We start from the raw sequence: 56046 nt of genomic DNA, 5'->3' as shown, positions 1-56046 counted from the left end.
CATCGGGCTCTCCAGCGCGGCTGGGCTGGCAGGAGCCCGGCAGGCTTTCGCCACTCCAACCTCCCGCAAGGACCTCGAGCCGGGTGATACCTCGAACGGGGCGGACAACTTCTACACCAGCGACCAGGTTACGGTCCGGAAGATTTCGTTCAAGAACAGGTACGACATGAAGGTCGTGGGTAACCTGTTTATCCCCAGCGACCTGAACCGGGGCACAACGCATCCGGCACTGGTGGTGGGACACCCCATGGGTGCCGTGAAGGAACAGAGCGCCAACCTCTACGCGACCAAGATGGCCGAGCAGGGATACGTGACCCTCTCCTTCGACCTCTCGTTCTGGGGTGAGAGCGCGGGCAAGCCCGGCAACTCAGTACTGCCCGACGTTTACGCCGAGGACTTCAGCGCCGCCGTCGACTACCTTCGGACCCAGCCCTTCGTGAATAGGGAACGCGTCGGCGCCATCGGGATCTGCGGCAGCGGCAGCTTCGTGATCAGTGCGGCCAAGATCGATCCGAGGATCAAAGCCATCGCCACGGTGAGCATGTACGACATGGGTGCCGCCAACCGGGACGGGCTGCGGAAGTCCGTGACTTTGGAGCAGCGCAGGGCCATCATCGCTCAGGCTGCCGCCCAGCGTGACGTCGAGTTCGCCGGCGGAGCTGTCCAGTACACGGGAGGGACACCGGAAGTGCTCACGGCGGAATCGACCGAGGTGGACCGGGAGTTTTACGACTTCTACCGCACGGCCCGCGGATACCACCCGAACACCACCACACATCCGGCCCTGGCCACCAACACCAAGTTCATGAACTTCCACCCGTTTAACGACCTCGAGCTGATCGCGCCAAGGCCGCTTCTATTCATCACCGGCGACCAGGCACACTCGAGGGAGTTCAGCGAAGAGGCGTACCGGCTCGCCACCGGGCCCAAGGAACTCTTCTGGGTCCCGGGAGCCGGCCATGTGGACCTCTACGACCGCGTGGGCCTCATCCCCTTCAGCAAGCTCACGGACTTCTTCCGGACACAGCTCTAACATCAGGCAAGGCAGCGCGCGCCAAATACCTGGTTAGCGCACTCCTTAACCCGTTTGGCACCAAAGGGAGCAGATGACGGCGGGACCTCCCGCCGTCGTCCGCTCCCTTGTCTTTTGCTGGCCATACCGCAAACTGTGGGCATTGGCCCCGCCCCGTTCACCCTCCAGCAACCCGCTGGCCCCGAACCGTTCTCCCGCGGCCAGCAGTCTTTTCACGCCCCCATTTGTCCGGCACACCCCATAGCCGGCGGATATCCCCGAGGTACCAGGAGTACTCCGTGTTCGTGAAAAGCACCCTTGCCGCCGTCGCCGTTCTTGCCTCCCTGGCCGGAACTGCCGCGGTACCGGCTCAGGCCGAGGCAGCCAAGCCCGCTCCCGTCGTCGTCGGCCAGCCGCTGGCCCAGGCGCATGCGCACAATGACTATGAGCATGACCGCCCCCTGTTCGACGCGCTGGAGCACGGCTTCACCAGCGTGGAAGCGGATGTGTGGCTGGTGGACGGGGAGCTGCTGGTGGCTCACGACCTGGAGGACGTCCAGCCTGGTGTCACGCTCGAAAGCCTCTACCTCGACCCGCTGCAGAACCTCGTCCGGAGCCAGCAGGGCCACAGCGTCTACCCGCACTGGGATGGCAGCCTGCAGCTCCTGATCGACATCAAGAGCGAAGGCGAGGCCACTTACGCGGCCATCGAGCAGGAACTCGCCGAGCACCGCGACATCATGAGCCGCTACACCAACGGCACTACCAAAACCGGCCCGGTCACGGCCGTCATCAGCGGCAACCGCCCGCTCGCCACCATGCAGGCGCAAGAAAAGCGATTCAGCTTCTACGACGGCCGCTCCGCAGACCTCAGCGCTGGCAAGCCCGCTGAGCTGATGCCACTGGTCAGCGACAACTGGACCAGGCTCTTCACCTGGCAGGGGGTCGGCCCGATGCCCGAGGCTGAGCGCGCCAAGCTGCACGCCTACGTTGCGGAGGCCCACGCAAACGGCTACCGCGTCCGCTTCTGGGCTACCCCCGACGTGCCTGGTGCTGCCCGCGACGCCGTCTGGAACGAACTCTTCGACGCCGGCGTAGACCACATCAATACAGATGACCTCACAGGCCTGCAGCAGTTCCTCACTGCCCGCGCGTCCTAATCCCTCACCCTCAGAATCAGGACCACCCCATGCCTTCAAAGACCTTGAAAACCACGACGGCGGCAGCCGTCCTGGCGCTCGGCCTCCTTGCGTCCCAGCCCGCTACGGCCGCTGACACCACCAGTGATGCCTTCACTTTCGGCGTTATCGGCGACATCCCTTACGGCGACGCCGAAATCGCCAAGTTCCCGGCCCGCATCCAGGACATCAACGCCGACAAGGAACTGAAGTTCGTCACCCACGTGGGCGACATCAAGAACGGCTCCTCGGTCTGCTCGGACGAGTACTTCACAAACATCCGTACGCAGTTCGATACCTTCGAGCACCCGCTGGTCTTCACCCCCGGTGACAACGAGTGGGTGGACTGCCACCGCACCAACAATGGCGCGTACAACCCGCTGGAGCGCCAGGACAAGCTGCGGGAAGTCTTCTTCAACGAGCCCGGCAAGACTCTTGGCGCCACCATGCCGGTGAAGAGCCAGGAAAACCATGGGTTGCCCGAGAACGTCCGCTTCAACCAGAACCGCGTGGCTTTCTCCGTGCTGAACATCCAGGGCAGCAACAACTAGCTGCAGCCGTGGAGCGGGTTGGGCGAAACTACCGCCACCCCCGAGCAGTTGGCCGAAGTTGAGCACCGGACGGACGCAGTCCTGAACCAGATCCGCGACACCTTCGCGGAGGCCGAACGCCGCAACGACCGTGCCGTGGTGCTGATGACGCAGGCCGACATGTTCGATCCGTCGCTGCTCAACGCCGCCACCGCCAACCCGGAAATCCTCTCCGGGTTCCGCGAAATTGTGCAGGCCATCGTCCAGGAGACCAACAGCTTCGACCGCCCGGTCTACCTCATCAACGGCGACAGTCACGTCTTCGCCGAGAACCAGCCGCTGGCCGCGGGCTCACCCTGGCTGAACATCTACGGCCAGCCCGCCGCGGACGACCTGCAGCGGATCACCGTGGACGGTTCCGCCAACGCCACCAACTACGTCCGGTTCACGGTGGCCGGCAACAGCGCAGCCGGGGACGTTCTGAGCTGGGAGAAGGTCCCCTTCAGTTCTTAGGGACCAAAGGGGAAGCGGACGACGGCGGGAACCTCCCGCCGTCGTCCGCTTTCGGTCATATGCGCGGTACGCATTCGCCGGTCCCCAACAACGCAAGCCCCGCGCGGTCGCCGGTGCCGAAGTCCAGTTGCCCGCTGTTCTCTTCGAACATCAGCTGCGTGGGGTCGTTCACGTGGTCCAGCCCCACCACATGAGCCAACTCGTGCATGATGACGGCCCGGACCAAAGCCGGCCCATCAGGAAAGGCCAGCGTTTCTGCCAGGCCCGGCGCATCGAGAAGAACCTGACCGGAGACATACACATGGGGCTCGCCCTGAACCTGGATTGAGGTACTGCCGCCTGTTCCTGCAACCCTTCCCGCCAAATCCGGTGCTTCCTCCGGCGTGGACCATGCAATCAGGATCGGCGCCCACTTTTTGCCGTACAGACCGGGCTGGTACGCCTCGCGGTCCTTTGCTGGCGCTTCGGGTGTGGGGCCGTCATACACGAACTGCAGTCCGGTGGCAGCGGACACCGCGGCTACGGATTCCCGGATGAGCTGATCAGTGCCGGGTGGCGCTAAGTCCGGCCGGACCACGTAGTGAATCGGGCGGCAGGGGTCGTAGGCAACAAAAGGCTGGTCCGGATCGGGAGATTCCTGCAGGACATATGCGGTGGATCCGGTAGTGGCAGGCGGGACGCCAAGGGGAGACGAAGCGGCTTCAAACCCCGGTGGAGGGACCTCGGAGCCGGGGAGGTGTGGCAGTGCCGCCGACAAAACGAACCGGTCGAAGAGAGTGGGTGTGAAGTAGAGCCCGACGACGAGCGCCAGGGCCAGCACCGTGGCCGACCGGGACTTCCACCTGCGGGTGTGCGCGGGCTTGATCCTTTGATACCTGCGCCTCTTTTTTGCACTTGGTGCCGGGGCAGTACGCCAGGGCTCAGGATCTTGAAGCTTGCCGAGTGCCTCATCAATGGCCCACTGCGGGATGCGCCCGCTGGGCGAACGCCGAACGCCCGGAACTTCGTGCCCGCCGCCGAACCTGCCCGAAGTGTCCTTGCCGAAACCTGATTCCACCAGCGCCCCCTTGTGCCCCCATCCATCCCCTTGGGATAGCTCGCTCAGCATAGCGGCCGGTCAGGACAGCAACCAGAGCCGCGCTGGCTGCAGCAGGCGAAAGATTCCAGCCGTCTCCGGGCTGAAAAACCTAAAGCAAAAAAATGTCTTGCATTATGGGCTGCATCCCATAATATGGGTTTAGCGATGTGGCCCTCCTCACGATGCCCATCTGTTCCCAAGCCTTCAATGTGGAAGGCCCAACGATCGGATTCCCCTCATGTCAGACATAGCCGTCCTCATCAACACGGCCGTGGCAGTCCTTGCCGCCGTCGTGCTGATCGTCCGTTTCAGAGTCAACCCTGTCATCGCATTGGTCATCGGCTCGGTTTACCTGGGCCTCGCTGTCGGCCTCGGGGTTGAAAAGACTGTTGAAACCATCACCTCCGGATTCGGCGAAATCATGGTGGAAGTAGGCCTGCTGATCGCCTTCGGTGTGCTGATGGGCTCCATCCTTAATCAAAGCGGAGCCATCCGCCGCCTGGTGGAACTGTTGCTAAACACGTTCGGCCCCAAACGCCTGCCGTACACCATGGGCCTGGCCATCGGAACGGTCCTGCAATCGATCTTCCTGGACGTCCTGCTCGTCATCTCCGCCCCCCTGGCCCGCAAGCTCGCGCCGAAGATCGGCAAGCTCGGCACCGCACGGATGGCAACGGCCATAGCCATCGCCCTCGAGTGCGGCATCGTGTTCATGGTTCCCGGCGTCGCATCCCTCGCCCTGGCCGGCCTCCTGAACGTGCCCCTGGGCAAAATGCTGCTGTTCGGCCTCCTGTTGGTGATCCCCACCATAATCATCTCCATTGCCATCATGACGTTCCTTTTCCGCCGCGGTTTCTGGAACGAAGAGAAGGACGAAGATCACACCTTCGTGGCAGAGGAAGACCGCGAAGGCGAAGACGACGACGAAGCTGCTGCGGACCAGCCAACCAATACGCCACAGCGGAACTCGGGCAAGGAAGCTGCGGATCTGCAGCCCAGCACCGTCGCCGTCGCTAAGCGGGGCAAGAAGGAATTTCCGCTGCTTGCCCTCTTCGCCCCGCTGCTGACCTCATTGGTCCTGATCGGGGCCGGCGCCATCCTTCAGATCCTGGAGATCGAGTTGCCCTGGCTCCAGCTTCTCGGCGAACCCGTCATTGCCCTGCTCATCGGCCTGATCGGCACTTGCCTCGTCACCCGCTCCGCCATCGGCCAATCACGCGTTGAAGAGGCGATCACCATTGGCTTCAAGGAAAGTGGGCAAATCCTGATCCTTACCGGCGTCGGCGGATCCCTCGCCGCAACCGTCGCCGCAGCAGGTCTTGGAGACATTCTGGGAGGGTTCTTCTCCGCCAGCACGGTTGCCCCGCTCCTGGTGGTCTGGGCCATCGCCGCCGTACTTCACATCGCCGTCGGCTCCGTCACCCTTTCTGCCATCACCGCGGCCGGACTGCTGGCACCGATCGCTCCTGCCATCGGGCTGGACCCCGTGCTCCTGGCATTGGCCGCCGGCGCAGGATCCCTGTTCATGGTTCACGTCACCAGCAACACCTTCTGGCTCCTGCAGTCACTGCTGGGGCAGAGCGTACGGGGCACTGAAATCCGTGACCGTCGGCGTCTCAGTGGCCTCCGTGGTCGCGATTCTCCTGATCCTGCCCATGAGCCTTCTGTTCTGACCGGGCCCATTACCCCCGCCAAGAAACGCGCCAACGAAAGAAGAACTCCATGAAACCGACACGTATCGCGCCCCTGGATGGGGTACGCGTCCTCGAACTAGGCAACTACATTGCTGCCCCCACCGCGGGCCGGCTGCTCGCCGATTTCGGTGCTGAAGTCATCAAGGTTGAGCGCCCCGGAACCGGCGACGAGCTGCGCAACTGGCGCCTCCACAAGGGCGATACCTCCATGCTGTACCGGACCATCAACCGCAACAAGAAGTCGGTGGTGCTGGACCTCCGGACCGAGGCAGGCAAACAGGCAGTGTTGGCGCTCGCCGCCAAGTCGGACATCCTGCTGGAAAACTTCAGGCCCGGCACGCTGGAACGGTGGGGCCTGGGTCCCGACGTCCTCAACCAGGCGAACCCGGACCTCATCATCACCCGCATCTCCGCTTTTGGGCAGACAGGCCCCCTGTCCGAGCGGCCCGGTTTTGCCGCCGTCGCCGAAGCCTATGGCGGGTTCCGTAACCTCGTGGGCGACCCGGACCGGGCACCCGTCCGGGTGGGCGTGTCCATTGGAGACTCGATCGCGGGCCTGTACGCCGCCTTCGGCTCCATGATGAGCCTCTACCAAAGGGAAGCACGACGCCGGGACTCGGCTGGCGCCGCACCGCTCACCGAGCGGATCATCGACGTCGCCCTGAACGAGGCCATGTTCTCCATGATGGAATCCCTGATTCCCGACTACCAGGCCTACGGCGTTGACCGCCAGCGCGTGGGCGGCCGGATGGACGGAATCGCGCCCTCCAACGCCTATGTTTGCAAGGACGGCGCCAGCATTGTAGTAGCCGGCAACGGAGACTCGATTTACCAGCGGTACATGGACACCATCGGACGGCCAGACCTTGCAGCCGACCCGGCCCTGCAGACCAACGCCGGCCGGTGGGAACGGCGTGAAGAGCTCGACCAGGCCATTGGAAAGTGGACGGCAGGGCTGGACGCCGCTGGTGCCCTGGCAGCCCTGGACGCCGCCGGTGTTCCGGCCGGTCCCATCTACACGGCCGCGGACATCAGCACCGACAGCCAGTACGAAGCCCGCAACATGATCCAGAAGTTCGACGTTTCCACCGGCGAAGAGATCCTTCCCGGCGTAGGCTTCCCGGGCATCGTCCCCGTGATCGGCGACCAGTCGCTCCCCATCCGGAACCTCGGACCGGACCTGGGCGAAAACACCGAAGAGATCCTCAGCGGACTCCTCCACATGGACCCCGCAGAAATCAGTGCGGCCTCCGGCCGCGAGGAGGCACTCCAGCCATGAACCAGCACCAAAACGGCCTAGCCACCATGCTGGGCAACACCATCCTCCGGGACGTGACCCTGCGGGACGGGCTCCAGCTCACCGGAAAACTCCTCTCCACGGGGGGAAAAGTGGAAACGGTCCGGGAGCTGCTGCGCCTGGGCGTGCCCTCGATCGAACTCGGATCAATGGCCCGCGCGGACCTGGTCCCCACCATGGCGAACACACTGGAAGTTGTTCAGGCCCTCACGCCCGAGGAACTGGAAAAATGCTGGATCTGGGTTGCAACCCCGGGCCACGTCGCAAAGGCTTCAGCGGCCGGAGCGCGGAACTTCCAGTACTGCCTCTCGGCATCGGACTCGCACAACAAGGCGAACATCGGCCGCACCACCGAAGAAAGCCTCGCAGCCCTGCCGCAGGCGATCGAATACACCAAGGCCGTCAACGGGCAGATCCAGCTCTGCATCGCCACGTCCTTCACCTGCCCGTTCGAAGGCTACGTTCCGGAGGAACGGATCCTGTCCATCGCCAACGATCCCCGCGCCGAGGGCACCACGGACATCGTCCTCTGCGACACCCTGGGCCAGGCCATCCCGGCTCAGGTCTCCGGACTGATCGCACGGGTCCGGGATGAGTCTCCGGCCCGGAGGATTGTCTATCACGGCCATGACACGTGGGGCCTGGGAGTAGCCAACACCCTCGCCGCCATCCATGCCGGTGCCGCGATGGTGGACGGCGCACTCGGCGGTCTGGGCGGCTGCCCCTTCGCCCCCGGCGCAAGCGGCAACACCTCCAGCGAGGACATCCTCTTCGCCACCCGGCCCGAGTGGCTCACTCCGGAGAAATTCGGGGATCTTGTGGTCCTGTCCGAGAAGCTGCTTGCGGAGCTGGGCGAACCCAACCGCTCCAAAGCGGCGCAGGGAGCCCGGTCCCGCGCCGAAGCCTTCGAATGGGTCCTTCCCGCAGACTCCGCGGCCCCTGACTGCGCCACTGGAGGAAACTGACGATGGGCCACCACTTCCTTGTCACCACTGCCATCCCGGAACCTGGGCTGCAACTCCTGTCCGACGCCGGCCATGTCACGGTCCTGCCCGAGCCGCCTGACTACCGAGCGCTGGCGAGGCTATGCGCCTCGGGGGATTTCGACGTCGTGCTCACCCAGCTGCGCGACGTCATCGACGCACCGCTTCTCGCCGACGCCCGGGTCAGGGGAATCTCCAACTACGCCGTCGGCTACAACAATATCGACGTGGACGCCGCTACCCGGCACGGCATCCTGGTGGGCAATACGCCGGGAGTCCTGACGGACGCGACGGCGGACATCGCCATGCTGCTCATCCTCGGCTCCGCCCGGCGCGTGGTGGAGGCCGACCGGCTGGTCCGCGACGGCCACTTCCTCGGGTGGGAACCGGAACTCCTGCTGGGCCGAGACGTCTCCGGCACCGTGCTGGGCCTGGCCGGGTTCGGAAGGATTGCCCGTGCAACGGCCCGCCGTGCCCTTGGATTTGGGATGGAGGTGGTCTTCTCGCCGCGGCCGCCAGGGGAGCGTTCTGTCAGCGATGAGGAGCTGGGTGAGTTCGCCGGCAAGGTGCGGCAGGTTCCTTGGGCTGGACTCGTGGAGCAGAGCGACTTCCTGTCACTCCACGTTCCGCTGAATGACCAGACCCGGCATCTGGTGGACGCGGATGTTCTGGCAGCGATGAAGCCGGACTCCATCCTCATCAACACTGCCCGCGGGCCGGTGGTGGATGAGGTTGCCCTCGTGGCGGCCCTCCGCACAGGGGTTATTGCCGGTGCCGGGCTGGACGTGTTCGAGGACGAGCCGCAGCTCGCGCCCGGGCTGGCGGAACTTCCCAACACAGTGCTGCTGCCGCACGTCGGCAGTGCCACCGTGCGGGTCCGAAGCGAAATGGCAAGGCTCAGCGCACTGAACGCCATCGCCATCGCCGAGGGCCGGCTGCCGCTCCACCCGGTCAACCAGCTCGTGCCGGCATGACCATTCTTGTAGCCCCGGACAGTTTCAAGGGGACCTACTCCGCGGCCGAGGTTGCCGCTGCCATTGCCGCAGGCATCGAGGAGGGAGGATTCCGGGCTATCGAACTGCCTGTCGCCGACGGCGGCGAGGGAACCTTCGATGCGCTCTGCAAAAGCCTGCGAGCCTCGCCGGTGACTGTCGACGTCGTTAATTCCTGGGGCGAGCCGCTTCAGGCGGTCCTGGGGCTGGCTGCCGACGGTACCGCCGTCGTCGAGGTTGCCCAGGCGAGCGGCCTTACCGCCGGCCGCAACACCCCGGCTGACGCCATGTCGGCCAGCACGTACGGGACGGGGCTCCTTATTGCGGCCGCCGTCAGCCACGGCGCCACGCACGTCCTGGTGGCGGCCGGCGGTTCTGCCACTACCGACGGCGGAGCCGGTGCTGTTCAGGCCATTTCCGAAAGGGGCGGTCTTCGGGGTGCCCGTATCACTGTCCTGTCCGACGTCACCACCAGCTTTCTGGATGCTGCCCGCGTCTTCGGACCCCAAAAGGGAGCAGATTCAGCCGTGGTCAAGCTGCTGGAAGAACGGCTGGAGCAGCTGGCCACGTTATATCCGCGCAACCCGACGGGCGTGCCGCGAACGGGTGCAGCCGGAGGCTTATCGGGTGGATTGTGGGCCCACTTTGGCGCCGGTTTGATGTCCGGGGCGGACGCTGTGCTGGACGCTGCCGGCTTTGATGGATACCTGGAAACGGCCACCGCCGTAGTGGTGGGGGAGGGGCGGCTGGATTCGCAGACCGGGGAAGGGAAAATCATCTCCGCGATCCTTGAACGGGTGCGGAATACCGGCCGCCCGATTCCCTTAGTTGCCGTTGTAGGATCCGTAGCTGACGATTTGGGACACTACGCGCAGAACTTCGCCGAAATCCTCGTAGCCACCGATGCTGCTGCAATGCGGGCGGCCGGAAAGGCTATCGCGGCGCGGTAGAGCCCCTTAATTTCCTGGCGGGACTTAGGATTCGCCAGGAAACCGGCCGCCGATCAGTCGTGTCATGTGCTCCGCCGTGGTGAGCAGGGGCTCCACCCACGCTTCGCAGATTTCCAGGGGCATCCGCAGGGTGGGACCGCTGATGGTGACAGCGCCTACCAAAGCCGCCGCGGAGTCAAAGACCGGGGCTGAAAGACCCGAAGCCCCGTCTTCACGCTCGCCCACCGTAATGGCAAACCCATCCCTGCGGGTCTGCTTGACGGCAACAGCGAGCTCCTCAGAGGTGGTGATGGTGGACTCCGTGATCTGGGTCAGAGGATCACGGAGGACTGCGTCCATCAACTCCGGATCCCAGGCCAACAAAACGCGCCCGGCCGAACCGGCATGAAGCGGTGCGACTTTGCCCAGGTGCATTTCGCGTCGAAGGGCATGCCGGGTTTCCGCCATAGCCACACATACGCGGTAATGCTGTTCCGACTTGAAGAAGCACGTCGTTTCGCCTGTAGTGTCGCGCAGGGTCTTGAGCAGAGGGCTCAAGATGTCCACAACTTCCATCCCGCGGGTTGCCGGGGCCGCCCAATAGGCCATCCGCATCCCGATGCGGTAGGCATCCTCCTCGCGGTCAAGGAATCCCTGGGATGTCAGGTTGGTGACCAGCCGCTGGACCGTCGACGTGGGCAGTCCCGTGTGCTCGCGGATATCACTCAGTGATAGAACCGGCCTGGCGAGTGAGAACGCGTCGAGGATCGATGTGATCTTGCCCAGGACAAGGAGCGGGTTGCCGCTGGAATTCGCTGAAGCATCGGACGCCATGGAACTCACGCTAGACGCTGCCCGCAGCTGAATCCACTCGCCCCTCCCAGCGGCCTTGGGGGAGAGTGCTCGCTGCCCAGCGGAACCGGACGACGGCGGGAGCTTCCCGCCGTCGGCCGCTTCCCTTTGCTGTGGGTCTTGTCGCCTGCCCTTACGGGCTGAGGTCCCAGTGGACCTGGATTGCCTCTGCGATGGGGCCGGTGGCGACATCCACCCGGAAGGCGACGGGCGCGGTCCCTGTCTCCTCAATGACGGCATCACGGTATACCCGGCCACACCTGGGGCACAGGGTATGAAGGTCCTCGTCCTCTGGCCAGGCAGCCAGGCCTTTGGGGACAGGGGATTCCGCATAAACAGGCATGCCCTCTGAATTCGCCTGAATCAAACCGTCCTGGCTGACGGTGTTGCCGCAAACGCAGGTGATAGTGGTGACGTCATGACCCACCACGTCGGCGGTTTCAGCGGCCACGATGACCTCCCGGATGCTGGAAGGGAGCTGTTGATATCAGCTTATGCCCGCTGGTCGGCACGGTGCCAAGGCCTACCCAACTTCCGCCGTTTCCATTGCCTGACTTGTAGTGCGGGGTCCAGTATTAAGGCTGTCGGGACGGCTGGGGCCTACTGAATCGCCCACCGCCTGAGGATCAAGGATTCGACATGAATAATGGTTCCCTTTTCCCGAACCGACGTACGCTGCTGAAGACGGCCGGAATTGGGATGGCCGGTGCAGCCACTTTCCCCCTCCTGTCCGCTCCCGCCGGCACAGCTGCGCAGCCTGCGCCGTCGGCACCAGGATCGCTGCTCCCTGCCCCGCCCGGACAGGTTGAACCACTGCTGGACCGGGCGAAAGTGAACAATGCCCTGGCAAGGCTTGACGAGTTCATCCAGGACGCCATGGAAAGTACCGGACTTCCGGGCATGGCCGTGGCCGTGGTGTACCGGGACGAAGTGCTGTACTCCAAAGGCTTCGGGGTCCGGGAAGTCGGGAAACCCGAGCAGATCACTCCTGACACTGTGTTCCAGGTGGCGTCCGTCTCCAAGCCCCTGGCCTCCACCGTGGTGGCAGGGGTAGTGGGACAAAAGGTCGTCAAATGGACGGACCCCGTTGTCAAACACAACAAGAGGTTCGCGTTCAACGATGACTACGTCACGCGGAATGCAACCTTCGCTGACCTGATGTCTCACCGCAGTGGACTGCGGACGAGTTCGGGAGATCTGCTGGAAGACCTCGGGTTTGATCGTGCCTATATCCTCAGTCACCTCAACCAGCAGCCACTCGATACCTTCCGGGCGAGTTACAACTACAGCAATTTCGGTTTCACCGAGGCTGGCCAGGCCGCAGCGGACGCGATGAAGACCGCCTGGGAGGATCTGGCCGAGGAGATCCTGTTCCGCAAACTTGGCATGTCCGCATCCAGTTACCGCCACTCAGACTATGAGGGAGCCAAAAACAAGGCCACGCTCCATGTGCCGCTCGACAACCAGGAGTGGGCAGCGAAATACCGCCGCGACCCTGACGCCGAGGCTCCGGCCGGCGGCGCGAGTTCATCCGTGCGGGACCTCGCCCAGTGGCTCCGGCTGCAGCTGGGCAACGGCACCTACGAGGGCAAGCCGGTTATCGATTCCGCTGCCCTCCAAACAACCCACGTTCCCCATGCCTTCTCCGGTCCGGCGTCGGCTCCTGCTGCCCGCTCCCGCTTCTACGGGCTGGGCTGGAACGTCTCCTACGACGACCAGGCCCGCGTCCAGCTGGGACACTCAGGGGCATTCAACCTCGGCGCAGCCACCGCCGTGTCGATGCTTCCCGGTGAGCAACTGGCCATTGTGGCCCTGACCAACGGCCGCCCGCAAGGGATTCCTGAAGCAATCAACGCTGACTTTATGGACACAGCCCAGCACGGGCGGCCCACCGTGGACTGGCTGACCTTTATCTCTGGCATCTTCAAGCAACAGGACGAGGCCGGCAAGCCTGAGGTGGACTACACCAAGATTCCCTCCAACCCGTCTCCTGCGAGCCCAAACAGTGCTTACACAGGCACCTATGACAACTCCTACTATGGCCCGTTGGTGGTCTTCGAAAAGGGCGGGAAATTGGCCATGAGAATGGGGCCGGCGGGCAGTCCCACCACTTTCCCGCTCACCCATTTCGACGGCGATACATTCAGCTTCGAGAGCATCGGAGAGAACGGCAACGGTTTGGCCGGTGCAATTTTTGCAAAGGCAAACGGCGGCTCCTCACCCAGCGTCGCCTTGGACTTCTACAACAGGACGGGGCTGGGGACCTTTACCCGGTGATCTTGGCTGAGATCACCGGGGCTCGGCAAGGCGTCAGAACCTTCCGGGGATCGCCTGTAACGCCCCAATAACGCGCTGTGGCTAATTTCGAGAAGCTGTGTTCACTCACCTGATGGAAAGAAGGATTTCCAATGTCAGACCGCAAATTGTTGAACCCCAAAGACCTTCATGCGGCGCCGGGATTCACGCACGTTGTCACCGCCCCTGCCGCAAAACTGGCGTTTTTGTCGGGCCAGGTCGCGCTTGATGCCAACTTCACCATCGTCGGCGGCGACGACCTTGGTGAGCAGACAAAGGCTGCCATGCGCAACATCAAGACAGCCCTGGACAGCATCGGGGCTTCGTGGGAGGACGTCTACCGACGGACTATCTACACCCTGCAGCCCACGCAGTACGAAATAATCACCGCAGCTATCGAGGAAGTTCAGGGGTCTTCGGAACATCCCGCCCAGACGATCCTGGGCGTCACAGGCCTCGCAATCGACGGCCTGCTCATCGAAATCGAGACGACGGTGGTCCTGCCCGGATAGTTGCCTTCCGATCCGCGTGCAGTCGTAAGGAGCTAATATCATCAGCCGGCGCACCACCTGGGCGTTGAAGGTTACACCCGTGCCTGCAAATCCTCATTGTGGTGACTGCCCAACGGGTCCACCATGATGCTATGGATGCTGAAACAACCCGACCGCTGGACCTGACCCTTCCCCAAGCCTTCCTGCTTTTGGCCACAAACGACCAGAACGGCAAACCTGAAGTGCCGCTGTTCGCACTTAGGACAACGGTGGCAGGGGCAATATTGGCCGAGCTGGACCTGCTCGGCGCGATCGAGCTGCAGGGGAAGCGCGTCAGGGCCACGGGCACGGCCCCGGTAACGGACTACCAGCACGAGCTGGAACTCATCCGCAGCAAATCCCGGCCCCACACTCCCAAGTGGTGGGTGTCGGTGCTGGAGAGCCGCGCCGAAGTGCTGCGTGTCTACGACGGGCTGGTGTCGCTGGGCATCGTGGAGCATGTCGGTGAAAAGCACCTGGGCCGGTTCCGGGCCGTGCGGTTCCCGGAGAAGGACCATGCTCCCGAGGCGGCGCTGCTGAAGAGGATCGAGGCCGCGCTCAGCGGTGCACCGTCCAACCTCGAGGTGCCGGATACCACGCCAACCGGGGACAGGGCAACTGGTGCGGGGACCACGGATGGCGGGGCAACCGCGTCGGTGGCGCCTGGCCCCAACCTGCCCGGCGCCAAGCCCGTTCCCAAGGCATCCGATGCCAGGACCATCGTGCTGATCGCACTGCTTCAGGCGTCCGGACTGCTCCCGAAGCTCTTCCCGGAGGCAGACAGAATCCGGGCAAGCGAGCTGTCGAAAGACTATTGGCCGTCGCGCGCGGTCGAGGACGAGCTTCGCATGGTCAGGCTGGCTGAGGAAGAAGCGGCAAATCTTTGAGCCTGCCTGGGCTGTCGCCGGAACGTAATTGGCAAGGCTGCCATGAAAAAGCGACAGTGCAAATTTGCTGCTTTTCCAGCCTTTCTTGCGATCGTTGACAGAAGAAGACCAATAGAGGCTCTTCTGTCATGAAGCTCAAAAGGAGATAACCGTACTCGTCAAACTCCTTGGCCTCGCTTCGAGGCTGCCAAATCGCCGCTGGACCAGGTTTTTTGAGGACTGGCATAAAAAATAAAAGTAGGTATGGTATCGGGTAACGCAAAGCATAGAAAGGCGTGATTCCGATGTCAGGAAAATCCCCGAAAAGCAGCGCCGCTAAAAAAGCCGGCAAGTCGATCCTCGAAAAAAGGGCCGACAAAAGAGCCAAAAACGAAAACAGCGGAATTAACTTCGTAAAGCCGCGCAAAAACCAGCGCTAAACATGCCAGCGGGCAGCCGAAGCGGGACTCCTAGCCCAGTCGGCTGCCCGCGCCACCCCGCGGCGCCTAGACCTCGCTTTTCAGCAACAAGGACACCAGCATGAACACTTCCGTCAAGGCCTTAGTGGTCCCTGCCCGCCTTGCCCACGCTGTCCACATCAGAACCGTTGAGCTGGACCTTCCAGCACTACAGCGGGTGGTCGCAGGGGAGGTAGGCCGCATCGCCAGCACCGACTGGCATGCCTACCTGGACAGTGAGGGGATCAGGTACGCCGAGAACCTTCGCGCCGAAGTCCTCATCCGTGAAGCGGGCATCGATTTCGATGAGACCATCCACGGAACCGCCATGTTTCTGGGCCACACAAACCTCGGCGAAGAGACCGACGCTCCCCGCCACCTCATCAGGCTGGCCGAGCAGCTATTCGATATGCCATTGGCCGCTTAGCAGCAGCGGTGAGCAGGGCGCGATGGAGGGCCCTGGCAAAAGCAACGGGCGGCGGCGGGAAGTCCCGCCGTCGCCCGTTGCTTTCCGCTGCTACGCCTCGATGGTCACACCGCGCCAGAACGCGATGCGGTCCTCGATCTGCTTGGCGCGTGCCTTGGGCTCCGGGTAGTACCAGGCCGCGTCCACATTCAGCTTTCCGTCCACTTCCAGCGAGTGGTAGCCGGCCTTACCCTTCCAGGGGCAGACCGAATAGAGGTCACTGTCCCTGAGGTAGCCCGCATTCACTGCATCCCGCGGGAAGTAATGGTTGCCCTCCACCACCACGGTATCGGTGGATTCGGCGATGACTTTTCCGTTCCAGATAGCCCTGACCATGTGGTTCCGTTCTGTTGGGTTCCGCCGCAATGCCGCTCGTAGGTATCCCAACGGCATGGTGTGCGCGCTTGTTCCCGGGAGGGGGCGGGGTAACGATCAGCTGCACCACTAGACTCGCCTGCATGGGGGAAAACACCACACCTGACGCAGCCAAAACGCCAAGACCTGCCCGCTTCCGCGGAGCTGTCCTGCCGATAGCGGCCCTCGCCGTAGTGCTGGTGGGGTGCTTCGTCGCGTGGAGCAACAGCCAAAATGTCAGCTTTGGCTGGTTCGCCTACGCGCCGCTGAGCAACGAGCCCTTCAGCGGAAGCGGCTTGGCCTTCGTTACGCCAGGGGCGCAGGCAGGCCTGGCAATCGCCGTCGTCGGTTTGCTCGTCCTGGCATTCTGGGCCGGGTACCGGATCGGCACAAAAGCCGGCCCCAGGAAGCCCTGACCCGCAGTTCGGTGAGTGCGCGACGCCGGCACCTCCCGCCGTCGTAAGCCCGCCTGAAAATGCCCCCCGTTTTGCATCCCGCCCAGCAACCCGGTATGGTGTGAGCCGTGTCACCCACCAGTGGCACGTGCTTATGATCTGCGGCGGGAGAGTCCTGCCGGTACGTTCAGCAGGCGCCGTAGGAGCAAATCCTCCCCAGGAATCTCTCAGGCCCACGTACCGCCGCGGCAAGGCAACTCTGGAAAGCAGTCCGGGCAACCGGGCTCACCGACGGTGCAAGTGGCGCCCCGCTGAACAGCAGGGCAACGCAAAACTCTCAGGTCCAATACAGAGCGGGGAGGAACCCGAATCAACGTGGTGTCTCGGCACCACCTGAATTATGGAGTTCCTCTCATGACGGTTCCGTCGTCCCCCACCACCTTCGCAGACCGCCATATCGGCGCGCGCCGCCAGTCCGACATCGACACCATGCTCAAGGCCGTCGGCTACGACAGTGTCGATGGCCTCGTCGACAGTGCGGTCCCCGATTCCATCCGCCAGGACAAGCCCCTCACCCTCGAGAGTGCCCTCAGCGAAGTCGAGGTCCTCGCCGAGCTCCGCAAGCTTGCCGGCAAAAACAAGATGGCCGTTCAGATGATCGGCCAGGGCTACTACGACACCGTGACCCCGCCGGTGATCCGCCGCAACATCCTTGAAGCCCCCGCCTGGTACACCGCCTACACCCCGTACCAGCCGGAAATTTCCCAGGGCCGGCTCGAGGCACTCCTGAACTTCCAGACCATGGTCCAGGATCTCACTGCCCTCCCGGTGGCCAACGCCTCTCTCCTGGACGAAGCCACCGCCGTCGCCGAAGCCGTGCTGCTGATGCGCCGCGCCAACAAATCCAAGACTTCCAAGGACGGCAAGACCGTCCTCGACGCCGACCTCCTCCCGCAGACCATCGCCATCGTGCTGGGCCGCGCGGAGGCCCTCGGCTTCGAGGTGGAGATCGCCGACCTCACCAACGGACTGCCCGACGGCGACATCAACGGCGTCGTTCTCCAGCAGCCCGGCGTCTCCGGCCGGGTCTGGGACCAGTCCGCCGTCATCGCGGAGGCCAAGGACCGCGGCGCCCTGGTCACCGTCGCCGCCGACCTCCTGGCCCTCACCCTCATCACTCCGCCGGGCGAGCAGGGCGCGGACATCGCCGTCGGCTCCACCCAGCGCTTTGGCGTGCCGTTGTTCTTTGGGGGACCGCACGCCGCGTACATGGCCGTCCGCCAGGGCATGGAACGCACCCTTCCCGGCCGCATCGTGGGCGTTTCCAAGGACGACGCCGGTGTCCCCGCCTACCGCCTGGCCCTGCAGACCCGCGAGCAGCACATCCGCCGCGAGAAGGCCACCTCCAACATCTGCACCGCACAGGCACTGCTCGCCATCGTCTCGTCTTTCTATGCCGTGTACCACGGTCCCGACGGCCTTAAGGCGATCGCCGAGACCGTCCACAACAACACCCGCGCCCTGGCCACCACGCTGAAGATCGCCGGCCGTGAACTGGTATCCGACACCTTCTTCGACACCCTCACCGTCCGCGTGCCCGGCAAGGCTGCCAAGGTGATCACTGCAGCCGAAGCCCGCGGCATCAACCTGCGCCTCATCGATGCGGACACAGTTGGCGTGTCAGTCGATGAGACCACGACGCCGGAGGTCCTCTCGGCGGTTGTCGTCGCCTTTGGTGCCGGTCCCGTTGTGGAAGCTTCCGGCTTCGAGCTGCCCGCGTCGGTGCTGCGCACCTCCACCTACCTGCAGCACCCGGTGTTCAACACCCACCGCTCCGAGACCCAGCTGCTGCGCTACATCCGCCGCCTCTCGGACCGGGACCTGGCGCTGGACCGCACCATGATCCCGCTGGGTTCCTGCACCATGAAGCTGAACGCCACGGCCGAGATGGAAGCCATCTCCTGGCCCGAGTTCGCCTCGATCCACCCCTTTGCTCCGGATTCCCAGACAGCCGGTTGGCGCGAACTCATTGCCGGCCTGGAAGCTGATCTCGCGGAGATAACCGGGTACGACCAGGTGTCCATCCAGCCCAACGCCGGTTCCCAGGGCGAGCTTGCCGGCCTGCTGGCGATCCGCGGCTACCACCACTCCCGCGGCGACCAGCAGCGCAACGTCTGCCTCATTCCTGCTTCGGCGCATGGCACCAACGCCGCCTCCGCCGTCCTCGCCGGCATGAAGGTTGTAGTTGTGGCCACCGCCGCTGACGGCACCATCGACCACGCCGACCTGCAGGCCAAGATCGAGGCCCACAAGGACGTCCTCTCGGCCATCATGATCACCTACCCGTCAACGCACGGGGTGTACGACTCGGATGTGCGCGAGGTGTGCGATGCCGTCCACGCCGCCGGCGGCCAGGTGTACGTTGACGGCGCGAACCTCAACGCTTTGGTGGGCTTGGCGCAGCCGGGCAAGTTCGGCGGCGACGTTTCGCACCTGAACCTGCACAAGACCTTCTGCATCCCGCACGGCGGCGGCGGACCCGGCGTCGGACCTGTTGCTGCCAAGGCGCACCTCGCGCCGTTTATGCCGGGTGACGCCAACAAGGCCGCCCACGAAGCCGGTCACGGGGTGGCGATTTCCGCTTCGCGCTTCGGTTCGGCCGGCGTGCTGCCGATTTCCTGGGCGTATGTGAAGCTGATGGGCGGCCAGGGCCTGACCGAAGCCACCAAGTCCGCGCTGCTGGCTGCGAACTACGTTGCCGCGCGGCTCGATGAGCACTTCCCGGTTCTTTACACGGGGGAGAGCGGCCTGGTGGCGCACGAGTGCATCCTTGACCTGCGCGACCTGACGGCCAGGACCGGCATCACCGCCGAGGATGTGGCCAAGCGCCTCATCGACTTCGGCTTCCACGCCCCCACACTGTCCTTCCCGGTGGCGGGCACGCTGATGGTGGAGCCCACGGAGTCCGAGGACCTCGCGGAGATCGACCGCTTCATTGAAGCCATGATCACCATCCGCCAGGAAATCGACCAGGTGGCCAATGGCGACTTCTCCGTGGAGAAGTCCCCGCTGCGCAACGCACCCCACACGGCAGCCGCCGTCGTCTCGTCTGACTGGAACCGTTCCTACCCGCGTGAGCAGGCCGCCTTCCCCGTGTCTTCGCTGCGGCAGGACAAGTACTTCCCGCCCGTGGGCCGTATTGACGGCGCGGCAGGGGACCGCAACCTGGTCTGCTCCTGCCCGCCACTTTCCGAGTTCGAGAACTAAGGATCAGCAATGACTGAGAATTACACCGCGCTTGAGAACTACACAGCGCTGTATGAGCAGCACAAAATTGCCGGCGCCTCGTTCACCGACTTCGGCGGCTGGCAGATGCCCCTGAAGTACAGCTCCGAACTGGCCGAGCACCACGCGGTGCGCCAGAGCGCCGGCCTGTTCGACCTCTCCCACATGGGCGAAGTCTGGGTCACCGGCCCGGACGCCGGCGCTTTCCTGGACTACGCCTTGGCCGGCAAGCTGTCCGCGGTGGCGGTGGGCAAGGCGAAATACTCGCTGATCTGCCAGGAAGACGGCGGCATCATCGACGACCTCATCACCTACCGCCTTCCCGCGGCTGCGGATGGGACAGCCAAATACTTGGTGGTCCCCAACGCCGGCAACGCTGCGGTAGTTGCGGCCGCACTGGCCGAGCGGGCTGCCTCCTTCGACGTGACCGTGAACGATGTCTCCGCCGAGACGTCCCTGATCGCTGTGCAGGGACCGAACGCCGAGGCCATCCTGCTCCAGCTCATCCCGGCTGAACAGCACTCCCTAGTGACCGGACTCAAGTACTACGCGGCCGTTGAAGTAGGGATTACCGTCAACGGCACTGTCCAGGAACTGCTGCTCGCCCGCACCGGGTACACCGGCGAGGACGGCTTCGAGGTCTACATCCCAAACGAGGACGCCGCTGGCCTGTGGGACGCCCTGCTCGAAGTTGGCGCGGGCCACGGCCTCATCCCCGCCGGGCTGGCATGCCGCGACTCGCTCCGCCTGGAAGCCGGCATGCCCCTCTACGGCAACGAGCTTTCCCGCGAGGTCAACCCGTATGCGGCAGGCCTGGGCCCGGTTGTTTCGCTCACGAAGGAGTCGGACTTCATCGGCAAGGCCGTGCTGGCGGAGCTCAAGGCGTTGGGCGCCGGCTCCACCTCCGGCCGCAAGCTGGTGGGCCTCAAGGGCCTCGGCCGCCGCGCCGGACGCAGCTACTACCCGGTCCTCAAGGACGGAAAAGTCGTTGGTGAGGTGACCTCCGGCCAGCCGAGCCCCACTCTGGGTTACCCGATCGCCCTGGCCTATGTCGACGTCGAACACTCAGCACCCGGCACCGCCCTGGACATCGACCTCCGCGGCAAGGCAGAACCCTTCGAAGTAGTAGCGCTGCCGTTCTACAAGCGCCAAAAGTAACCAAAACGTCACCCTGCACTTTTCATAGTGCTGGGCCCACGCCGTCAGGGTTCCCTGGCCGAGCTTGCGAGGCTAGGGAGACGGTGGGGACTTTTTCAAACACGAACCTAAGGAAACACACATGGCAATAGTTGTTGCTGAACTGAAGTACTCCGCCGAGCACGAGTGGGTTGCCGCTGACGGATCCGGCCCCGCCAACATTGGTATCTCGGCCGTCGCCGCCGAGGCACTGGGCGACATCGTGTACGTGGACCTGCCGGAGGTTGGCTCCACGGTCACCGCGGGGGAGACCTGCGGCGAGGTTGAATCCACCAAGTCCGTCTCGGACCTCTACGCACCGGTCACGGGCGAGGTCGTGGAGATCAACGACGAAGTGGTCTCCGATCCCGCCCTGATCAACAACGATCCCTACGGCGCCGGCTGGCTGTTCAAGGTGGCCGTCACGGAAGAAGGCCCCCTGATGTCCGCCGAAGAGTACGCGGCAGCTAACGGCGGCGAGCTGTGAGCGGCGCGGGCATGACCACAACAGCAGCCTTCGAGCAGGTCGTCTCCCCGTCCCTGGACGCCGACCTGTCCACTCTGGACCCCGAAATCGCCGGGAAGATCGACGACGAACTCACCCGCCAGCGCGACGGCCTGGAGATGATCGCCTCCGAAAACCACACCGCCGTCGCCGTAATGCAGGCGCAGGGTTCGGTGCTGACGAACAAGTACGCCGAGGGCTACCCGGGCAAGCGCTACTACGGCGGCTGCGAGCACGTGGACGTCGTCGAGCAGCTCGCCATCGACCGCATCAAGGCACTGTTCGGCGCGGACTTCGCGAACGTGCAGCCGCACTCCGGCGCGCAGGCCAACGCCTCGGTGATGCACGCGCTGATCAAGCCCGGCGACACCATTATGGGCCTGAACCTGGCCCACGGCGGCCACCTCACGCACGGCATGAAGATCAACTACTCTGGCAAGCTCTACAACGTGGTCCCGTACGGCGTCCGCGAGGACACCCACACCGTGGACATGGCCGAGGTGGAGCGCCTGGCGCAGGAGACCAAGCCCGCGCTGATTGTTGCCGGCTGGTCCGCCTACGCCCGTCAGCTGGACTTCGCCGAGTTCCGCCGGATCGCGGACTCCGTGGGCGCCTACCTCATGGTGGACATGGCGCACTTCGCCGGCCTGGTGGCCGCCGGCCTGCACCCGAACCCGGTGCCGTATGCGCACGTCACCACGTCCACCACGCACAAGACCCTCGCCGGTCCGCGCGGCGGCATCATCCTGAGCAACGACGCCGACATCGCCAAGAAGATCAACTCGGCTGTGTTTCCCGGCCAGCAGGGCGGCCCGCTGGAGCACGTCATTGCGGGCAAGGCCGTGGCGTTCAAGATCGCTGCATCCGCCGAGTTCAAGGAGCGCCAGCAGCGCGTCCTCGCCGGTGCCCGGATCCTGGCCGAGCGTCTCATCCAGCCCGACGTCACCGCCAAGGGCATCAGCGTGATCTCCGGCGGCACCGACGTGCATCTGGTCCTCGTTGACCTGCGCAACTGCGAGCTGAACGGGCAGCAGGCCGAGGACCGCCTCGCGGCCATCGACATCACGGTCAACCGCAACGCCGTCCCGTTCGATCCCCGCCCGCCGATGGTCACCTCCGGCCTCCGGATCGGCACGCCGGCGCTCGCCACGCGCGGCTTCGGTGAGGCTGCCTTCCGCGAGGTTGCAGACATCATCGCCGAAGCTTTGACGGCCGACGCCGACACGGACCTTTCGGAACTGCGGAACCGCGTCGAGACCCTCGCTAAAGCCCACCCCCTCTACCCGGGCGTCGCACCACTGTCGTGACCCCGGCTCCGCGGTCCCGTTGCCAATCTGACCACTTCTCCAGTTAGGAACCACACGCATGGCAGTCGGCGTATTTGATCTGTTTAGTATTGGGATCGGTCCTTCTTCCTCGCACACTGTGGGGCCGATGCGGGCTGCCGCTGTGTTTGCCGAGGAGCTCAAGGGCTCCGGCATGTTGGCTGAGGTGGCATCGCTCCGGGTGGACCTCTACGGGTCGCTCGCGGCGACGGGCCACGGCCACGGCACCATGACTGCGATCCTGCTGGGGCTGGAGGGGTTTCATCCGGAGTTGATCCTGCCGGACGAGGTGGAGGAACGCCTGGCCGCGATCGCGGAGACTGGAATCCTGCAGCTGGCCGGTGCGGTTCCCCTGCCGTATGGGGTGAAGGACATGGTGCTGCGGCCGCTGACCATCCTGCCGCGGCACACCAACGGTATGACGTTCACCGTTTCCGACGCCGATGGCAAGATCCTGCACACCGCGACCTTCTTCTCGGTGGGCGGCGGGTTCATCGTCCGCGAGGGCGAGGAGGACGCGGCGCAGCAGGAACTGGAGGAGTCCAAGAAGGAACTGCCCCTGCCCTTCCGGACGGCCGCGGAACTCCTGGAGCACTGCCGGACTACCGGCCTCGGCATCAGCGACGTGATGCGGGTCAACGAGGAAGACAGCCGCACTCCTGAAGAGATCCGCGAGGGCCTGCTTCATATCTACTCCGTGATGGAGGGCTGCGTGGCCACCAGCCTCAAACGCGAAGGTGTGCTGCCGGGCGGATTGAAGGTCCGCCGTCGTGCCCCTGACTGGTATGACCGGCTCAAGAAGGAAAGTTCCCGGCCTGACAGTGAAGGCCAGGATGAGGACTTCCACGACCCGAAGTATTGGCAGGAGTGGGTTAACTTGATCGCCCTTGCTGTGAATGAGGAGAACGCGTCCGGCGGGCGGGTGGTCACCGCGCCCACGAACGGGGCTGCCGGGATCATCCCGGCGGTGCTGTATTACGCGCTGCATTTCGCGCCGGGGATGGAGAACGCCAGCCAGGAGGACCGCGACGACGTGGTGGTGAAGTTCCTGCTCGCTGCCGGTGCCGTCGGGGTGCTGTACAAGGAGCAGGCGTCCATTTCGGGCGCTGAGGTGGGCTGCCAGGGTGAGGTGGGGTCGGCGTCGTCGATGGCCGCGGCGGGCCTGGCGGAGGTGATGGGTGGAACCCCGGCGCAGGTGGAGAACGCCGCGGAGATCGCGATGGAGCACAACCTGGGCCTGACCTGCGATCCGATCGGCGGGCTGGTGCAGGTGCCCTGCATCGAACGCAACGCGATCGCTGCAGCGAAGGCCATCAACGCCGCGAAGATGGCGCTCTGGGGCGACGGCTCGCACCGGGTCTCCCTCGACGAGGTCATTGTGACCATGCGCGAGACCGGCAAGGACATGAGCTCCAAATACAAGGAAACGGCGATGGGCGGCCTCGCCGTCAACGTCGTCGAATGCTGAAGGAAGAAGACTAATGACACTGGCACCTGAAGGCCGGAAGCTTTTGCGCGTTGAACAGCGCAACTCTGCTGTCCCGGTGGAGCGGAAGCCGGACTGGATCAAGGCCAAGGTCCAGATGGGCCCGGAGTTCGTCCAGCTCAAGAACCTGGTGAAGAAGGAAGGCCTGCACACGGTGTGTGAGGAGGCCGGCTGCCCCAACATTTTTGAGTGCTGGGAGGACAAGGAAGCCACGTTCCTGATCGGCGGGTCCGAGTGCACCCGCAGGTGTGATTTCTGCCAGATCGATACCGGCAAACCCTCCCCGGTGGACCGGTTCGAACCGACCAAGGTGGCCAGGTCGGTGCAGGCGATGCAGCTGCGCTACGCCACCGTCACCGGCGTCGCCCGTGACGACCTCGAGGACGAGGGCGTCTGGCTGTACGCCGAGACGGTCCGCAAGATCCACGAACTGAACCCCGGCACCGGCGTGGAGCTGCTGATCCCCGACTTTTCCGGCAAACCCGAACACATCGCCGCGATCTGCGACTCCAAGCCCGAAGTGTTCGCGCACAACGTCGAGACCGTGCCCAGGATCTTCAAGCGGATCCGGCCGGCATTCCGGTACGAGCGCTCCCTGGATGTGATCACGCAAGGCCGGAACCTGGGCATGGTGACCAAGTCCAACCTGATCCTGGGCATGGGCGAAACCCGCGAGGAGATCTCCGAAGCTTTGCGGGACCTGCACGAGGCCGGCTGTGACCTGATCACCATCACCCAGTACCTGCGCCCGAGTGAGCGGCACCTGCCGGTGGACCGGTGGGTCAAGCCGCAGGAATTCGTTGACCTCCAGGACGAGGCCACCGAGATCGGGTTCCTGGGCGTGATGTCCGGGCCGCTGGTCCGCTCCTCCTACCGCGCCGGCCGGCTCTGGGCCACCGCGATGCGCAAGAAGGGCTGGGACATCCCGGCAGAACTGGCCCACATCGAGTCCTCCGGCACCACCCGCCAGGAAGCCAGCTCCCTCCTCGCAGCCACAGCCTGAGTTGGGATACCGAACCCTGATGCACAGAGAGGACCAATGATGTTCCCCGTCAGAATCGAAATCATCCCGTCCCAGGGAATCGTCGAGCAGGTCCGGGCCCTGGTGCCCACGACCACCACGCTGAGTGTGACGTGCCTGCCGCACCACGGCATCGAACGGACCATGCGCACCGCAGTGGAACTGAGCGACGCCGGGTACAAGGTCATCCCGCACCTCGCCGCCAGGAGCATCCGCGGCCGCGCCGAGCTCACCGAAATTGTCCGCGGCTGCGATGCCGCAGGCATCCGTGAAGTGTTCGTTATCGGCGGCGACCGGAAGCAGCCCGCCGGCATTTACGACTCGGCCCTTCCGGTGCTGGAGGACATCGCCCAGTACAGCAGCGGAATGATGCGGGCCGGCGTCGCGGGTTACCCGGAAGGGCACCCGCACGTCAGCCCGGTGGACCTGTTGGACGGACTCCTGGCGAAGCAGCACCTGGCCTCGCATGTGGTCACCCAAATGTGCTTCTCCGCCGGCAAGATCCATGACTTCGCGGTGCTTCTTCGGCGCGAAGGCGTCCACCTGCCCGTCTGGGCCGGCGTGGCCGGTTCCGTCCCGCGGACCAAGCTGGTGGCACTCTCCGCGCAGATCGGCGTCGGAAGCTCCCTGAAGTTCCTCAGCCGCAAAGGCCCGCTGGCCCGCAAACTCCTCAGCGGGGACCGCTACTCGCCGGACAGCCTCATCACCGGGCTCGCAACCCAGCCCGGCACCATAGCCGGCATCCACCTTTACAGCTTCAACAGCCTTGATCACTTGCCCGCGGGCCCGGATTAGGCGGCCACTTCAGCACTCCAGACAGCATTGATTCGAGGAGCAGCACGTGACAACTAAACCTGTAACGCCCCACCAGGAGCCGCATCTTGAGCGGCAGCTCACCAACAGGCACATCCAGCTGATCGCCATTGGCGGCGCCATCGGCACGGGCCTGTTCATGGGATCGGGCAAAACCATCTCCGCGGCCGGACCGTCCGTCATTTTCGTCTACATGATTATCGGCTTCATGCTGTTCTTCGTCATGCGGGCCATGGGCGAACTGCTGCTGAGCAACCTGAACTACAAATCCTTCAGCGACTTCGCCGCGGACCTCCTGGGCCCCTGGGCCGGGTTCTTCACCGGCTGGACCTACTGGTTCTGCTGGGTGATCACGGGCATCGCGGACGTGATCGCGATCGCCGGCTACTCGAAGGAGCTGTGGCCGGGGCTCCCGCTGTGGATCCCGGGCCTGGCTACGGTCGCGATCCTGCTGCTCCTGAACCTCGTCACGGTGAAGGCGTTCGGCGAGACGGAATTCTGGTTCGCGCTGATCAAGATCATTGCCATCGCGGCGCTGATCATTGTGGGCATGTTCATGATTTTCACGGGCTTTCAGTCCGACGCCGGCCCTGCCACCTTCACAAACCTGTGGAGCCACGGCGGCATGTTCCCGAACGAATTTATGGGTTTCGTGGCCGGCTTCCAGATCGCTGTGTTCGCGTTTGTGGGCATCGAGCTGGTGGGCACCACGGCCGCGGAGGCGAAAGACCCGGAAAAGAACCTTCCCAGGGCCATCAACTCCATCCCCATCCGCGTGCTGCTCTTCTACGTGGGCGCCCTGATCATCCTGATGTCCGTCACCCCCTGGACCCAGTTCCAAGCCGGGCACAGCCCGTTTATCGCCATGTTCTCCCTGGCCGGCCTCGGCGCCGCGGCCACCGTGGTGAACCTGGTGGTACTCAGCTCGGCCATGTCCTCGGCCAACTCCGGCATCTACTCCACCTCCCGCATGGTTTACGGGCTGGCGCAGGAGGGGGATGCGCCGTCGGTCTTCCGCAACCTGTCCACCCGGAAAGTGCCGCAGAACGCCCTGTTCCTCTCCTGCGTCCTGCTGCTCTCCGGCGTCATCCTGATGTACGCGGGCCAGGACATCGGCAAGGCCTTTGAGATGGTGACCACCGTGTCCGCCGTCTGTTTCGTGTTCGTCTGGTCCATCATCCTGGCCAGCTACCTCGCGTTCCGGCGCCGCCGCCCGCAGCTGCACGAGGCCTCGAAGTACCGGATGCCCGGCGGCGTGCCGATGGTCTGGGTGGTGTTCGCGTTCTTTGCCTTCGTCCTGTGGGCGCTGACCACGCAGCCGGACACCCTGCTGGCGCTGCTCGTTACGCCGGTCTGGTTCCTGGTGCTCGGCGCCGCGTGGCTGATACTGCGACGGCGGCCCGCGCACCTCGCCCGCTACGCCACGTTCAAGTCGGAGCTTGCGCAGGACCTGGATACCGAGGCCTCTGCCATCGGCCGGGATTTTGACGGCGCGTTGAATGACGGGGTGAAAAAGTGAGCACCGTGCCTGCTGTGAAAACGCCCGTCCCAACCCCCGACAAGGGTGCCTCGACGGCGGATCCTGCTGCCGCCGTCGAGCATATCCTGACGGTTGACTGCGTGGAGTCCCCAGGAATTGTCCACGCGATTTCGGCCTTCCTGCTGGAGCACCGCTGCGACATCATCGACATCAAGCAGTACGGCGACAAGGGGCAGGGGCACTTCTTTATGCGGGTGCACTTCGCTTCGGGGCCCGGCCCGGAGCAGCAGCCTCTCAGTACCGAGGACCTGCGCACGCGCTTCGCCTCGCTGGCCGGGCAGTGGCAGATGAACTGGCAGCTGGAGCCGCACGGCCGCAAGCGCCGCGTACTGGTGATGGTGTCCAAAATGGGGCACTGCCTCAACGACCTGCTGTTCCAGGCACGGACGGGCGGCATCCCGGTGGAGATCGTCGCCGTCGTGTCCAACCACCTGGACCAGGCCAGTTTGGTGGAGTGGGACGGCATCCCGTTCTTCCACGAGCCGGTCACCAGGGACACCAAGCCCGACGCCGAAGCCCGGCTCCTGGAACTGGTGGACGAACTCGACGTCGAACTCGTGGTCCTGGCCCGCTACATGCAGGTGCTCAGCGACGAGCTCACCGCCAAGCTTGCCGGCCGGACCATCAACATCCACCACTCGTTCCTGCCCAGCTTCAAGGGGGCCAAGCCGTACCACCAGGCCTATGAGCGGGGCGTCAAAACCGTGGGGGCCACCGCGCACTACGTAAACGCGGAACTGGACGAGGGCCCGATCATTTCGCAGCAGGTCATCGAGGTGGACCACACGTACACTGCCGATGACCTGGTGGCGGCGGGCCGCGACGCCGAGTGCATCGCGCTGCGGAACGCCGTCCGCTGGCATTGTGAGGGCAGGATCCTGCTGCTGGGCAACCGCACGGTCATCCTGCGGTAGTGCCGTGAAAGCGGCGAGTGGTCAGCAGTGGCGGCGGGTGTCGTGGAACGCCCTGCCGATGGGGCAGCGGGTGCGGCTTTCGCAGCACGGGCTGCCTATCGGCTCGGGCTTCGTGGACGCCGCCGCGCCAGACGGGTCAATCATCTGGGTTGTCCTTGACGGCTGGCAGGAACGCCGGATGTTCCTTCGGGAGGACTATGTACAAGTGGAAATCAACGGGTAACGGGTCAAGGCGCAGGACCCTGCGGCAGCGCTTGGAAGCGTGGGTGGTTGCAGCCACGCTCCTTGCCCTGATCGCCGTTACCGTCGCGCAGGCGCTCTCTTTCGCGAGTTGACGGAAGCGGCCGACGGCGGGAGGGGCCGCCGTCGGTACGCTTTGCTTTGGGCGGTTCCCGTTATTGACCGTTCGACGGCAACCGGTAACCATGAGTTATGACTGACTCAGCGGATACCTCAAGCGCCCCTTTTGACGACGACGAAACAGTGGAGGACGCAGCCCCTACAGAGACTCCTGAAAGCATCGCGGACGAGGTCCGTGATGAAATTCGGCTGGGCCACGTGGAGGATGACGTGAGCCATGTGCTTGAGGAACGCTTTGAGGAAGCCGGCATAGAACTGCGCCCGGAAGAGGTGGACGACCTCGCCGAGGAGATCGAAAAGGACGTGTCCAGCTAGGAGCCGTGCGGGCCGGAAACGGCAGGGAACAACCTGGATCAGTGCGCTGGCCGTGTTGGGCGCATGGCTCCTGAAACACTACCTTGTGGAGGGAGCAATACCACTGGTCCAGGTGGCCCGCACTTTCCTGCTGGGAAACGCAAAGGGCCGGCGACGGGAGGTTCCGCCGTCGGCCGCTTGAGTCCTGCCGCGAAGGCAGGGCGAGCAGTTAACGTAGAGCGCGCAGTTACTGCCAGAGCCCCAGGGCAAACTCCGCGATCACCGTGGACAGCAGGAAGGACGCGGTGATGGCCACCAGGCCCACAGGGATGATCTTCCAGCCGATGTTCTTGAGCAGCGGGATGTCCTTGCCGAGCGACAGGCCCGCGAGCGTCAGCATCACGGTGGCGATGGACAGGAAGTCGACCGTCTTGACCGCGGCGTTGAGTGCCTCGGCACCGAAGAACCAGGGGCTGGAGATGTACGCGCCGATGGTGGTGACGAAGATGATGGCCGAGATCTTCCGTGTGGCCTTCCCCAGCGCAATGCTGACCAACACCAGGGCAAGCATGATCGCGTAGCCGGCCACGATGGAGAGGCTAAAGCCCTTGGCCGCCACCGAAGCAGTGCCGATGCCCAAAACAGTGAGAACGGAGAGGGACAGCCACAGCGGCAGCTTGATGGCCGCAGAGGACTCGGCGACGCGCTCGCGGAACAGCCGGTTTTCCTCCGCCTGTGCAGCGTCGTGGTCGATGTCCACGGCGGTACGTTCGGCGGGGGCGCCGGCCGTAACGGCTGCAGCTTCGCGCGCTGTCTGCTTGCGGGTGAGGGCTTTGTAGAACCGGTCGGCCAGGGGCAACGCGATGTAGATGCCCACATAAACGCCAAGGACCGTGGTGATCAGGTTGGATACGGCGGCCATGCCCAGGATGGCCTCTTCGTCGGCCGGGTAGGCGGCGACGATACTCGCGGCGGAGGCGGCCATCATGGACCCGGACCCCACTCCCGCGCCCATCGCCAGTGCCAGCGGATCGAAGATTTTCCAGTTGGCCACGAGCGAGGTGAGGAGGGTGATGAACACGGCGCCGAACAGCGTTCCGAACACGTACATGGCCAGCACGCCGCGGTACTGGTCCGAGTCCGGTCCGTACTTCTCGGAGACCATGGCGAACGACGGTTCCCGGTCGAGCGAGAACGTGGCGCCGACGGTGGCCTTGCCCATTCTCAGCAGGACAGCGAGGGGGAGTGCCAGCATGATGGTGCCCAGGAGGTGTCCGACTTCCTGCAGGAGCAGCGCCGGCCCCGCCTTGATGAGGCTGGGCAGGCTGGGGCCGATGTTGAAGGCCAGCCGGGCCACCAGCAGCAGCACTGCCACGCCCACCAGGGCCGCCGCTACCCGCTGGAGGTCAAGTCCCAGGGGTTTGAACTTCTGGACCGAGACCAGCAGGCCGAGGATGAGGCCCCACACCATGGGGAAGATGATGATGGAGCCGATTCCGACGTCGATCTTGGCCTGGCCGATGAACTGCACCGCCAGGGCTATGACGAAGGCCAGGGCGGCAATCGGCAGGGTCAGCTTGGTGCCGGCCTTTTCAACCCGGGCTGTTTTGGTGGTGCTCATGATGTGCCTTCCTGCGTGAAAGAACGACGGCGGTATGCCGCTTTGGTGAAGCGTTCCCGTTGGGCGGGGATTGAGGCTGCGCCGGCAACGGTCCAGGCCAGCGCTGTGGCTGCCTCGAACATCACCCCGTATGCCTCGGGGGAATCCGCAAGCGCGGCAAACGCGTGCGAGTGGATGGGCACATTGGCGCCGGGAATGCTCAGCCAGGGGTGCAGTGACGGGATGACCTGGGAGATGTTGCCCATGTCGGTGGAGCCGCCGCTGAGGCCAGAGGACCGCGACTTGTCCTTGCCGAACGCGTCCATCGCCTCGGTCCAGTGCGCTGCGAGGGCATCATCCTGAAGCAGCGGTTCGTAGAGGGGCTCTGCCTCCTCGATGACCAGGGTTGTGCCGGTGGCCAGCGCGGCGCCTTCGAAGCAGTTCCGCACGCGTTGGTGCAGCGCCTCGTACTCCGGGAGAGTGAAGGCCCGGCATTCGAACTGGACCACCGCTTTCTCCGGAATGATGTTCGTGACGTGCCCGGCTTCGGCCACAAAGCAGGCGATCCGGTGGTCGCTGGGGATCTGCTGGCGGAGCAGGCCGATGGCCACCTGGCTCAGCACGGCGGCGTCCGCAGCGTTCACGCCCTGGTGCGGGGCCGCGGCGGCGTGTGCTGCTTTCCCGGTGAACGTCGCCTTGTACCGGCCCACGGCCTGGGCGCTGGTGCCTGCCGGGTTGTAGGTGAGCCCGTCCTGGACCGGGTGGACCATCAGAGCCAGCCCGACGCCGTCGAACGCTCCCCGCTCCAGCATCAGCGCCTTGCCTCCGCCGTGCTCCTCGGCGGGGGTTCCGATGGCCTTCAGCGTAATGCCCAGCTCGTCCACGAACGGCAGCAAGGCCAGGGCCGCTGCCACCGACGCTCCGGCGATCAGGTTGTGCCCGCAGGCGTGACCAATGTCAGGAAGCGCGTCGTATTCAACGCACAGCGCCACCATCAGTTCTCCGGTGCCGGCGCTCGCGGTGAAGGCGGTGGGAAGGCCGGAGGTGCCCCGCTCCACCTCGAAGCCGGCATCCGCCAGCACGGCAGCAATTGCCTCCGCCGAGCGGACCTCCTCGAAGGAGATCTCCTTGAGCGCGTGGATTTCCTGCGCCAGTGCCTGGACCTTGGGCTTCCAGTTTTCGACGCCGTCTGCCAGTGCGCCGCGGAGGGCATGTGGTGCGGGGGCTGGGTTTGTGAGTTCCATGGGCATCTGCCTTCTCGGGTTGGACGCGTTAGTAGGACAGCGACGGGAAGGGGGATCCCGCCGCGCGGGTGGGTACCCAGATGGCCTTCGTCTGGGTGTACTCATCCAGCACCCCCGGGCCGGAGGAGCGGCCGTGGCCGGAATCGCCAAAGCCGCCGAACGGAACCGCCACATGGATGGTTTTGTAGGAGTTGATCCAGAAGGTGCCGGCCTTCACCTCGCGTGCCACATGGTGGGCGCGGGACACGTCGGAGGTCCAGACGGCGCCGGCGAGGCCGAAATTGGTGTTGTTGGCCCGGGCAATGGCTTCGGCTTCTGTATCGAACGCGTCCGCGCCAACTACCGGCCCGAAGACCTCGGTGGTTTCCAGGCGGTTGGCGGGCGTGACGCCGTCCAGCAGAGTGGGCATGACCCAGTGGCCACCGGCCAGCCCGGACCCGGCCAGGGATTCCGGCAACGATGCCCCTGTCAGCCGGCGGCCGCCGTCGGTCATTCCTGCCTCGATGAGCGTGTTTACGGTGGCGAACTGCTGGGCAGTGATGATGGGGCCCACCTCCGTGTCCGCGCTGAGCGGGTCACCTACCCTAAGCCGTGCGGCCTTCGCAGCCACCAGCTCAACGAACTTTGCGTGCACGCTGCGCTCCACCAACAACCGGGATCCCGCCACGCAGGACTGGCCAGCGCCGGAGAAGATTGCCGAGATGGCGCCGTCCGCGGCACGGTCGAGGTCCGCATCCGCGAACACGATGTTGGCGCTCTTGCCGCCGAGCTCCAGCAGGGCCGGAATCCCGGCCTGGGCAGCGGCCACCGCAACGCGGCGCCCCGTGGGGACTGAACCGATAAAGCTGACCTTGCCGACCCGCCGGTCCGTGGTGAGGGCTGCGCCCACGGTCTGCCCCAGCCCCACGGCAACGTTGAAGACGCCTGCCGGAAGCCCGGCCTCGCGTGCCAGCTGGGCGAGCCGGACCGACGACGCCGGCGTGAATTCGCTGGGCTTGATGATCACGGCATTGCCGGCTGCGAGCGGGGCGGCGGAGTTCCAGCCTGCCGTAAACAGGGGAGCGTTCCACGGCGTGATGGCGACGACGACGCCCCACGGCACACGCTCCGTGTAGGTGTGCCAGTTGCCGGGGACCGGAATGGTCTGGCCCGTCAGCTTGTCCGCCCAGCCGGCGTAGTAGCCGAACATTTCGGCCACCTTGGCAGCTTCAACGCGGGCGTCCCGGATGGGCTTGCCTGTGGTGGCCGACTCAAGGATGGCGAGATCCTCTCCGTGCTGTTCCACGATCCGGCTGACGTTGCGCAGGATGGCTGCCCGTTCGAAGCCGTTCATTGCGCCCCACACGGACGCGCCCGCCGTCGCGCTTTCCAGGATGGCGTTGGCGCCCTCGGCTCCAGGGTCCGCGTAGGTGGCGAAAGGTTCGCCGGTGGCGGCCGCGGTGAGGGTAATGCTCTCGCCGTTGCCGGCAACGATGCGGCCGTCAATGAAGGCGCCGAAGCCTGACGGGAAGGCCGCGTCCAGGACTGCTTTGGCGGTGGCCGCCGAGGAGGATGTTGGTGCTGTGGTGATGCTCAATGTGGTGTTCCTTAGGGCCGGGGATTACGTTCTGGGAGGGCTAGGCGACGGCGGTGGTGCCGCTCGCGGTGCTGCGAGCAGCGTCCGGGACGGTGCCTGGTGCGGTGCCTGGTGCGGTGCTTGGCGGGCCCGCCGGCGTGATGGCCGGGGCGACGGTCCTCGCGATTTCGGTGAAGTCCGCCTTCGGTCCGAGGGCGGCCAACGCGTCCTGCCACTGCGCTGCAACGGCAGCCAGCAGGGCGGGGTTTTCCCCGACCTGGGCGGCGACGTCTACGGCGAGGGCTGCGTCCCGGGCCATCAGGCCCAGGGAGAAGCCGGAATCATGGGTGCCGCTGAGCACCCAGTTGGGATACATGCTGGCGGAGACTTTGCTGCCCCCGGAGGCGTCGCTGATGCTGGCCGCCGCTCTGGCAGGATCAATCCCGTAGGCTTTGGCGACGCCCAGCGCCTCACCGACGGAGACCAGGTTTGCGGCTGCAAGGACGTTGTTGAGGAGCTTGACCACGTTGCCGCTGCCGGGGCCGCCGATGTGGTTGTATTTCCCGCCGGTCAGCGCAAGCAGGACTGGCTCGGCTGCGGCGAGGGCATCCGCTGTTCCCCCAACGAAGGCGCTCAGGGACCCGCTTGCGGCGCCGTCGCGGCCGCCCGAAACTGGTGCATCCACGAAGGCGGCTCCTTGGGTCTGGGCGAATTCGGCCAGGTGCTTGCTGGTAGCCGGCTCGGACGTGGTGGTGTCGATGATCGCGACCGTTCCCGGCACTGCAAGTAATTGGGGCACCGTGGTTTCCACGATGCTGGCTGCGGGAAGGGACAGCACGGCGTAGGGGGTCCCGGCCGCTTCCTCGAGCTTCGCGGTGGTTTTGATGCCGGCTTGTTGCGAGGCTGTCCTGGCTGCCTCGGAGGGGTCGAAGCCGGTGACTTCCCAGCCGGATCTGTGAAGCGTGGCGGCCATTGCTCCACCCATGGCGCCGAGTCCGATGACGGCTATGCGGCGGTCGATCTGGTCATTCATGAAGGTACTCCTGGAGTGTTTTGATGAGGCTTCACCTGATGTGGCGTGAAGGAGCCGGTTAGTCGAGGTAGATGTCCAGGTCTTTCCACAGCTGCTGCGTGCGGCGGATGGCAGCCCGGCTCCGCTCCGGATGGGCTGCTTCCATGCCGGCGAGCAGGCCGTAGATTAGTGAGTTCGCGGCGGTAACGGACTGGAAAAAGGAGATGCCCTCCGAAGCCACCACCAGGAGGTGGTCAGCCGCTGCTGCAAGGCGGCCGCGCCGCATGTCGCTGATGGCGATGACCGTGGCACCGGCGGCCTTCGCCGCTTCGGCAGCGACAATTACCTGCCTGACGGAACGCCACATGTTGATGACCACCAGCACATCACCTTCGCCCAGGGTGTTGGTGCTTGAGGCCAGATGCACACCGCCCCGGTTCTCCAGCGAGATGGGGTATCCCATCGTCGAGCCCAGGTGGGCCATGACGCTGGCGGGACCGGCGAATGAGCCGATCCCCACGACGGTGATGGACTTGGCACCGGCCATCGCCCCAATAGCAGCCTCCGCGTCGCCGGCCCTGTTTGATTCGAGCGTAAGGCGCAGGTTTTCGATGTCGTGGTTCAACGCGTCGTGGAGGGGACTGCGGTGCTCGCCGTGCTCGGTGAGGGTGTCCTCGGTGGAAATCGACACCAGATAGCGGGAGCGAAGTTCCCGCTGGAGGTCTGGCCAGCCGCGGTAGCCCAAGTGCTGGGCTGCCCGGACCACCGTGGAGTTGTTGACGTCTGCGCGCTGGGCGATTTCTGCGATGTCCGCATAGGAGGAGAGCTGCGGATTGCGGGCAATCACCTCCACCACCCGGCTCTGTGCCTTGGTAAGCGGAACGTCGGGAATGGCGTCACCAAGCCAGGCTTTGGAAGTGTTCCCGGCACCGTTGATGCCCTCGGCAACAGGTGCGGAAACTTCCACGTCTGCGGCGTTTGTCTTCAAGGGAGGCCTGTTCTGTAACGCAGATCACTCTGCAAAAAGTATTGCACTAAATGTACTCTGCAATTCCTCTTGCGGCCAATGCTTTGCGTTTCCGGGATGTAAATCCTCGTTGTGGTGGCCGCATCGCAGCGGGACCATGGTCTTATGAACGCTGAATCTGCCAAGGCGGGGGAGCTGAGCCTTCCCCAGGCAATCCTCCTTCTCGCGACGAACGACACCGACGGCGAGCCCGAAGTTTCCCAACCCGTCCTCCAGGCCGCCGTGGCCGGTGCAATCCTGGCCGAGCTGGAACTGCTCGGTGCCATTGAACGGCAGGGCAAGCACGTCAGGGCCACTGGCTCCGCTGCAGCGACAAGCTTCCAGCAACAGCTGGAACTCATTCGGCACAAATCACGTCCGCACACGCCTAAGCGGTGGGTTTCCATGCTGGAAAGCCGGGCGGAAGTACACCGGATCTATGAGGGAATGGCCGCGCAGGGCATCGTGGAGCATGTCGGCGAAAAGCATCTGAGTCTGTTTACGACGACCCGGTACCCGGAAAAGGACCATGCGCCAGAGGAATCTGTCCGAAAAAGGATTATGGCCGTGCTGGGCGGGGGAACGTCGGATCCTCGAACCACCGCCTTGATCGGCCTGCTGCACGTTACGGGACTGCTGGAGAAGCTATTCCCGGACGCTGACCAGTCGCGGGCGCGGGACATTGCGGATGGCCATTGGCCCTCCCATGCAGTTGCCGACGAGCTCCGGATGATCCGGCTGGCCGAGGCGGAGGCGGCTACGTAACCCGGGGGTTTAAGCGCAAGCGGCCGACGGCGGGAGGTTCCGCCGTCGGCCGCTTGCTGACTTAGCTGTTAGTCCTCGTAGGTGTTTGCAATGTAGACATCGCAGGGGGCGTTGTGTGCCACGCTGTTGGCGACGCTGCCCAGGAGCCGGCCAATGCCGCGCATCCTGCGGTTGCCCACCACGATCAGCCGGGCGTCCAGTCGGATGGCTTCCTTGATCAGCGCATCAGCCGGCTTGCCGCGCGCTGCAGAGTGGGTGATCTCCAGGCCCTGTCCCGCATTGCTGAGCGACCTCGCGACGTGTTCGGCGCTGTCGGCGTTCGAGATTCTGACCGTGTCCGACCCTGCGCCGAAGGTCTCGGCGGTCTCGAACTCGAATGCCGTCACGATGTGAAGGGACGCTCCCAGGGATACGGCCAGGTCCCTTGCAGCTTCCGCAGCCTTCCTGGCCGACTCGCTGCCATCCACTCCTACAACAACTACTCCACTCATCAATGGCTCCTTTTGTTCCTTGTTGCGGCTTGCATCCACTGGCAAGTCTAGAGAACTTGGGCTTGAGCCCCCGTCATCTTACGATTCTGCCAACCGCCGTCGGACACATTTCATGGGAAGCACCGGGGAGAGGTCAGGCTGATTCCCGGACCACCAGTTCCGTGGGAATGGTGATGGCCGCGGGGCGCTTGCCGTTAATGACATCCAGGAGCAGGCGGACCATTTCCTCGCTAATGCGCTCGAAAGGCTGCCGCACCGTGGTCAATGCCGGGGTGGCAGCAGAAGATGCGCCGATGTCATCGAAGCCGACGACGGCCACGTCCTCAGGTGTCCGGCGCCCGGCCTCGTGCAGCACTTCCAGGGCGCCGAGCGCCATGAGGTCATTGGCGGCGAACACAGCGTCGATATCGGGAGCCCGGCGGAGGAGATCCCGCATTCCTTTGGCTCCGCTCTCCTTGCTGTAGTCGCCGTGGACGATGAGCGCCTCGTCAACGTCCGCGCCTTGATCGTCGCGGTACGCCTCAAGCCTGCGGATACCGCCGGAGGTGTCCTGCGGGCCCGTGATCGTGGCGATCCGCCGGCGGCCGGCATCACGCAGGTACCGCAACAGGTCGCGGGCACCTTCGTAATCGTCAGCTGCAACGTACCCCATTTTCTTCTCGAACCCGAGGGGAATGCCGCAGGAGATGGCAGGGATGCCCGCGGAAATGATGTCCGAGATGATCCCCTTCCGCGTGGCATGCGAGGACACCAGCAGCACGCCGTCCACGTGGCCTGCCGTCAGGAAGTCGGTAGCACGGCGCTGTTCGTCGTCGGTGCCGGCCAGGATCAGGACCAGCGGAATGTCATGGACTGCCAGCGCGTCTGCAGCCCCGCGCAGGAGGACCGCGAAGTTGGGGTCCTCGAAGAGGCGGTCATGCGTTTCGGTCAGCAGGAAGGCCACGGAATTTGCCCGGTTGGTGGCCAGGTTCCGGGCATGCGGGTTGACACGGTAGCCGGTCTTTTTGATGGCGGCGTTGACGGCTTCCAGAGCGGACGGGCTCACCCAGTGCCCGCCGTTCAGCACCCGTGAGACCGTGCCGCGTGAGACCCCGGCTTCTTTGGCCACGTCGTCAATCTTTGGCCTCGGCCGGGAGGTGGGTTGAGTCATGATTCAAAGCCTATCTAGGACTAGGCCTTGACAGCGCCGGCGGCGAGATCGACCCGCCAGTAGCGCTGCAGGAGGAGGAACATAATGACCAGCGGGATGATCGACAGCAGGGCGCCGGCCAGGACCAGGGTGTACAGGGCGGGTGCGGAGGCGCCTTGGTTCAGCAGCCCGTTCAGGCCCACCGTGATCGGGAACAGGTGGTCGTCGCCGAGCATAATGTACGGCAGCATGAAGTTGTTCCAGATGGCCACGAACTGGAAGAGGAAGATGGTCACCAGGCCTGGCAGCATCATGGGGGCCGCAATGCGGTTGAAGATGTACACTTCCTTGGCGCCCTCGGTGCGGGCGGCCTCGATCACGTCGCCGGGTACCGATGCTGCTGCATAGATCCGGGCGAGGTAGATGCCGTAGGGGCTGATGATTTGCGGCAGGAGCACGGACCAGTAGGTGTTGGTCAGCCCGGCCTGGGCGAGCATCAGGTACTGGGGGATGGCCAGGATGACGCCGGGCACCAGCACGCCCATCAGCAGCACCTTGAAGATCCCGGACTTGCCAGGAAAGTCGAACTTTGCCAGCACGTAGCCGGAGAGGGCGGAGACCCAAGTGGACACGATGGCGCCGACACCTGCATAAAGCGCGGTGTTGGCCATCCAGCGCCAGAACAAACCGTCACGGTACTCAGTGAGGGCAACGATGTTGTCCCAGAGATGGGTGCTGGGGGCCAGGGTGAAGGTGGAAAACAGCTCGTTCCCGTCCTTGCTGGCGGCCGCCACCACCCAAATCACTGGGAACAGGCAGTACAGCGCTCCGAAGATCAGGATGCCGGTGGAAAGGTAGCTCGGCTTTTCGTGCGCCGAAACCGTGCCCTTCGAGGTGCGGACGGATTTTGTAGTCGAGGTGCGGCTGGGCGCGAGGGTGGTCACGGTCAGTTCTCCTGTCCGAAGGCCCGCTTCTGCACAACGCGCAGGAACAGGAAGGAAATGATGAAGGTGGCCGCGGCGATCACGATGCTGGTGCCGGCTGCTGAGTACACGTCGTTGCGCGTGAAGGCGTCGCGGTAGACCAGCATGAGCGGGGACCAGCTCGTGGAAAGGCTGTTGGCCAGCGGGCGCAGGGTGGTGGGCTCGGCGAAGACCTGGAGCGTGGCAATCATCGAGAACAGCGCAGTCATGACCAGCGACGGGGCAATGATGGGGATCTTGATCCGCAGGGCGGTCTGGATCTCTGAGCAGCCGTCCAGCTTCGCTGCCTCATAGATTTCGCTGGGCACGGCCTTCAGCGACGTGTACATGACGATCATGTTGAAGCCCACTCCGCCCCAGAGGGCGATGTTGCAGATGGCGAACGTGACGAGGTTCGGGTCCAGCAGCGAGGGAAGCGCGACGCCGAACTGCCGGGCCAGGAAGTGGAAGGGGCTCACCCCGGGCAGGTACAGGAAGCCCCATAGAAGGGAGCTGATGACCGCGGGCACGGCGTAGGGAAGGAAGATTGCCGTGCGTGAGAAGCTGCCGGCCCTGGTCCGGCGGGAATCCAGCAGGAGCGCGAACAGCAGGGCGAAGCCGAGCATCAGGGGGATCAGGATAAGGCCGTACAGCAGCACGCGCAGCACGCTGCCAAGGAACTCCGGGTCCGTCAGGGCACTGACATAGTTTTCGAAGCCCGCAAACACCTGGCTCTGGGAGCCCTTGCCGAGTCCCAGGCCGCTGACCTTCTTTTTCTGGAAGCTCAGCACCAGCGTGTAGACGATGGGGGCTGCCATAAAGACAAGGAACAGGATGATGCCCGGGGCGAGCATCGCGTAGGGGATGAGCACCCGGGATTTGAAGTTCTTCGCCCGCCTGGAGGGTCCGGCTGCGGTGTCTGCCGCCGGACCGGGCTTGGTCACGGTCATTGCCACGGGTGCACTTCCTTGTGTGGATTGGAGCTAGAGGATACGAGGTGGTGCCGGTTCCGGGAGGGCCTGTGAAGGTGCCCTCCCGGAACCGGAGTCTGCTGCTGCTTTTGTGACGGGGCTACTTGACCGTGAAGCCGGTCTGCTTCAGGTCCTCGACGGTGACCTGCTGCATGGACTTCACGGCGTCGAGGAAGGCGCTCTTCTGCTTGGCCTGGGCAGCTTTGGCGAACTGGTCATTGTAGGCGTTGAAGGCCACGTTCACGTTGGGCCCGTAGGTGAACGAGCCCACGTTCTGCGCGGCGTCGCCCACCACGTCATAGAAGTCGGGCTGGTTGGAGAAGAACTCCGGTGCTGCCGTGAGGGCAGACTTGGCACCGGCGTTGTCGGCGGGGTAGACGCCGGTTTCCTTGACCAGGGCCTGGACGGCTTCGGGGTCGGTGTTCAGCCAGGTGGCGAACTTCGCCGCGGCTTCGGCGTTCTTGGACTGGGTGGTCACCGCGGTGGAAGAACCGCCCCAGTTGCCGGTGGAGGGCTTTGAGGCATCCCACTGTGGCATGGGTGCCACCTTCCACTGCCCGGCGGTGGCGCCGGCGTTGCCGGAGAGGACGCCCGGGCCCCAGGCTGCGCTCAGCCAGCCCACCTGCTTGCCCGTGTTAAGGGCGGTGTTCCATTCAGGGGTGTACATCGGCTTGTTGTCGATGGTGCCCTCCTCCACGAGACCGCCCCAGTACTCGGCTACCTTCTTGGTGGGGTCTTCGTCGATGTTGACGCTCCACGCGTCGCCGTCGACACCCCACCAGGAGGCACCCGCCTGCTGGGCCATGCCGGTGAACCAGCCGGCGTCGTTGGAGGAGAAGGTGCCGAGGTAAGCCTCGGGATCAGCGGCGTGGACTGCCTTGGCAGCCTGGGCGTACTCATCCCAGGTGGTGGGAACGGAAAGGCCCAGCTTCTCGAAGATGTCGGCGCGGTAGTAGAACATCATAGGGCCGGTGTCCTGCGGAACGGCGTAGAGGGCGTCGCCGCCGAGGGTCACCGAATCCCAGACGCCTTCGGGGAAGTGGCTCTTGGTCTCATTGGCCTCAGTGCCGGAGAGGTCGGCGAGGGCGTCGGCTGCGACCAGCGTGGGGATCTTCTGGTATTCGGCCTGGATCAGGTCGGGTGCGCCGCTTCCGGCTTTGACGGCGGTGAGCAGCTTGGTGACGGCGGGATCGCCGCCGTCCTGCTTGTTGACGGTGACGTGGATGTTGGGGTTTTTCTCGTTCCAGACCTCCACCACCTTGTCCAGGTTGGGGGCCCAGGCCCAGTAGGTCAGTTCCACCTTCTGGTTGGGATCAGTTGCTGAGCCGGCGTCCGTACCTGAAGTACCGGAGCATCCTGCGGTGAGCATAGCGGCCGCGGCGAGCATGGCCACGGCGCCTGCACGAAATGACTTGCGCATTTCGTCCTCCTTGTCGAAAAGCTGAATGGTCTGTTTGAAATATCACCGCTCATCCGAACCGAGGCCGCAGACTGTGAGCGGTTCCAGTAATTCATAGTGCTGTGAGCTATGTCAATAGCGGATTAGGGATGGTTTTGGCGGTTGCCTCTGTGATAAGACTGGGACCGCACACAGTCCTAAGGAGAATTTCCCATGACAGACGTCCTTCACCGCACGGTGCCGCAGACCGCTGCAGCGCCAGAGCGCTCACCTGCGCCCTGGGTCCAGCGGCCTGCCGGCCTTTGCTACGGCGGGGACTACAACCCTGAGCAGTGGCCGCGGGAGGTGTGGGTGGAAGACATCGCCTTGATGAAGGAAGCCGGGATCAACCTGGTCAGCATCGGCATCTTCTCCTGGGTGCTGCTGGAACCACGCGAAGGCGAGTACGACTTCGAATGGCTGGACCACCTGATGGATCTCCTGCACGATGCCGGCATCAGTGTGGACCTGGGCACGCCCACGGCCGCTCCGCCGGCATGGTTCTGGAAAAAGTACCCGCAGGCCCGTCCGGTCACGCGCGAGGGCGTCACCCTGGGGAACGGCTCACGGGGCATGGCCAGCCCCAGCTCCCCCGAGTACCGCCGCGCCGCCGCCAACATCACCGAGCAACTGGCCCGCCGCTATGCCTCACACCCGGCGCTCGTCCTGTGGCATGTGCACAACGAGTACGGCGCGCCGATCAGCGACTCCTACGATGACTACTCCGTGGCGGCATTCCGGGACTGGCTCCGGGCCCGCTACGGCACCCTGGAGGAGCTGAACAGCGCCTGGGGCACTCTTTTCTGGGGCCAGAAGTACGGCGAATGGGACGAAATAGACGCCCCCCGGCTCTCCGCGAGCGTGAGTAACCAGTCCCAGCGCCTGGACTTCCGCCGCTTCACCTCGGATGCGCTGCTTGGGTGCTACATCAACGAGCGGGACGTCATTCGCCGGTACACACCGGACATTCCCGTCACCACCAACTTCATGGCCACCAACTGCCTCGCGGCCGACTACTGGAAGTGGAGCAAGGAGGTGGACATCGTTGCCAACGACCACTACCTCGTAGCCCAACGGACGGACAACCACATCCTGCTCGCCATGGACGCGGACCTCACCCGCTCGCTGGCAAGGAACAAGCCCTGGATGCTGATGGAACACTCCACTGGTGCAGTGAACTGGCAGGGGCGGAACATTGCCAAACGCCCCGGCGAGCTGGCCCGCAACAGCCTCTCCCACCTGGCCCGCGGCGCGGACGCCGTGATGTTCTTCCAGTTCCGGGCGTCCCGGTTCGGCGCTGAGAAGTTCCACTCCGCCATGCTTCCGCACGCCGGCACCGGCACACGGATCTGGCGCGAAGTGCTGGACCTGGGCGATGACCTGAAGAAGCTCGCCGCCGCCAAGGGATCCACGGTGAAATCCCGCGTCGCCATCCTCTGGGACGTGGAGTCCTTCTGGGCGCAGGACCTGGAATGGCGCCCCAGCAGCGACCTCAACCACCGCGAACGCATCGAGGCGTACTACACCGCCCTCTGGCAGGCTGGCATCAGCACCGACTTTGCGCACCCGGAAAGGGACCTCTCAGGGTACGATCTGGTGCTCGCCCCGGCCCTCTACCTGGTGGGGGACAAGGCTGCTGCCAACCTCAAGGACTACGTCCAGGCCGGCGGCAACCTGCTGGTCTCCTACTTCTCCGGCATTGTGGACGCCAACGACACCGTTCCGGTTGGCGCGTCACCCGGCGCCCTCCGGGACGTGCTGGGCCTGGAGATCCACGAGTTCCTGCCGCTGCGCGAGGATGAAACAGTCACCCTGAGCAGCGGTGCCGCGGGCAGCGTCTGGGCGGAGGAAATCCATCCCGGCAGCGCAACGGTTCTCAGCCACTACGTGGACGGTCCGGCGGCCTCGCGTCCCGCCGTAACCCGCAACCACTTCGGCAGCGGAATCGCCTGGTACGTCTCCACTAAGCTCGACGGCGATTACCTCGCCGCCGTGGTGCGTGACGCCGTCGAAAGCGCCGGCATTGCGGCGGCTCCCACGCCGCCCGCCGGGCTGGAAGTCGCTTCCCGCAGCGCCGGGACGGATACCTTCACCTTCCTGATCAACCACGCGGACACCGACGCCGAGTACCCGGCCGCCGGGCGCGACCTCCTCAGTGGCGAAACGGTCACCGGTACCGCCGTGGTCCCCGCCGGGACCGTCTGCGTGATTCACTCGAGCACGGAACAGGGGTAGGACATGGCCGCCGCAACCGCTGAGTACATGGCAACCACTGAGTGCGTAGAGGTCAGGGTTGATAGTGCCGGTGAGGTCGAGGACCGGCTGAATTCGGCTGTGGAGGATCTGCAGATGATTGCAACCCGCAACCGGACCCGCGGGATCCTGGTGACCCGCCTCAACCCCGGCCACTTCAGCGTCTCCTTGACCGACCAGGTGCCTTTCGGCCTGACCCGGGAAGTGATCCGCTAGGCGCGCTTCCGCACCCCTGGGCTCGACGTGGGCCCTAGGGTGCGGAAAGGCTTTTCCTGGGGCTTTGACGTGACGGACGGCACTGTTTATACTTTTTGTGAAACGATTCAAACAAGCAGCGATGTTTTGGCCCTCAGCGTGGCCAATCAGCTCCGCCGGCGTCCCGGTGACCACTAAGACAATCCGGAATAGGACACTTCCGGTTCCTTGCCAACGACGAGAAGGAAATCAGCGCATGACCATTACGACCACCGGGAACGCCCAACCCGGCCACAAAACCGGCATCGAAGGCAGGGACCCGAAGAGAGCCGCGATGAGCGGCTGGATCGGTGGAGCACTTGAGTACTACGACTTCGCGTTGTACGGCCTGGCCGCGACACTCATCTTCCCGGCCATCTTCTTCCCTTCCGAAAACCCCACAGTTGCGATCATCGCGTCGCTGGCGACCTATGCGGTGGGATACGTCTCGCGGCCTGTCGGCGCTATTGTCCTGGGTGCATACGGTGACAGGCACGGGCGCAAGAACGTGCTTGTCCTGGCGATGCTGCTGATGGGCTTCGCGACGTTCGCCGTCGGGCTCCTGCCCACGTACGGGCAGGTGGGTATCCTCGCCCCGATCCTTCTGGTGACCCTGCGCCTGATCCAGGGGTTTGCGGTGGCAGGCGAACTCGGCGGCGCCAGTGCGATGATCGTGGAGCACTCACCTGACGCCCGGCGCGGCTTCTTTGCAAGCTTCAGCCTTCAGGGCACCCAGGTGGGATCCATCCTGGCCACCGGCGTCCTGCTTCCGCTGGCGGCCCTTCTCCCCGCCGACCAGTTCCAGAGCTGGGGTTGGCGCATTCCCTTCCTGCTCAGCGCCTTCGTGATCCTTGCCGGCTACATCATCCGCCGGCGGGTCCAGGAGCCTCCGGCCTACCTGGCGCAGTCCGAAAGCGGCACAGCCAAGCGCCGGTTCCCGCTCGTTGACCTCCTGCGCACGCACCCGCGCGTCATGATCCTGTGCGTCGTCATGACGTTCACCAACGTGGTGGGCATGGCGACGCTCATCTTCGGCGTCTCCTATGCAACCCAGAAGGGCTACGGCATCGGCTTCTCCAGCAGTGAGTTCCTGTGGGTAACCCTCGTGGCCAACCTCGCCGCAGTAGCGACCATCCCGATGTTCGGCGCCCTGTCCGACCGGATTGGCCGGCGGGTGCTGATGGTGGCCGGCGGAATCGGCGGCGGCCTTATGTCCGGGGCCTACTTGTGGGCCATCGACCAGAAGAGCCTGTTCCTGGTCTTTGTCTGTGTGGTGATCGTGCAGGGGATCTTCTTCCAGATGTGGAACGCCACCTTTGCCACGTTCTTCCAGGAGCAGTTCCCCACCCGGATCCGCGTCACCGGCTTCGCGGTGTCGCAGAACGTCGGCCTCATGATCGCGTCGTTCTTCCCCAGCATCTTCACTGCGGTGGCTCCTCCCGGTTCAGGAAACGTTCCGGTGATCATTGGCCTGATCACCTTCGGGATTTGCCTCGTGGCAGCCGCTGCTACCTTCCTGTCCTCCGATACAAAGGGCAAGTCACTCGAGGACCTCGAAACACAGAAGGCCTAACACACCAGCCAGAAAGCTGCGCCTGCCCTGATGGGCAGGCGTGGCTTTTTTGGCAAGGAAGTCAGCGTTTGACGTCGGGATCCGGAGCGAATTCCTGCAGTGCGGGAAGGGCGCGGCCGTCAAAGCCGAACATCGCCTGGTTTTCCCATGCGTTACCCGTGGTGGGGTCTGAGGGGTCCCAGCCATTACCCGGAACCGCTGTCCAAGCAGGCTCCCAGGAGACGACGCCGAGACCACGTCCACCGGGTGCAGAAGCCACGACGTCCTGGACTGCCCGGAAGTTGGCTGCCTGTCCCTCCGACGTGGCCGGGTAACCGGGGATGAGCTGGCCCTCCCGGGCTATGACGTTCTCCCACGGATCAACCGCGTTGTCCGCGAGCGTGAACGGGTGGGACTTTTCCACCACGATCAAGTCACGGTCATAGCGGGCGGACAGGGTGGTGACGGCACTCTGCAGGTCAGCCATGGACCCGTGCCAGAACCCGTAGTAGGACAGTCCGATCGTGTCGAACTGGACGCCTCTCTTAGTGACCTCGTCGTACCACCAGGTCAGGCCGCCGATTCCGTTGTTGATGTTGGTTAAATGCAGGATGACGTCTGTCTGGGCGTTGACGTCCTTGGTGGCCCGGGTCCCGGCCGACAGGAACAATGCCAGGTTGTCCCATTGGGCTCCTTTGACGTCATCCGTCGGGTTGACGTCCCAGGTCTGGCCGAGGGGCCAGAGCATGCCCGGGTTGATTTCATTGCCCACCTGCACCGAGTCCGCCGTGGCGCCGGCGTTCTTCAACGCCGTCAGCACCTCGAAGGTGTGGGCGTACACGGCGTCGGCCACAGCCTGTGGGCCCAGCCCTACCCAGGCGGCGGGCATCCCCTGGGCGCCGGAGTCCGTCCACCGGTCGGTGTAGTGGAAGTCCACCAGGACCTTCATGCCCGCCGCCTTGGCGCGCTTGGCAGTTGCGACTACTTCGTCTGCGGTGTTGTAGCCGTCAGCGGGATTGACCCACACCTTGAGCCGCACCAGGTTGGCCCCCGCATCGGCAAAGGCCTCAACCGCGTCCACCGGCCTGCCGTTGGCGTCGAAGTAAACCGCGCCCATGTCCTCGTTCGTCGCCAGGTTGGAAAGATCGGCGCCCCGGACCGCACGCTGCACAGATCCGGGGACGAGCGTGACGTCGTCGACCACTGCCCAGTCACCGGCCTTGCCGCGGGTTTCGATGACGATCTCGCAGCGGCCTTCGTGACGTAAGCATCGGCAGAGATCTGCAGCCACGCGCCGTCCTGCGCCGTGGACGGAAGGGCGGTCTCGCCGTCGACACCGCAGTTCTTGAGCCCGATCCGGGAAGCACCAAGTGTCCCCTCCGCCTTGACCCGCGCCGAAACCGTCCACCAGCCCTCGGCCAGTGTCCCGGTTTTCTGGCGCAGGTTCACCGTGCCATCCGAGGCGAGCCGCTGGGTCAGTTGCGGATTGTCCGCCTCCGCCGCCGTGGTGGTGGAGGCCGGCTCGCCGGTGGCCTTCCACCCGGCCAGCCCTTGGGAAAAGTTTCCGTTGACGACGGCGCCCTCCGCCTTGGCGTGCGGGCTTTCAGCAACGGCGGGGGCAATTCCTGCCGGCAGCGCGACAGCAGCAAGGAGCGTCGCCGCCACCATTGCTGATCGTCGTTTCCGGTTCCTTGGGTGGTGGATCTTCGAGTCGGGCTTTTTCATGTCGTCCTCCCTGACGGTATGAATTGAAAGCAGGGCCGCCGTAAATAAGTTCAGGCCGTGTGCGCTCCCAGTATTAGCACACGCTCGGGGTCAGTGAATAGACCGGTTCACGCAACTCAGTCAGGCACTTTGAGATAACTCACCTGTAATCGCTCCCAGGCCTGAGCCGGTATCAGACCCGTCTCGTCGATCGGAGCCACCCGCCGCAGGGACTCGTTGAACTCCCGGGGCTGGGCAAGGGGCAGGCCATGCCGGGCACCTTCGTGAAGCCGGAGAGTGCTGTTCCGGAACTGATGATGGAAGCGCTCCATGCCGCGCAGAAGCCGCGGGTCCTCACGCTCTCCGGCCAGGAGGAGAACCGGCCGGGAAGGCACCAGGGCCTCCGGCGGAATGCTGAACGAGAAGTTAGCAGTGATCAGGTTCCTGAGCGTCCCGGCGGTCATCAGCCGGGACAAGGTGTAGTAATCCTCGACCATTGAAGAAGGTGTAGTAATCCTTGACCATTGAAGGAGGAATGGAAAGCTGGGCAGCCTGGGCTTTGGCGAAGCGACGGTTACGGGATAACGGAGCGGATCCGGCTGCCAGCAGGCCAAGGGCACCAGCTCCGCGCCATGGCCGCAAAAGCGAACTGACCACCACGAGGCGGTCCACCAGCTGCGGATAGGACGCAGTTAGTTGAATCGCGGTTTGCCCGCCGAGGGAAAATCCAACCACAGTGACGGGCCGGGGATGCTCAAGCAGGCCAACTTGGCAGGCCACGGCTTCTGCCGCCTGCTTGTGGGTGGAAAAAACGCTTGGACGGTGGATGTCATGACCGGGAAGAGTTGGGGTGACAACGTCGTATTCCGCGGAGAAGTCAGCAATCTGTGCTTTCCACATCCACGGCCCCACACCGCCGCCGTGGATGAAAACGAGGGTGGAACGTTCCCCCTTGGGCTCCAGATTCATGAGTCCAGTTTTCCAGAGGTGCCGCCACAGGCACCTGCCCGTACAGAACCAGCCGGGCACGCGGTTCCGGCACGCCGGTTAGGGTGGTGGGATGGCGAGTGTGGGGGCAGTGCTGGAAGCCAGAGAGCTGCTGGTGGGCTATACGGGGGCACCGGTGTGCGGCGAAGTAACATTTGCCGTCGGCCCAGGGGAGGTCCTGGCCGTGGTCGGTGTCAACGGAGCCGGTAAGTCCACAGTGGTGCAGACGCTGGCGGGGCGGCAATTGCCATTGGCAGGGGAGGCCCTGATTCACGGACTTCCCGTCATGCCCGACGCCGTCCTGTTCCGCCGACAGGTAGCGGCTGTTTTTGACGAGGATGTCTTCTTCCCTTCGCTCACGGTACGCGAGCACCTGTTGCTTGTGGCACGGGGACATTCTGTGGAGTCAACCGAGGAAACCGTCGACGCCGAGCTGGACTTCTTCGGCCTCCTTGATCGTGCCGACGTTGTGCCGGACTCGCTGTCTTCGGGGCAGCGACGGCGGCTCCTCCTGGCCGCCGGATTTATTCGGCCCTCGTCCCTGCTGATGCTGGACGAACCGGAGCAGCGCCTCGATCCGCTGATGCGGGATGCCTTGGCACAACGTATCCGCGCCCAGGCCGAAACCGGCACGGCCGTGGTCCTGGTGACACATGATCCCCGGCTTCTCGTTCAGACATCTACGAACTGCCTGGTCATTGACGAGGTTGTGGAAGCTGTTGGTCCGGTTGAGGGGGCTGCGGTCATTGCTGGATCCTGACACAACCGAAGCGGCGGCGCCCAGCCATGTGACCATCGGCAGCCCGCACCTCGCCAGTGACATTGTGGCCTTCACCCGGCGGGCCTCGCGCCAGTACAACCGCGCCCGTTCGGCCCTGCTGGACATCCTGATTGATCTGTATTCCGCTGCCTTGGCTCTGGGGTGCATTGTGGCCATCGCGGCGTCCTTTGTCATTGCATTGCGGAACCAGATTGCTGATCTCACCACGGTTCAGCCAAGCCTCGTGGACGACCGATGGCAGGTCCTCCCCGCCGACGCCCTGTGGGTCCTGCTGACGTATGGGGGCCTGGCTGGCATTGCTGTGCTTGCGGGAAGGCTTGGACCTGTCACCGCCAGCCCCGCGGAGGCCGCATGGTGGCTTCCCCTGCCGCTGGACCGGCGTCCCCTGGTGCTGCCGGGCTTTCTGCGCCGGACCGCGGCGGTGGGCGTGGCCGCCGTCGTCGGTTATCTGCCGTTCAGTTTCCTGACGGCCCTTGACCGGGTGTCCGCGGAACACCTGAACGCGGCGGCGACCTTCGGTGCTCTGGCAAGCACCGCCGTCGCCGGCGCCGCTGTCTTGCAGCTGGCACCGCAGCATCAACGCCGGCACCAGGCCGCCCTGCTGGCCAGCCTCCTGCCGGGAGCGGTCCTGCCGTTCCTGGCATCAGCAGGGTGGCCGCTACCGGCCGCCCTGGTGGGGGCAGCCGCATTGCTCGCCTATGTTGGCCGCCGCATCGGCTGGGTGCCCGGCGCAGAACTGACGCGCGGCGGTGCGGTCTCCGGCCACGTTGGCGCCTCGGTGTTTTTCCTCGATGCCAACGAGCTCCAGCGTGCCTTGGCGGCGGGGCGGCGGGGAACCAGCCGACGCCGCCAGGGTGCCCGGTTCTTCGCCCGGCCGGTCCGGGGCGCCTTCGGCGCGCTGGTGAGGTCCGATGTCGTAGCTTACCTCCGGCTTCGGCCGCCACTCGCCGGGCCGCTGCTGTCCCTGGCCGCATGCGTGGGTGTGGTGCTGATCGATCCGGCCCTGCCTGCGCTGCTTCAGATCGCGGTCATGGTGATCGCTGGGTGCATTACGGCCGCAGGGACCGGAACAATAATGCGAAGAGCCGCGATTATTCCGGAACTGGATTCCTTGCTGCCCTTGGAGCCGTGGCTTGTGCGGTTGAGCCGGATCCTGATGCCGGCACTGGCGCTCGGCTGCTGGATGGGCGGACTGACCGGGGTGCTGGCTGCGCTGGGGGCTGCGGGTCCGCTGCTGTTCCCGCTTGGAATGGTGGCAGGCATCGGCATGGCCGTCGGCACGCTGCGGGCCGCCACGCGTCCCCCCACTGACTGGACAAGGCCGGCCGTTGAAACCCCCTTCGGCCCGGTTCCCCGTGACCAGATGTCGTCCATGCTTCATGGCACGGACATGACGGTCCTGGCCATGGTGCCGGTGATGCTTGCCGTGTATTTGGGCAGCGTGTATCCGGTGCTGATCCTCGCGCAACTGGCCATCACTGCTGGAGCTCTCCTCTACCACGTCAGGATGGGGTCAGTGCGGAGCTAACCGCATCCGAAGCGAGTCGAGGAGTAGCTGGAGGCCTGTCTCGAAAGCGCGGTCGCTTCGTTCCCGGCCGTGGCCGGATGCCTTGAGCAGCCGCGACAAAGTGGCGGCGGATTCTGTCGGTTCCCAGACGTCGTCGGGGGCTGCAAGGTCCAGGCCGGCGCCGAGCGAAAAGGAGTCGATGACTGAGATGATCGTCAGCACGTCGTCATCAGGAAATCCACCGGTGATGAGGGCTGATGCAATCCGCTCGTAGGCGGTGATCACTCCGGGATCGGTAATGGTCTTACCCACGATGAGCGGCACCACAAAAGGGTGGGCCGCATACATCTCACGCTGGCCCCGGACAATCAGCGAGACCGCCTCGTCCCAGCCGGCATCCTCCGGCACGTCAGGAATGGACTGCGTCGCCAGCCGCGCACGCATCAGTTCGATGATCTCGTCGCGCCCGGAGATGTGGTTGTACAGGGACGACGCCGTGACGCCAAGCCGGCGGGCGAGGGCATTGACACCGAATCCGGCCCCTTCATCCACCAGCTCGATGGCGGCATCGGCGATGCGGTCCACCGACAGGATCGGGGTTCTGGGCCGTGGCATGGGGCTCCCTTCGTCAACTGCCAGTTTAGGGACTCTTCCCTTTGACCCACGTCACATGCATAATAAAACGAACGCCATTCGTTTTAGCGGACGCTGCTGGTGACGGCAGCAGGCACGGAGGACGCAACGGAGCGCCGCCGGCCCAGTAATCCGCGCATATTCCTGTTCAAAGGACACATTCACATGACCCAGCCAGAACCGCAGCGGCTCCCGCTGACCACACAACGCGCCGTCTCCACGTTCGGGATCGGCGTGGTCGGCTTTATGAGCGCCAACCTCGTCCCGTTCATGATCCTCGCCATTCAGGACTCCCTCGGCATGGGCGCCACAGAAGCCGGAACCCTCATGACCGCCTGCCTCCTGGCCACAGCGCTCGCCTGCCTCGCAGTCACCCGCTTCACGGAAGGCCGCGGGCGGTACCTCGTGGCACGGCTGGGGCTGGCCGTGACGGCAGCAGGGTTCGGACTCGCCGCTCTTGACCTGGCTCCCGCCGCGTCCATCATCGGCATCATCGCCGGTGGTATTGGAGCCGGCGGTGCGGTGGCCTCCGGCGGGGCAGCCCTGGCCGCCCTCCGCAATCCAAACCGGGCGTCCGGTATCAGTGGACTTGCAAACCGGGCCATCGTCACAGTGGTGTTGGCAGTTATCCCGGCGGTGGGCATCGGGATGGGGAGTGCCTTCGGTTTTGTAGCCGGGCTTGCCCTCGTGCTGCTGTTTACCGCCGGGTGGCTGCCGATGGCTGGGGCGCCGGAGGGGCACGACGTGACGGCGGGCGCGTCACCGGCGCCGGGTACGACGGCGGCAGGTGCCACCGGGGGAGCCGCCACCACCAGCACCATCACCTTTGCAGGTTTCGCTTTGCTGGCAATTTTCGCGCTCTGGGCAGTAGGCGAAGACTCACTCTGGGCAATGTCCGGGGCCATCGGTGTTGCCCAGGCCGGGATGACGGAGGAGCATCTGGGCCTGGTGCTGAGCGCGTCCACTGCAGGAGGGCTGCTCGCCGCCATCGCGCTGATCTTCCTGGGGACCAGGCTGGGCCGGGCTCTGCCGCTGGCCATCCTGCTGGTATTGGGCAGCGCCCTGAAACTGACCGCGTGCCTCACCGCCGATCCGACCATTTTCCTCGTCACCATGATCGCCTGGAACACGGTGTACGCCGTTGCCTTTATGTTCTTCATCGCCACGGCGGCGGCCCTTGATGCCAGCGGCCGCTGGTCCGGGCCCGTGCTCGGGGTCTACCTAGTGGGATCCAGCTTTGCGCCCATGTTCGGGGCCTGGATCGGTGAGGCATTCGGCTTCCCCGCCCTCGGCTGGGTACTGGCCGGCTTCAGCCTGGTGCTCCTGGTTCCCGCCGTGCTCATCGCGCGGCTTTCCTCCCGGGTGGAGGCGGACAACGCCTCGACCACTCCAAACTCATCCGACATCGCCACCATCCGAACTGCAGGAGTCTGAAACCCCATGACTGTGCTTTACCGCAACGCCCGCGTCTTCACCGCCGACGAGTCTGCCCCCTGGGCTGAAGCGTTCGTTGCCGACGCCGGCAAGCTCACCCATGTCGGCAGCGATGCCTCCGCCGCGGCGGCTGCCGGTGACGCCGCAGAGATGGTCGACCTCGACGGGAGGCTTGTACTCCCGGGGTTTATCGACGCCCACACACACGTGATGATGCTCGGCGAGGCGCTGGGAAAGGTGGGCCTGACAGATGCCAGAACGCTGCCTGAAATACAGGAACGCCTGCGCACGGCCCGGGCCGCCAACCCAGGTGCCGGCCGGATCCTGGGCAGGGGCTGGCTGTTCGACTCGCTGCCCGGAGCACCAACCTCCGCCATGATCGACGAAGCAGTCTCAGACGTCCCTGTCTACCTTGATGCCAACGACTACCACTCCTGCTGGGTGAACCGCGCAGCGCTGAAGGAACTTGGCATCACCCGGGACACCCCTGATCCGCTGGGCGGGCGCATCGGGCGGGACAGCCAGGGCGAGCCGGACGGGATGCTGTACGAAACCGCAGCACAGCAGTTTGTGTGGCCGTTCCTGGGGGAGGTGACCTCGGACGCTGACCGGGATGCCGCCGTCGAACGTTCCATCGCGGCTTACCTGGCCGCCGGGGTGACGGGAGCAGTGGACATGGCCCTGGGCGAACTCGACCTCGCGGCGTTCCTCCGTGCGGCAGCGCGGCGCGGCGGCCGGCTGCCGATCCGCGTCGTGGCACACTGGTTCATCCACAACACCGGCGACGAGGCCGAAAACCTGGCGCAGGTGGAACGCGCCGTGCTCCTGGCCAGGGAAGTCAACACCGAGTGGCTGCGCGTGGCCGGCATCAAGCTGGCGTTGGACGGAGTGATCGACGCCTGCACTGCCGCCATGAACCGGCCTTATGCGGACGGTTCCCAGGCCGGGCCCATCTGGTCGCCAAAGCAGCTGGACCCGGTGGTGGCCGCCGCCGATGCCGCCGGGCTGCAGGTTGCCCTGCACGCCATCGGGGACCACGCCAGTGATATTGCCCTGGATGCCTTGGAGCGTGCCGCAGAAATAAATGGCCCGCGCCACCGCCGCCACCGCATTGAGCACCTCGAATACGCCTCCCCGGAGACCCCTGCCCGGATGGCCCGGCTCGGCGTCACTGCGTCCATGCAGCCCGTCCACGCCGACCCTGCCATCTACGGCAACTGGGTGGCGATGCTGGGCGACGACCGGCCGGACCGCAGCTTCGCCTGGCCCGAATACGTGGCGGCCGGGGCCTTGTTGGCCTTTTCCACCGATGCCCCCACTGCACCGTACGAGGCCCTGCAGAACATGTTCGTCGCCGCCACGAGGCAGTCGGCCATGGACCGGTCCTTTCCGCCGAACAATCCGCATTTCGCCCGCCCCTTGGCTGAGGCGATCACGCACGCAACCCGCGATGCCGCAGCGTCGGTGATGGAAGAGGACCGCCGTGGCCGCCTGGCGGCTGGCCTCGCTGCCGACTTCACGGTGCTCGACGCCGACCCTTTCAGGGACGGCGAGGAATCGCTGCTGAACGCGCGTGTACTGCGCACCGTCGTTGGCGGCCGCACCGAGTACACCGCTTGACGCAACCAGGCCGACGGGGCGAGGGGGGCTTCCGGTTGCCGCTCCGTCCCGCCGCCGGGCACCCTCCGGTACCCTGTTGAGATGGTGCGGGAAGTTGCGGAAATGAACGCGGAGGGCATCCTGCTGGCCGGGGCGGGACGCGCCATCCTGCTGCAGCTTGCCGACTCCGGGGTGGGCCGCGGCGTCGCAGAGCACAGCAGCTTCACGGACCGCCCAATGAACCGGCTGATGGGTACCCTCACGTACGTATATGCCGTTACCTATGGGACCGAGGAGCAGGTCAAGGAAGTCCGCCGCAGGGTAAACCGCGCCCATGTGCCTGTCCGACGTGGAGCCGACGGAAGCTCTCCCGGGTACAGCGCGTACGATCCGGAGCTGCAGCTGTGGGTGACGGCAACGCTTTACGACACTGCGCTCACCATCATTGAGAAGATTTACGGCCGGCTCGACGACGACTCCGCCGATGCCATGTACCAGGACTATGCGAGGATCGGGACCGCCCTGCAGCTTCCGCCGGACAAGTGGCCCAAGGACCGGGAAGAGTTCAACCGCTACTTTGACGGGCGCATGGCAAGCCTTCGCGCCAGCGACGCCGCTGTCCGGGTGGGCCGCGGCCTCCTGTACCCAAAGCCTGCAGCACTCTGGTACCGGGCCGTCATGCCGTTCGGCAGGTTCCTCACGGCCGGCCTCCTTCCGGACCAGTTGCGCCAGGATTTCGGCCTGCCGTGGAGCGGCCGGCATGAGCGCCGATTCCACCGCACCATGAAAGTCCTTGCCCTGACCTACCCCAAGCTGCCGCAGGGCATCCGGCACTGGTTCAAGAACTACTGCCTCAGCACACTGGAAACATCGCCGCGCCGGGCAGTGAATGCGTAGTTCCACCCCGCTGGAGCAGCGCCTCGATGAGCGCGCGCGCCGTTTCCTTGATGGCGCCCCGGCCAGCCGCATCCGCCCCAGGCTCACCGAGTTCGTTGTCTTTGGCCTCAAACAGGGCTGGGCGTGTATCTTCGGCGCTGCCCTCCTCGCGGTGCTGATGGCCGCCAGGCTCTGGTACCCGCCCGACGCCGGCTTGGCCAGGAACGATTTCCTGACCCTGGCCGCCGTCGCAATCCAGATCCTTATGGTGGTGTTCAGGCTGGAAACCCTCAAGGAGTTGCGTGTCATCATCCTGTTCCACCTGGTGGGCACGGTGATGGAGCTGTTCAAGACCGACGTTGGCTCGTGGTCCTACGAGGCAGAGGGTGTCCTGCGGATCGGGGCGGTCCCGCTCTTCAGCGGATTTATGTATGCCGCCGTGGGCTCCTACATGGTCCGGGTGTACCGGCTGTTCGACCTCAAATTCGCCAGCTATCCGCGGCGCTGGATCACAGCCGTCGTCGCCGCGGCGATCTACGTGAACTTCTTCAGCCACCACTACATCTGGGATGCGCGCTGGGTGCTGCTCGCCGCCGTGGCCGTCATCTTTGGCCGGTGCGTGATGCACTTCCGGGTGTTCCGGGTGCATCACCGGATGCCGCTGGTGATCGCGTTCCTGCTGGTGGCGCTGTTCATCTGGATCGCAGAGAACATTGCCACCTGGTCCGGCGCCTGGCTCTACCCCAGCCAGGTGGACGGGTGGCAGCCGGTGGGCCTGGAGAAGCTGGTGGCCTGGTTCCTGCTGATGATCATCTCCGTGGTGCTGGTGGCCTGGGTGTACAAGCCCCAGCCGCCGAAGGCGGTGGAAACAACGGAGCCCGCCGTGCAAGGTAAGGTTGCTTACTAATTCCGGTTGCGTGGCAGGGAGGGCTCAAAAGATGGTTGCAGGAAAGAATTCGCCCGGGACCGGCGTGACCGGGGAAGTCCACCAGGACCGCTTCGTGGGCGGGCAGGACCTCACCCGGTGGGACAGCAAACCCGGCCGGTTCCTGGCCTCCAGTGTCCAGCAAATCAGCAGGCTGCTCGGCTCCCATGCGGCGTTGGTCCTCACCCTTGCCGTCGGGGCGGTGCTGGCCGTTGCGCTCGCCGCCGTATTCGCCGAGGTCTATGAA

Annotated in this window: 56 protein-coding genes and 2 riboswitches (2 of these 58 cut by a window edge); of the genes, 37 read left to right on the top strand and 19 right to left on the bottom strand. The window is 64.8% G+C overall.

Going from position 1 to position 56046, the window contains the following annotated elements; genetic code table 11:
* From M1D32_RS16495 to M1D32_RS16480, 4 genes are all read left to right on the top strand, one after another.
* Positions 1 to 1033, top strand: partial view of an alpha/beta hydrolase gene (locus tag M1D32_RS16495; RefSeq protein WP_458779692.1) — the 3' portion only. Its footprint begins 98 nt before the window's first position; the window shows 1033 of its 1131 coding nt (coding positions 99-1131); its start codon lies beyond the left edge, outside the window; it ends in the stop codon at positions 1031 to 1033.
* A 278-nt stretch (positions 1034 to 1311) separates the two neighbouring features.
* Positions 1312 to 2172 carry a phosphatidylinositol-specific phospholipase C/glycerophosphodiester phosphodiesterase family protein gene (locus M1D32_RS16490; RefSeq protein ID WP_458779691.1) on the top strand — a complete coding sequence of 287 codons (861 nt, stop codon included), beginning with the start codon at positions 1312 to 1314 and terminating at the stop codon, positions 2170 to 2172.
* Between the two features lie 29 nt (positions 2173 to 2201).
* Positions 2202 to 2741, top strand: coding sequence for a metallophosphoesterase (locus M1D32_RS16485; RefSeq protein WP_458779690.1), 540 nt, complete (start codon positions 2202 to 2204; stop codon positions 2739 to 2741).
* A gap of 18 nt (positions 2742 to 2759) precedes the next feature.
* Positions 2760 to 3233: a hypothetical protein gene (locus M1D32_RS16480; protein ID WP_458779689.1), complete on the top strand. Its 474-nt coding sequence runs from the start codon at positions 2760 to 2762 to the stop codon at positions 3231 to 3233.
* A 55-nt stretch (positions 3234 to 3288) separates the two neighbouring features.
* On the opposite strand, the gene M1D32_RS16475 is transcribed toward M1D32_RS16480, so the two are convergent.
* On the bottom strand, positions 3289 to 4290 hold the full coding sequence (locus tag M1D32_RS16475; protein WP_458779688.1) for a zinc metalloprotease: 1002 nt from the start codon (positions 4288 to 4290) through the stop codon (positions 3289 to 3291).
* A 259-nt stretch (positions 4291 to 4549) separates the two neighbouring features.
* Between M1D32_RS16475 and M1D32_RS16470 the strand changes: the two genes are divergently transcribed.
* Genes M1D32_RS16470 through M1D32_RS16450 form a run of 5 tightly spaced genes read left to right on the top strand, consistent with a single transcriptional unit; the run spans position 4550 to position 10227 of the window.
* Entirely contained in the window at positions 4550 to 6037 is a 1488-nt protein-coding gene (locus tag M1D32_RS16470; RefSeq protein ID WP_458779687.1) for a GntP family permease, read from the top strand.
* The gene (locus M1D32_RS16465) at positions 6034 to 7284 is read left to right on the top strand and encodes a CaiB/BaiF CoA transferase family protein (protein ID WP_458779686.1); all 1251 of its coding nucleotides are present in this window, start codon (positions 6034 to 6036) and stop codon (positions 7282 to 7284) included. Before M1D32_RS16470 ends, M1D32_RS16465 begins: the two co-directional genes overlap by 4 nt.
* Positions 7281 to 8267 (top strand): beta/alpha barrel domain-containing protein, encoded by a 987-nt coding sequence (locus tag M1D32_RS16460; RefSeq protein WP_458779685.1) that lies wholly within the window; start codon positions 7281 to 7283, stop codon positions 8265 to 8267. Before M1D32_RS16465 ends, M1D32_RS16460 begins: the two co-directional genes overlap by 4 nt.
* A gap of 2 nt (positions 8268 to 8269) precedes the next feature.
* Positions 8270 to 9259, top strand: coding sequence for a 2-hydroxyacid dehydrogenase (locus M1D32_RS16455; RefSeq protein WP_458779684.1), 990 nt, complete (start codon positions 8270 to 8272; stop codon positions 9257 to 9259).
* Positions 9256 to 10227, top strand: coding sequence for a glycerate kinase (locus M1D32_RS16450; RefSeq protein WP_458779683.1), 972 nt, complete (start codon positions 9256 to 9258; stop codon positions 10225 to 10227). The genes M1D32_RS16455 and M1D32_RS16450 overlap by 4 nt, the downstream gene beginning before the upstream one ends.
* A 24-nt stretch (positions 10228 to 10251) precedes the next feature.
* On the opposite strand, the gene M1D32_RS16445 is transcribed toward M1D32_RS16450, so the two are convergent.
* Both M1D32_RS16445 and M1D32_RS16440 read right to left on the bottom strand, forming a co-directional pair.
* Positions 10252 to 11040: an IclR family transcriptional regulator gene (locus tag M1D32_RS16445; protein ID WP_458779682.1), complete on the bottom strand. Its 789-nt coding sequence runs from the start codon at positions 11038 to 11040 to the stop codon at positions 10252 to 10254.
* A gap of 151 nt (positions 11041 to 11191) precedes the next feature.
* Positions 11192 to 11509 carry a hypothetical protein gene (locus M1D32_RS16440; RefSeq protein ID WP_458779681.1) on the bottom strand — a complete coding sequence of 106 codons (318 nt, stop codon included), beginning with the start codon at positions 11507 to 11509 and terminating at the stop codon, positions 11192 to 11194.
* Positions 11510 to 11697: 188 nt separating this feature from the next.
* Here M1D32_RS16440 and M1D32_RS16435 point away from each other — a divergent pair, with 188 nt between their 5' ends.
* From M1D32_RS16435 to M1D32_RS16425, 3 genes are all read left to right on the top strand, one after another.
* Complete coding sequence (locus tag M1D32_RS16435) at positions 11698 to 13335, top strand: serine hydrolase (protein ID WP_458779680.1); 1638 nt, start codon at positions 11698 to 11700, stop codon at positions 13333 to 13335.
* A gap of 131 nt (positions 13336 to 13466) precedes the next feature.
* Positions 13467 to 13865: a RidA family protein gene (locus M1D32_RS16430; protein ID WP_458779679.1), complete on the top strand. Its 399-nt coding sequence runs from the start codon at positions 13467 to 13469 to the stop codon at positions 13863 to 13865.
* 131 nt (positions 13866 to 13996) lie between these two features.
* Positions 13997 to 14770, top strand: coding sequence for a GOLPH3/VPS74 family protein (locus M1D32_RS16425; protein ID WP_458779678.1), 774 nt, complete (start codon positions 13997 to 13999; stop codon positions 14768 to 14770).
* Here the strand turns inward: M1D32_RS16425 and M1D32_RS16420 are convergent.
* Positions 14736 to 15176 (bottom strand): hypothetical protein, encoded by a 441-nt coding sequence (locus tag M1D32_RS16420; RefSeq protein WP_458779677.1) that lies wholly within the window; start codon positions 15174 to 15176, stop codon positions 14736 to 14738. The genes M1D32_RS16425 and M1D32_RS16420 overlap by 35 nt on opposite strands.
* Before the next feature lie 113 nt (positions 15177 to 15289).
* Here M1D32_RS16420 and M1D32_RS16415 point away from each other — a divergent pair, with 113 nt between their 5' ends.
* Positions 15290 to 15634: a DUF3846 domain-containing protein gene (locus M1D32_RS16415; RefSeq protein ID WP_458779676.1), complete on the top strand. Its 345-nt coding sequence runs from the start codon at positions 15290 to 15292 to the stop codon at positions 15632 to 15634.
* A gap of 90 nt (positions 15635 to 15724) precedes the next feature.
* On the opposite strand, the gene M1D32_RS16410 is transcribed toward M1D32_RS16415, so the two are convergent.
* Positions 15725 to 16009, bottom strand: a complete 285-nt coding sequence (locus tag M1D32_RS16410) for a DUF427 domain-containing protein (protein WP_458779675.1) — start codon at positions 16007 to 16009, stop codon at positions 15725 to 15727.
* 122 nt (positions 16010 to 16131) lie between these two features.
* On the opposite strand from M1D32_RS16410, the gene M1D32_RS16405 reads away from it, so the two are divergent.
* The 12 genes from M1D32_RS16405 to M1D32_RS16350 all read left to right on the top strand — a co-directional run bounded on the left by M1D32_RS16405 (position 16132) and on the right by M1D32_RS16350 (position 29162).
* Positions 16132 to 16443 (top strand): hypothetical protein, encoded by a 312-nt coding sequence (locus tag M1D32_RS16405; protein WP_458779674.1) that lies wholly within the window; start codon positions 16132 to 16134, stop codon positions 16441 to 16443.
* A gap of 134 nt (positions 16444 to 16577) precedes the next feature.
* A riboswitch (glycine riboswitch) is annotated at positions 16578 to 16675 on the top strand.
* Position 16676: 1 nt separating this feature from the next.
* Positions 16677 to 16784: riboswitch (glycine riboswitch) on the top strand.
* A gap of 52 nt (positions 16785 to 16836) precedes the next feature.
* Positions 16837 to 19689: an aminomethyl-transferring glycine dehydrogenase gene (gcvP, locus tag M1D32_RS16400; RefSeq protein ID WP_458779673.1), complete on the top strand. Its 2853-nt coding sequence runs from the start codon at positions 16837 to 16839 to the stop codon at positions 19687 to 19689.
* A gap of 9 nt (positions 19690 to 19698) precedes the next feature.
* Complete coding sequence (gene gcvT, locus M1D32_RS16395; RefSeq protein ID WP_458779672.1) at positions 19699 to 20865, top strand: glycine cleavage system aminomethyltransferase GcvT; 1167 nt, start codon at positions 19699 to 19701, stop codon at positions 20863 to 20865.
* 121 nt (positions 20866 to 20986) lie between these two features.
* Positions 20987 to 21370: a glycine cleavage system protein GcvH gene (gcvH, locus tag M1D32_RS16390; protein WP_458779671.1), complete on the top strand. Its 384-nt coding sequence runs from the start codon at positions 20987 to 20989 to the stop codon at positions 21368 to 21370.
* A gap of 11 nt (positions 21371 to 21381) precedes the next feature.
* The gene (glyA, locus tag M1D32_RS16385) at positions 21382 to 22695 is read left to right on the top strand and encodes a serine hydroxymethyltransferase (protein WP_458779670.1); all 1314 of its coding nucleotides are present in this window, start codon (positions 21382 to 21384) and stop codon (positions 22693 to 22695) included.
* A gap of 58 nt (positions 22696 to 22753) precedes the next feature.
* Positions 22754 to 24181, top strand: coding sequence for an L-serine ammonia-lyase (locus M1D32_RS16380; protein WP_458779669.1), 1428 nt, complete (start codon positions 22754 to 22756; stop codon positions 24179 to 24181).
* Between the two features lie 13 nt (positions 24182 to 24194).
* Positions 24195 to 25202 carry a lipoyl synthase gene (lipA, locus tag M1D32_RS16375; RefSeq protein ID WP_163166089.1) on the top strand — a complete coding sequence of 336 codons (1008 nt, stop codon included), beginning with the start codon at positions 24195 to 24197 and terminating at the stop codon, positions 25200 to 25202.
* 36 nt (positions 25203 to 25238) lie between these two features.
* A complete protein-coding gene (locus M1D32_RS16370; protein WP_458779668.1) occupies positions 25239 to 26015 on the top strand; it encodes a methylenetetrahydrofolate reductase in 777 nt (258 codons plus the stop codon).
* Positions 26016 to 26061: 46 nt separating this feature from the next.
* Positions 26062 to 27552: a D-serine/D-alanine/glycine transporter gene (gene cycA, locus M1D32_RS16365; RefSeq protein WP_458779667.1), complete on the top strand. Its 1491-nt coding sequence runs from the start codon at positions 26062 to 26064 to the stop codon at positions 27550 to 27552.
* 5 nt (positions 27553 to 27557) lie between these two features.
* Positions 27558 to 28487, top strand: a complete 930-nt coding sequence (gene purU, locus M1D32_RS16360) for a formyltetrahydrofolate deformylase (RefSeq protein ID WP_458779666.1) — start codon at positions 27558 to 27560, stop codon at positions 28485 to 28487.
* 4 nt (positions 28488 to 28491) lie between these two features.
* Positions 28492 to 28710, top strand: a complete 219-nt coding sequence (locus M1D32_RS16355; protein ID WP_458779665.1) for a hypothetical protein — start codon at positions 28492 to 28494, stop codon at positions 28708 to 28710.
* A gap of 209 nt (positions 28711 to 28919) precedes the next feature.
* Positions 28920 to 29162 carry a hypothetical protein gene (locus tag M1D32_RS16350; protein ID WP_458779664.1) on the top strand — a complete coding sequence of 81 codons (243 nt, stop codon included), beginning with the start codon at positions 28920 to 28922 and terminating at the stop codon, positions 29160 to 29162.
* Positions 29163 to 29388: 226 nt separating this feature from the next.
* Here the strand turns inward: M1D32_RS16350 and M1D32_RS16345 are convergent, their stop codons facing one another.
* The 5 genes from M1D32_RS16345 to M1D32_RS16325 are packed head-to-tail and all read right to left on the bottom strand — an operon-like array spanning position 29389 to position 35540.
* Positions 29389 to 30762 carry a DUF3100 domain-containing protein gene (locus tag M1D32_RS16345; RefSeq protein ID WP_458779663.1) on the bottom strand — a complete coding sequence of 458 codons (1374 nt, stop codon included), beginning with the start codon at positions 30760 to 30762 and terminating at the stop codon, positions 29389 to 29391.
* Positions 30759 to 31985 (bottom strand): amidohydrolase, encoded by a 1227-nt coding sequence (locus M1D32_RS16340; RefSeq protein WP_458779662.1) that lies wholly within the window; start codon positions 31983 to 31985, stop codon positions 30759 to 30761. The genes M1D32_RS16345 and M1D32_RS16340 overlap by 4 nt, the downstream gene beginning before the upstream one ends.
* 28 nt (positions 31986 to 32013) lie before the next feature.
* Entirely contained in the window at positions 32014 to 33561 is a 1548-nt protein-coding gene (locus tag M1D32_RS16335) for an aldehyde dehydrogenase family protein (protein ID WP_458779661.1), read from the bottom strand.
* A 40-nt stretch (positions 33562 to 33601) separates the two neighbouring features.
* Positions 33602 to 34573, bottom strand: a complete 972-nt coding sequence (locus M1D32_RS16330) for an NAD(P)-dependent oxidoreductase (RefSeq protein WP_458779660.1) — start codon at positions 34571 to 34573, stop codon at positions 33602 to 33604.
* A 58-nt stretch (positions 34574 to 34631) separates the two neighbouring features.
* The gene (locus tag M1D32_RS16325) at positions 34632 to 35540 is read right to left on the bottom strand and encodes a MurR/RpiR family transcriptional regulator (protein ID WP_458779659.1); all 909 of its coding nucleotides are present in this window, start codon (positions 35538 to 35540) and stop codon (positions 34632 to 34634) included.
* Between the two features lie 144 nt (positions 35541 to 35684).
* Here M1D32_RS16325 and M1D32_RS16320 point away from each other — a divergent pair, with 144 nt between their 5' ends.
* On the top strand, positions 35685 to 36323 hold the full coding sequence (locus tag M1D32_RS16320; RefSeq protein WP_458779658.1) for a GOLPH3/VPS74 family protein: 639 nt from the start codon (positions 35685 to 35687) through the stop codon (positions 36321 to 36323).
* A gap of 68 nt (positions 36324 to 36391) precedes the next feature.
* Here the strand turns inward: M1D32_RS16320 and M1D32_RS16315 are convergent, their stop codons facing one another.
* From M1D32_RS16315 to M1D32_RS16295, 5 genes are all read right to left on the bottom strand, one after another.
* The gene (locus M1D32_RS16315; protein ID WP_458779657.1) at positions 36392 to 36814 is read right to left on the bottom strand and encodes a universal stress protein; all 423 of its coding nucleotides are present in this window, start codon (positions 36812 to 36814) and stop codon (positions 36392 to 36394) included.
* Between the two features lie 133 nt (positions 36815 to 36947).
* Positions 36948 to 37964 (bottom strand): LacI family DNA-binding transcriptional regulator, encoded by a 1017-nt coding sequence (locus M1D32_RS16310; RefSeq protein ID WP_458779656.1) that lies wholly within the window; start codon positions 37962 to 37964, stop codon positions 36948 to 36950.
* Positions 37965 to 37984: 20 nt separating this feature from the next.
* Positions 37985 to 38887, bottom strand: a complete 903-nt coding sequence (locus M1D32_RS16305; protein WP_458779655.1) for a carbohydrate ABC transporter permease — start codon at positions 38885 to 38887, stop codon at positions 37985 to 37987.
* A 2-nt stretch (positions 38888 to 38889) separates the two neighbouring features.
* Complete coding sequence (locus M1D32_RS16300; RefSeq protein WP_458782217.1) at positions 38890 to 39855, bottom strand: carbohydrate ABC transporter permease; 966 nt, start codon at positions 39853 to 39855, stop codon at positions 38890 to 38892.
* Between the two features lie 121 nt (positions 39856 to 39976).
* A complete protein-coding gene (locus M1D32_RS16295) occupies positions 39977 to 41296 on the bottom strand; it encodes an ABC transporter substrate-binding protein (protein WP_458779654.1) in 1320 nt (439 codons plus the stop codon).
* A gap of 192 nt (positions 41297 to 41488) precedes the next feature.
* Between M1D32_RS16295 and M1D32_RS16290 the strand changes: the two genes are divergently transcribed.
* The 3 genes from M1D32_RS16290 to M1D32_RS16280 all read left to right on the top strand — a co-directional run bounded on the left by M1D32_RS16290 (position 41489) and on the right by M1D32_RS16280 (position 45374).
* Positions 41489 to 43549, top strand: coding sequence for a beta-galactosidase (locus M1D32_RS16290; RefSeq protein WP_458779653.1), 2061 nt, complete (start codon positions 41489 to 41491; stop codon positions 43547 to 43549).
* Positions 43550 to 43552: 3 nt separating this feature from the next.
* The gene (locus M1D32_RS16285) at positions 43553 to 43783 is read left to right on the top strand and encodes a hypothetical protein (RefSeq protein ID WP_458779652.1); all 231 of its coding nucleotides are present in this window, start codon (positions 43553 to 43555) and stop codon (positions 43781 to 43783) included.
* Positions 43784 to 44018: 235 nt separating this feature from the next.
* Positions 44019 to 45374: an MFS transporter gene (locus tag M1D32_RS16280; protein WP_458779651.1), complete on the top strand. Its 1356-nt coding sequence runs from the start codon at positions 44019 to 44021 to the stop codon at positions 45372 to 45374.
* A 61-nt stretch (positions 45375 to 45435) separates the two neighbouring features.
* Here the strand turns inward: M1D32_RS16280 and M1D32_RS16275 are convergent, their stop codons facing one another.
* Positions 45436 to 46644 (bottom strand): glycoside hydrolase family 53 protein, encoded by a 1209-nt coding sequence (locus M1D32_RS16275; RefSeq protein ID WP_458779650.1) that lies wholly within the window; start codon positions 46642 to 46644, stop codon positions 45436 to 45438.
* A 54-nt stretch (positions 46645 to 46698) separates the two neighbouring features.
* Between M1D32_RS16275 and M1D32_RS16270 the strand changes: the two genes are divergently transcribed.
* Positions 46699 to 47100, top strand: a complete 402-nt coding sequence (locus M1D32_RS16270; protein WP_458779649.1) for a hypothetical protein — start codon at positions 46699 to 46701, stop codon at positions 47098 to 47100.
* A gap of 94 nt (positions 47101 to 47194) precedes the next feature.
* On the opposite strand, the gene M1D32_RS16265 is transcribed toward M1D32_RS16270, so the two are convergent.
* Both M1D32_RS16265 and M1D32_RS16260 read right to left on the bottom strand, forming a co-directional pair.
* Positions 47195 to 47452, bottom strand: a complete 258-nt coding sequence (locus M1D32_RS16265; RefSeq protein WP_458779648.1) for an alpha/beta fold hydrolase — start codon at positions 47450 to 47452, stop codon at positions 47195 to 47197.
* 31 nt (positions 47453 to 47483) lie between these two features.
* Complete coding sequence (locus M1D32_RS16260) at positions 47484 to 48026, bottom strand: alpha/beta fold hydrolase (RefSeq protein WP_458779647.1); 543 nt, start codon at positions 48024 to 48026, stop codon at positions 47484 to 47486.
* Between the two features lie 100 nt (positions 48027 to 48126).
* On the opposite strand from M1D32_RS16260, the gene M1D32_RS16255 reads away from it, so the two are divergent.
* Both M1D32_RS16255 and M1D32_RS16250 read left to right on the top strand, forming a co-directional pair.
* Positions 48127 to 48804 (top strand): ABC transporter ATP-binding protein, encoded by a 678-nt coding sequence (locus M1D32_RS16255; protein ID WP_458782216.1) that lies wholly within the window; start codon positions 48127 to 48129, stop codon positions 48802 to 48804.
* The gene (locus M1D32_RS16250) at positions 48791 to 50353 is read left to right on the top strand and encodes a DUF6297 family protein (RefSeq protein ID WP_458779646.1); all 1563 of its coding nucleotides are present in this window, start codon (positions 48791 to 48793) and stop codon (positions 50351 to 50353) included. The genes M1D32_RS16255 and M1D32_RS16250 overlap by 14 nt, the downstream gene beginning before the upstream one ends.
* Here the strand turns inward: M1D32_RS16250 and M1D32_RS16245 are convergent.
* Positions 50339 to 50947 (bottom strand): TetR/AcrR family transcriptional regulator, encoded by a 609-nt coding sequence (locus M1D32_RS16245; protein WP_458779645.1) that lies wholly within the window; start codon positions 50945 to 50947, stop codon positions 50339 to 50341. The genes M1D32_RS16250 and M1D32_RS16245 overlap by 15 nt on opposite strands.
* A gap of 183 nt (positions 50948 to 51130) precedes the next feature.
* Between M1D32_RS16245 and M1D32_RS16240 the strand changes: the two genes are divergently transcribed.
* The 5 genes from M1D32_RS16240 to M1D32_RS16220 all read left to right on the top strand — a co-directional run.
* Positions 51131 to 52399: an MFS transporter gene (locus tag M1D32_RS16240; RefSeq protein ID WP_458779644.1), complete on the top strand. Its 1269-nt coding sequence runs from the start codon at positions 51131 to 51133 to the stop codon at positions 52397 to 52399.
* Between the two features lie 6 nt (positions 52400 to 52405).
* Positions 52406 to 54019 carry an amidohydrolase gene (locus M1D32_RS16235; RefSeq protein ID WP_458779643.1) on the top strand — a complete coding sequence of 538 codons (1614 nt, stop codon included), beginning with the start codon at positions 52406 to 52408 and terminating at the stop codon, positions 54017 to 54019.
* 81 nt (positions 54020 to 54100) lie between these two features.
* Positions 54101 to 54895 carry an oxygenase MpaB family protein gene (locus M1D32_RS16230; RefSeq protein WP_458779642.1) on the top strand — a complete coding sequence of 265 codons (795 nt, stop codon included), beginning with the start codon at positions 54101 to 54103 and terminating at the stop codon, positions 54893 to 54895.
* On the top strand, positions 54888 to 55781 hold the full coding sequence (locus tag M1D32_RS16225; protein WP_458779641.1) for a DUF817 domain-containing protein: 894 nt from the start codon (positions 54888 to 54890) through the stop codon (positions 55779 to 55781). The genes M1D32_RS16230 and M1D32_RS16225 overlap by 8 nt, the downstream gene beginning before the upstream one ends.
* A 31-nt stretch (positions 55782 to 55812) precedes the next feature.
* Positions 55813 to 56046, top strand: partial view of a phosphatase PAP2 family protein gene (locus M1D32_RS16220; RefSeq protein WP_458779640.1) — the beginning only. The gene runs 585 nt beyond the window's last position; only the first 234 of its 819 coding nucleotides appear in the window; it begins with the start codon at positions 55813 to 55815; its stop codon lies off the right edge, out of view.

This window comes from Arthrobacter sp. D3-16 (assembly GCF_054408515.1).
Note: the sequence above shows the minus strand (reverse complement) of the source record. Positions and strands in the feature narration are given on the sequence as shown.

Bases quoted from the DNA above. Each gene is read 5' to 3' on its own strand.
- M1D32_RS16410 (WP_458779675.1), bottom strand. From the start codon at position 16,009: ATGGTCAGGGCTATCTGGAACGGAAAAGTCATCGCCGAATCCACCGAT.
- M1D32_RS16465 (WP_458779686.1), top strand. From the start codon at position 6,034: ATGAAACCGACACGTATCGCGCCCCTGGATGGGGTACGCGTCCTCGAA.
- M1D32_RS16370 (WP_458779668.1), top strand. From the start codon at position 25,239: ATGATGTTCCCCGTCAGAATCGAAATCATCCCGTCCCAGGGAATCGTC.
- M1D32_RS16310 (WP_458779656.1), bottom strand. From the start codon at position 37,964: ATGACTCAACCCACCTCCCGGCCGAGGCCAAAGATTGACGACGTGGCC.
- gcvP (WP_458779673.1), top strand. From the start codon at position 16,837: ATGACGGTTCCGTCGTCCCCCACCACCTTCGCAGACCGCCATATCGGC.
- M1D32_RS16380 (WP_458779669.1), top strand. From the start codon at position 22,754: ATGGCAGTCGGCGTATTTGATCTGTTTAGTATTGGGATCGGTCCTTCT.
- M1D32_RS16280 (WP_458779651.1), top strand. From the start codon at position 44,019: ATGACCATTACGACCACCGGGAACGCCCAACCCGGCCACAAAACCGGC.
- M1D32_RS16485 (WP_458779690.1), top strand. From the start codon at position 2,202: ATGCCTTCAAAGACCTTGAAAACCACGACGGCGGCAGCCGTCCTGGCG.
- M1D32_RS16330 (WP_458779660.1), bottom strand. From the start codon at position 34,573: ATGAATGACCAGATCGACCGCCGCATAGCCGTCATCGGACTCGGCGCC.
- M1D32_RS16425 (WP_458779678.1), top strand. From the start codon at position 13,997: ATGGATGCTGAAACAACCCGACCGCTGGACCTGACCCTTCCCCAAGCC.
- M1D32_RS16430 (WP_458779679.1), top strand. From the start codon at position 13,467: ATGTCAGACCGCAAATTGTTGAACCCCAAAGACCTTCATGCGGCGCCG.
- M1D32_RS16320 (WP_458779658.1), top strand. From the start codon at position 35,685: ATGAACGCTGAATCTGCCAAGGCGGGGGAGCTGAGCCTTCCCCAGGCA.
- gcvH (WP_458779671.1), top strand. From the start codon at position 20,987: ATGGCAATAGTTGTTGCTGAACTGAAGTACTCCGCCGAGCACGAGTGG.
- M1D32_RS16285 (WP_458779652.1), top strand. From the start codon at position 43,553: ATGGCCGCCGCAACCGCTGAGTACATGGCAACCACTGAGTGCGTAGAG.
- M1D32_RS16350 (WP_458779664.1), top strand. From the start codon at position 28,920: ATGACTGACTCAGCGGATACCTCAAGCGCCCCTTTTGACGACGACGAA.
- M1D32_RS16470 (WP_458779687.1), top strand. From the start codon at position 4,550: ATGTCAGACATAGCCGTCCTCATCAACACGGCCGTGGCAGTCCTTGCC.
- M1D32_RS16415 (WP_458779676.1), top strand. From the start codon at position 15,290: ATGAACACTTCCGTCAAGGCCTTAGTGGTCCCTGCCCGCCTTGCCCAC.
- M1D32_RS16405 (WP_458779674.1), top strand. From the start codon at position 16,132: ATGGGGGAAAACACCACACCTGACGCAGCCAAAACGCCAAGACCTGCC.
- M1D32_RS16435 (WP_458779680.1), top strand. From the start codon at position 11,698: ATGAATAATGGTTCCCTTTTCCCGAACCGACGTACGCTGCTGAAGACG.
- M1D32_RS16315 (WP_458779657.1), bottom strand. From the start codon at position 36,814: ATGAGTGGAGTAGTTGTTGTAGGAGTGGATGGCAGCGAGTCGGCCAGG.
- M1D32_RS16340 (WP_458779662.1), bottom strand. From the start codon at position 31,985: ATGGAACTCACAAACCCAGCCCCCGCACCACATGCCCTCCGCGGCGCA.
- M1D32_RS16445 (WP_458779682.1), bottom strand. From the start codon at position 11,040: ATGGCGTCCGATGCTTCAGCGAATTCCAGCGGCAACCCGCTCCTTGTC.
- M1D32_RS16460 (WP_458779685.1), top strand. From the start codon at position 7,281: ATGAACCAGCACCAAAACGGCCTAGCCACCATGCTGGGCAACACCATC.
- M1D32_RS16345 (WP_458779663.1), bottom strand. From the start codon at position 30,762: ATGAGCACCACCAAAACAGCCCGGGTTGAAAAGGCCGGCACCAAGCTG.
- M1D32_RS16300 (WP_458782217.1), bottom strand. From the start codon at position 39,855: ATGACCGTGACCAAGCCCGGTCCGGCGGCAGACACCGCAGCCGGACCC.
- M1D32_RS16455 (WP_458779684.1), top strand. From the start codon at position 8,270: ATGGGCCACCACTTCCTTGTCACCACTGCCATCCCGGAACCTGGGCTG.
- M1D32_RS16295 (WP_458779654.1), bottom strand. From the start codon at position 41,296: ATGCGCAAGTCATTTCGTGCAGGCGCCGTGGCCATGCTCGCCGCGGCC.
- M1D32_RS16245 (WP_458779645.1), bottom strand. From the start codon at position 50,947: ATGCCACGGCCCAGAACCCCGATCCTGTCGGTGGACCGCATCGCCGAT.
- lipA (WP_163166089.1), top strand. From the start codon at position 24,195: ATGACACTGGCACCTGAAGGCCGGAAGCTTTTGCGCGTTGAACAGCGC.
- M1D32_RS16235 (WP_458779643.1), top strand. From the start codon at position 52,406: ATGACTGTGCTTTACCGCAACGCCCGCGTCTTCACCGCCGACGAGTCT.
- M1D32_RS16290 (WP_458779653.1), top strand. From the start codon at position 41,489: ATGACAGACGTCCTTCACCGCACGGTGCCGCAGACCGCTGCAGCGCCA.
- glyA (WP_458779670.1), top strand. From the start codon at position 21,382: ATGACCACAACAGCAGCCTTCGAGCAGGTCGTCTCCCCGTCCCTGGAC.
- M1D32_RS16450 (WP_458779683.1), top strand. From the start codon at position 9,256: ATGACCATTCTTGTAGCCCCGGACAGTTTCAAGGGGACCTACTCCGCG.
- M1D32_RS16260 (WP_458779647.1), bottom strand. From the start codon at position 48,026: ATGAATCTGGAGCCCAAGGGGGAACGTTCCACCCTCGTTTTCATCCAC.
- M1D32_RS16240 (WP_458779644.1), top strand. From the start codon at position 51,131: ATGACCCAGCCAGAACCGCAGCGGCTCCCGCTGACCACACAACGCGCC.
- M1D32_RS16225 (WP_458779641.1), top strand. From the start codon at position 54,888: ATGCGTAGTTCCACCCCGCTGGAGCAGCGCCTCGATGAGCGCGCGCGC.
- gcvT (WP_458779672.1), top strand. From the start codon at position 19,699: ATGACTGAGAATTACACCGCGCTTGAGAACTACACAGCGCTGTATGAG.
- M1D32_RS16230 (WP_458779642.1), top strand. From the start codon at position 54,101: ATGGTGCGGGAAGTTGCGGAAATGAACGCGGAGGGCATCCTGCTGGCC.